Origin of the sequence: Sphingomonas sp. HITSZ_GF, assembly GCF_029543155.1 — a bacterium.
In the GTDB taxonomy this organism is placed as follows: Bacteria; Pseudomonadota; Alphaproteobacteria; order Sphingomonadales; family Sphingomonadaceae; genus Sphingomonas.
The window spans coordinates 274179-328967 of record NZ_JARQXA010000005.1 but is presented as its reverse complement, the minus strand read 5'-3'; the positions used below and the strand labels follow the sequence as shown (position 1 = coordinate 328967).

The 54789-nt window shown below is 66.8% G+C and carries 57 protein-coding genes, 2 tRNA genes and 1 riboswitch (2 of these 60 running past the window's edge); of the genes, 28 read left to right on the top strand and 31 right to left on the bottom strand.

The features are described from left to right. Positions 1-204 carry the 3' portion of a cytochrome P450 gene (locus P6144_RS15895; protein WP_277768776.1) on the top strand. 1029 nt of this gene lie to the left of the window's left edge, so 204 of the gene's 1233 nt are visible here — the last part of the coding sequence; its start codon lies off the left edge, out of view; it ends in the stop codon at positions 202-204. A 95-nt stretch (positions 205-299) separates the two neighbouring features. Here P6144_RS15895 and P6144_RS15890 read toward each other — a convergent pair whose 3' ends face one another. Beyond that, positions 300-1331 carry an aldo/keto reductase gene (locus P6144_RS15890; RefSeq protein ID WP_277768775.1) on the bottom strand — a complete coding sequence of 344 codons (1032 nt, stop codon included), beginning with the start codon at positions 1329-1331 and terminating at the stop codon, positions 300-302. Positions 1332-1644: 313 nt separating this feature from the next. Here P6144_RS15890 and P6144_RS15885 point away from each other — a divergent pair, with 313 nt between their 5' ends. Together P6144_RS15885 and P6144_RS15880 are read left to right on the top strand one after the other, a co-directional pair. Further along, positions 1645-4800: a TonB-dependent receptor gene (locus P6144_RS15885; RefSeq protein WP_277768774.1), complete on the top strand. Its 3156-nt coding sequence runs from the start codon at positions 1645-1647 to the stop codon at positions 4798-4800. 137 nt (positions 4801-4937) lie between these two features. Further along, positions 4938-5822 carry an ROK family protein gene (locus tag P6144_RS15880; protein WP_277768773.1) on the top strand — a complete coding sequence of 295 codons (885 nt, stop codon included), beginning with the start codon at positions 4938-4940 and terminating at the stop codon, positions 5820-5822. A 122-nt stretch (positions 5823-5944) separates the two neighbouring features. Here P6144_RS15880 and P6144_RS15875 read toward each other — a convergent pair whose 3' ends face one another. Beyond that, a complete protein-coding gene (locus tag P6144_RS15875; protein ID WP_277768772.1) occupies positions 5945-6568 on the bottom strand; it encodes a DNA-3-methyladenine glycosylase 2 family protein in 624 nt (207 codons plus the stop codon). 63 nt (positions 6569-6631) lie between these two features. On the opposite strand from P6144_RS15875, the gene P6144_RS15870 reads away from it, so the two are divergent. After that, positions 6632-6949, top strand: a complete 318-nt coding sequence (locus P6144_RS15870; RefSeq protein WP_277768771.1) for a 2Fe-2S iron-sulfur cluster-binding protein — start codon at positions 6632-6634, stop codon at positions 6947-6949. 33 nt (positions 6950-6982) lie between these two features. On the opposite strand, the gene rlmB is transcribed toward P6144_RS15870, so the two are convergent. Beyond that, positions 6983-7729 (bottom strand): 23S rRNA (guanosine(2251)-2'-O)-methyltransferase RlmB, encoded by a 747-nt coding sequence (gene rlmB / locus P6144_RS15865; protein WP_277768770.1) that lies wholly within the window; start codon positions 7727-7729, stop codon positions 6983-6985. Further along, positions 7729-9354 (bottom strand): M20/M25/M40 family metallo-hydrolase, encoded by a 1626-nt coding sequence (locus tag P6144_RS15860; RefSeq protein WP_277768769.1) that lies wholly within the window; start codon positions 9352-9354, stop codon positions 7729-7731. Before P6144_RS15860 ends, rlmB begins: the two co-directional genes overlap by 1 nt. Before the next feature lie 125 nt (positions 9355-9479). Here P6144_RS15860 and P6144_RS15855 point away from each other — a divergent pair. Further along, positions 9480-9566, top strand: a tRNA-Tyr gene (locus tag P6144_RS15855). 131 nt (positions 9567-9697) lie between these two features. On the opposite strand, the gene P6144_RS15850 is transcribed toward P6144_RS15855, so the two are convergent. The 8 genes from P6144_RS15850 to P6144_RS15815 form a co-directional block, all read right to left on the bottom strand. After that, the gene (locus tag P6144_RS15850) at positions 9698-10198 is read right to left on the bottom strand and encodes a hypothetical protein (protein ID WP_277768768.1); all 501 of its coding nucleotides are present in this window, start codon (positions 10196-10198) and stop codon (positions 9698-9700) included. A 94-nt stretch (positions 10199-10292) separates the two neighbouring features. Continuing rightward, complete coding sequence (locus P6144_RS15845) at positions 10293-10934, bottom strand: hypothetical protein (protein ID WP_277768767.1); 642 nt, start codon at positions 10932-10934, stop codon at positions 10293-10295. Beyond that, entirely contained in the window at positions 10931-11233 is a 303-nt protein-coding gene (locus tag P6144_RS15840; RefSeq protein ID WP_277768766.1) for a PadR family transcriptional regulator, read from the bottom strand. Before P6144_RS15840 ends, P6144_RS15845 begins: the two co-directional genes overlap by 4 nt. Before the next feature lie 48 nt (positions 11234-11281). Further along, the gene (locus tag P6144_RS15835) at positions 11282-11725 is read right to left on the bottom strand and encodes a c-type cytochrome (protein ID WP_277768765.1); all 444 of its coding nucleotides are present in this window, start codon (positions 11723-11725) and stop codon (positions 11282-11284) included. Positions 11726-11935: 210 nt separating this feature from the next. Further along, entirely contained in the window at positions 11936-12166 is a 231-nt protein-coding gene (locus tag P6144_RS15830; protein ID WP_277768764.1) for a hypothetical protein, read from the bottom strand. 12 nt (positions 12167-12178) lie between these two features. Further along, positions 12179-13501 carry a family 1 glycosylhydrolase gene (locus P6144_RS15825; protein ID WP_277768763.1) on the bottom strand — a complete coding sequence of 441 codons (1323 nt, stop codon included), beginning with the start codon at positions 13499-13501 and terminating at the stop codon, positions 12179-12181. Continuing rightward, positions 13498-14397 (bottom strand): SDR family NAD(P)-dependent oxidoreductase, encoded by a 900-nt coding sequence (locus P6144_RS15820; protein WP_277768762.1) that lies wholly within the window; start codon positions 14395-14397, stop codon positions 13498-13500. Before P6144_RS15820 ends, P6144_RS15825 begins: the two co-directional genes overlap by 4 nt. Positions 14398-14512: 115 nt before the next feature. After that, positions 14513-15193, bottom strand: a complete 681-nt coding sequence (locus P6144_RS15815) for a TetR/AcrR family transcriptional regulator (RefSeq protein ID WP_277768761.1) — start codon at positions 15191-15193, stop codon at positions 14513-14515. 143 nt (positions 15194-15336) lie between these two features. Between P6144_RS15815 and P6144_RS15810 the strand changes: the two genes are divergently transcribed. Both P6144_RS15810 and P6144_RS15805 read left to right on the top strand, forming a co-directional pair. Continuing rightward, complete coding sequence (locus tag P6144_RS15810; protein ID WP_277768760.1) at positions 15337-16620, top strand: MFS transporter; 1284 nt, start codon at positions 15337-15339, stop codon at positions 16618-16620. Further along, entirely contained in the window at positions 16617-18233 is a 1617-nt protein-coding gene (locus P6144_RS15805) for a carboxylesterase family protein (protein ID WP_277768759.1), read from the top strand. The genes P6144_RS15810 and P6144_RS15805 overlap by 4 nt, the downstream gene beginning before the upstream one ends. 131 nt (positions 18234-18364) lie before the next feature. Here the strand turns inward: P6144_RS15805 and P6144_RS15800 are convergent, their stop codons facing one another. The 5 genes from P6144_RS15800 to rph form a co-directional block, all read right to left on the bottom strand. Further along, positions 18365-19963 (bottom strand): AMP-binding protein, encoded by a 1599-nt coding sequence (locus P6144_RS15800; protein ID WP_277768758.1) that lies wholly within the window; start codon positions 19961-19963, stop codon positions 18365-18367. Between the two features lie 68 nt (positions 19964-20031). Then, entirely contained in the window at positions 20032-22269 is a 2238-nt protein-coding gene (locus tag P6144_RS15795) for a TonB-dependent receptor (protein WP_277768757.1), read from the bottom strand. A gap of 163 nt (positions 22270-22432) precedes the next feature. Next, positions 22433-22618, bottom strand: coding sequence for a hypothetical protein (locus P6144_RS15790; RefSeq protein ID WP_277768756.1), 186 nt, complete (start codon positions 22616-22618; stop codon positions 22433-22435). 97 nt (positions 22619-22715) lie between these two features. Continuing rightward, positions 22716-23351, bottom strand: a complete 636-nt coding sequence (gene rdgB, locus P6144_RS15785) for an RdgB/HAM1 family non-canonical purine NTP pyrophosphatase (RefSeq protein WP_277768755.1) — start codon at positions 23349-23351, stop codon at positions 22716-22718. After that, positions 23348-24061, bottom strand: coding sequence for a ribonuclease PH (gene rph, locus P6144_RS15780; protein ID WP_277768754.1), 714 nt, complete (start codon positions 24059-24061; stop codon positions 23348-23350). The genes rdgB and rph overlap by 4 nt, the downstream gene beginning before the upstream one ends. A 105-nt stretch (positions 24062-24166) precedes the next feature. On the opposite strand from rph, the gene P6144_RS15775 reads away from it, so the two are divergent. From P6144_RS15775 to P6144_RS15735, 9 genes are all read left to right on the top strand, one after another. Further along, complete coding sequence (locus P6144_RS15775) at positions 24167-24673, top strand: DUF6438 domain-containing protein (protein ID WP_277768753.1); 507 nt, start codon at positions 24167-24169, stop codon at positions 24671-24673. Between the two features lie 148 nt (positions 24674-24821). Then, positions 24822-25865 (top strand): heat-inducible transcriptional repressor HrcA, encoded by a 1044-nt coding sequence (gene hrcA / locus P6144_RS15770; RefSeq protein ID WP_277768752.1) that lies wholly within the window; start codon positions 24822-24824, stop codon positions 25863-25865. Positions 25866-25875: 10 nt separating this feature from the next. Then, positions 25876-26430 (top strand): nucleotide exchange factor GrpE, encoded by a 555-nt coding sequence (gene grpE, locus P6144_RS15765; RefSeq protein WP_277768751.1) that lies wholly within the window; start codon positions 25876-25878, stop codon positions 26428-26430. Positions 26431-26849: 419 nt separating this feature from the next. Continuing rightward, entirely contained in the window at positions 26850-27284 is a 435-nt protein-coding gene (locus tag P6144_RS15760; RefSeq protein ID WP_277768750.1) for a DUF1003 domain-containing protein, read from the top strand. A gap of 81 nt (positions 27285-27365) precedes the next feature. Continuing rightward, complete coding sequence (locus P6144_RS15755; RefSeq protein ID WP_277768749.1) at positions 27366-27764, top strand: hypothetical protein; 399 nt, start codon at positions 27366-27368, stop codon at positions 27762-27764. 53 nt (positions 27765-27817) lie between these two features. Beyond that, a complete protein-coding gene (locus tag P6144_RS15750) occupies positions 27818-28627 on the top strand; it encodes a ferredoxin--NADP reductase (RefSeq protein WP_277768934.1) in 810 nt (269 codons plus the stop codon). Between the two features lie 300 nt (positions 28628-28927). Next, positions 28928-31678 (top strand): [protein-PII] uridylyltransferase, encoded by a 2751-nt coding sequence (locus tag P6144_RS15745; protein WP_277768748.1) that lies wholly within the window; start codon positions 28928-28930, stop codon positions 31676-31678. A gap of 16 nt (positions 31679-31694) precedes the next feature. Continuing rightward, positions 31695-32087 (top strand): VOC family protein, encoded by a 393-nt coding sequence (locus P6144_RS15740; protein ID WP_277768747.1) that lies wholly within the window; start codon positions 31695-31697, stop codon positions 32085-32087. A 4-nt stretch (positions 32088-32091) separates the two neighbouring features. Further along, positions 32092-32739 carry a hypothetical protein gene (locus P6144_RS15735; RefSeq protein WP_277768746.1) on the top strand — a complete coding sequence of 216 codons (648 nt, stop codon included), beginning with the start codon at positions 32092-32094 and terminating at the stop codon, positions 32737-32739. On the opposite strand, the gene P6144_RS15730 is transcribed toward P6144_RS15735, so the two are convergent. The 3 genes from P6144_RS15730 to thrS form a co-directional block, all read right to left on the bottom strand. After that, on the bottom strand, positions 32736-33596 hold the full coding sequence (locus P6144_RS15730) for a glycoside hydrolase family 16 protein (protein WP_277768745.1): 861 nt from the start codon (positions 33594-33596) through the stop codon (positions 32736-32738). The genes P6144_RS15735 and P6144_RS15730 overlap by 4 nt on opposite strands. Next, the gene (infC, locus tag P6144_RS15725; protein ID WP_116838799.1) at positions 33596-34129 is read right to left on the bottom strand and encodes a translation initiation factor IF-3; all 534 of its coding nucleotides are present in this window, start codon (positions 34127-34129) and stop codon (positions 33596-33598) included. Before infC ends, P6144_RS15730 begins: the two co-directional genes overlap by 1 nt. A gap of 185 nt (positions 34130-34314) precedes the next feature. Next, positions 34315-36315, bottom strand: coding sequence for a threonine--tRNA ligase (gene thrS, locus P6144_RS15720; RefSeq protein ID WP_277768744.1), 2001 nt, complete (start codon positions 36313-36315; stop codon positions 34315-34317). A 275-nt stretch (positions 36316-36590) separates the two neighbouring features. Here thrS and P6144_RS15715 point away from each other — a divergent pair, with 275 nt between their 5' ends. Both P6144_RS15715 and P6144_RS15710 read left to right on the top strand, forming a co-directional pair. Next, positions 36591-36944 (top strand): VOC family protein, encoded by a 354-nt coding sequence (locus P6144_RS15715; protein WP_277768743.1) that lies wholly within the window; start codon positions 36591-36593, stop codon positions 36942-36944. Then, positions 36934-38355 carry a class I SAM-dependent methyltransferase gene (locus P6144_RS15710; RefSeq protein WP_277768742.1) on the top strand — a complete coding sequence of 474 codons (1422 nt, stop codon included), beginning with the start codon at positions 36934-36936 and terminating at the stop codon, positions 38353-38355. Before P6144_RS15715 ends, P6144_RS15710 begins: the two co-directional genes overlap by 11 nt. A 157-nt stretch (positions 38356-38512) precedes the next feature. Here the strand turns inward: P6144_RS15710 and P6144_RS15705 are convergent, their stop codons facing one another. After that, positions 38513-39526 carry an aldo/keto reductase gene (locus tag P6144_RS15705; protein ID WP_277768741.1) on the bottom strand — a complete coding sequence of 338 codons (1014 nt, stop codon included), beginning with the start codon at positions 39524-39526 and terminating at the stop codon, positions 38513-38515. A gap of 221 nt (positions 39527-39747) precedes the next feature. On the opposite strand from P6144_RS15705, the gene P6144_RS15700 reads away from it, so the two are divergent. Beyond that, positions 39748-40110 (top strand): Ig-like domain-containing protein, encoded by a 363-nt coding sequence (locus P6144_RS15700; RefSeq protein WP_277768740.1) that lies wholly within the window; start codon positions 39748-39750, stop codon positions 40108-40110. A gap of 61 nt (positions 40111-40171) precedes the next feature. Here P6144_RS15700 and P6144_RS15695 read toward each other — a convergent pair whose 3' ends face one another. From P6144_RS15695 to P6144_RS15685, 3 genes are all read right to left on the bottom strand, one after another. Next, positions 40172-40954, bottom strand: a complete 783-nt coding sequence (locus tag P6144_RS15695; protein ID WP_277768739.1) for a CatB-related O-acetyltransferase — start codon at positions 40952-40954, stop codon at positions 40172-40174. A gap of 69 nt (positions 40955-41023) precedes the next feature. Then, positions 41024-41839: a 2OG-Fe(II) oxygenase gene (locus P6144_RS15690; RefSeq protein WP_277768738.1), complete on the bottom strand. Its 816-nt coding sequence runs from the start codon at positions 41837-41839 to the stop codon at positions 41024-41026. Then, the gene (locus P6144_RS15685; protein WP_277768737.1) at positions 41836-42669 is read right to left on the bottom strand and encodes an LD-carboxypeptidase; all 834 of its coding nucleotides are present in this window, start codon (positions 42667-42669) and stop codon (positions 41836-41838) included. Before P6144_RS15685 ends, P6144_RS15690 begins: the two co-directional genes overlap by 4 nt. A gap of 40 nt (positions 42670-42709) precedes the next feature. Between P6144_RS15685 and P6144_RS15680 the strand changes: the two genes are divergently transcribed. From P6144_RS15680 to P6144_RS15660, 5 genes are all read left to right on the top strand, one after another. Beyond that, positions 42710-44107 (top strand): Mur ligase family protein, encoded by a 1398-nt coding sequence (locus tag P6144_RS15680; protein ID WP_277768736.1) that lies wholly within the window; start codon positions 42710-42712, stop codon positions 44105-44107. Between the two features lie 91 nt (positions 44108-44198). Next, positions 44199-44378 (top strand): hypothetical protein, encoded by a 180-nt coding sequence (locus P6144_RS15675; protein WP_277768735.1) that lies wholly within the window; start codon positions 44199-44201, stop codon positions 44376-44378. A 98-nt stretch (positions 44379-44476) separates the two neighbouring features. Beyond that, positions 44477-44887, top strand: coding sequence for a hypothetical protein (locus tag P6144_RS15670; protein WP_277768734.1), 411 nt, complete (start codon positions 44477-44479; stop codon positions 44885-44887). After that, on the top strand, positions 44884-45087 hold the full coding sequence (locus P6144_RS15665) for a helix-turn-helix transcriptional regulator (protein ID WP_137862394.1): 204 nt from the start codon (positions 44884-44886) through the stop codon (positions 45085-45087). Before P6144_RS15670 ends, P6144_RS15665 begins: the two co-directional genes overlap by 4 nt. Before the next feature lie 3 nt (positions 45088-45090). Beyond that, positions 45091-46002 (top strand): alpha/beta hydrolase, encoded by a 912-nt coding sequence (locus tag P6144_RS15660; RefSeq protein WP_277768733.1) that lies wholly within the window; start codon positions 45091-45093, stop codon positions 46000-46002. Between the two features lie 77 nt (positions 46003-46079). Here P6144_RS15660 and P6144_RS15655 read toward each other — a convergent pair whose 3' ends face one another. Then, positions 46080-46958 (bottom strand): DUF2171 domain-containing protein, encoded by an 879-nt coding sequence (locus P6144_RS15655; protein WP_277768732.1) that lies wholly within the window; start codon positions 46956-46958, stop codon positions 46080-46082. A 203-nt stretch (positions 46959-47161) separates the two neighbouring features. On the opposite strand from P6144_RS15655, the gene P6144_RS15650 reads away from it, so the two are divergent. After that, positions 47162-47237, top strand: a tRNA-Ala gene (locus tag P6144_RS15650). An 80-nt stretch (positions 47238-47317) separates the two neighbouring features. On the opposite strand, the gene P6144_RS15645 is transcribed toward P6144_RS15650, so the two are convergent. The 5 genes from P6144_RS15645 to P6144_RS15625 form a co-directional block, all read right to left on the bottom strand. Then, complete coding sequence (locus P6144_RS15645; RefSeq protein ID WP_277768731.1) at positions 47318-47641, bottom strand: DUF3325 family protein; 324 nt, start codon at positions 47639-47641, stop codon at positions 47318-47320. Beyond that, on the bottom strand, positions 47638-49107 hold the full coding sequence (locus P6144_RS15640; RefSeq protein ID WP_277768730.1) for a PepSY-associated TM helix domain-containing protein: 1470 nt from the start codon (positions 49105-49107) through the stop codon (positions 47638-47640). The genes P6144_RS15645 and P6144_RS15640 overlap by 4 nt, the downstream gene beginning before the upstream one ends. Continuing rightward, positions 49104-49406, bottom strand: coding sequence for a DUF3649 domain-containing protein (locus P6144_RS15635; protein WP_277768729.1), 303 nt, complete (start codon positions 49404-49406; stop codon positions 49104-49106). Before P6144_RS15635 ends, P6144_RS15640 begins: the two co-directional genes overlap by 4 nt. An 11-nt stretch (positions 49407-49417) precedes the next feature. Beyond that, a complete protein-coding gene (locus P6144_RS15630; protein ID WP_277768728.1) occupies positions 49418-51571 on the bottom strand; it encodes a TonB-dependent siderophore receptor in 2154 nt (717 codons plus the stop codon). Positions 51572-51710: 139 nt separating this feature from the next. Next, positions 51711-51914: a hypothetical protein gene (locus P6144_RS15625; protein ID WP_277768727.1), complete on the bottom strand. Its 204-nt coding sequence runs from the start codon at positions 51912-51914 to the stop codon at positions 51711-51713. A gap of 241 nt (positions 51915-52155) precedes the next feature. On the opposite strand from P6144_RS15625, the gene P6144_RS15620 reads away from it, so the two are divergent. After that, a complete protein-coding gene (locus P6144_RS15620; RefSeq protein WP_277768726.1) occupies positions 52156-52683 on the top strand; it encodes an alpha/beta hydrolase in 528 nt (175 codons plus the stop codon). A gap of 64 nt (positions 52684-52747) precedes the next feature. After that, positions 52748-52926: riboswitch (yybP-ykoY riboswitch) on the top strand. 17 nt (positions 52927-52943) lie between these two features. Beyond that, a complete protein-coding gene (locus tag P6144_RS15615; protein ID WP_277768725.1) occupies positions 52944-53516 on the top strand; it encodes a TMEM165/GDT1 family protein in 573 nt (190 codons plus the stop codon). Positions 53517-53549: 33 nt separating this feature from the next. Here the strand turns inward: P6144_RS15615 and P6144_RS15610 are convergent, their stop codons facing one another. Beyond that, positions 53550-54164, bottom strand: coding sequence for a response regulator (locus P6144_RS15610; RefSeq protein ID WP_277768724.1), 615 nt, complete (start codon positions 54162-54164; stop codon positions 53550-53552). Between the two features lie 181 nt (positions 54165-54345). Here P6144_RS15610 and P6144_RS15605 point away from each other — a divergent pair, with 181 nt between their 5' ends. Then, positions 54346-54789: the 5' portion of a TetR/AcrR family transcriptional regulator gene (locus P6144_RS15605; RefSeq protein WP_277768723.1), read on the top strand. Its footprint extends 168 nt past the window's final position; 444 of the gene's 612 nt are visible here — the first part of the coding sequence; it begins with the start codon at positions 54346-54348; its stop codon lies off the right edge, out of view.

The window sequence follows — 54789 nt, the reverse complement described above, 5'->3', positions numbered from 1 at the left end:
TTCGATCCCCATCGCCCGGCGAGCGACTACATTCATTTCGGCTACGAACTGCACCAATGCTTCGGGCGGCACATCAACCGCGCGACGCTGCACCGGATGCTCAAGCCGCTGCTCCAGCGCAACGTGCGCCGGGCATCGGGCGGAGCGGGCAGGCTGGTCAAGAACGGCCCCTTCGCGGAATCGCTGACGGTGGTGTTCGACTGAACAAGGCCGTCACCCCGGCGAAAGCCAGGGTCTCAAGGCGATGGCGCTGCGAAAGAGCCGTATGAGATCCCGGCTTTCGCCGGGATGACGCTCCTTTACCGCCGCTCCGACGGCGCGGCGCGATAGCCGCCCTGGCGTTCGAGCATCCAGCCCGGATATTCCGCCGGCAGCTGGCTCACCGCATCGAGCCGCGCCAGCTCGTCCGCGCTGAATTCCACCTCGACCGCGCCGAGATTGTCCGCCAGCTGCTCGGGCCGCTTGGCGCCGACGATCACGCTGGACACCGCGCGCTGGTGGAGCAGCCAGCCGAGCGCGAGTTGCGCCACCGATCGGCCCTTGGCCCCGGCCAGCTCGCGCAGCACGTCGACCACGTCATAGCCGCGTTCCTTGTCGACCGGCGGGAAGTCGAAGGCGGCGCGGCGGCCTTCGCCGTCGCCGTCGCGCGTATATTTGCCCGAGAGGAAGCCGCCGGCGAGCGGGCTCCACACCATCAGGCCGACGCCTTCGCTCTGGATCGCCGGGATCACCTCGCGCTCCAGGTCGCGGCCGGCGATCGTGTAATAGGCCTGGAGCGAGGCGATCGCGCTATACCCCTTGGCCGCGGCAATGCCGATCGCCTTCATCAGCTGCCACGCCGCCCAGTTGGACAGGCCGATGTACCGCACCGTGCCTTTTCGCACGAGGCTGTCGAGCGCGTAGAGCGTCTCCTCGATCGGCGTCGCCGCGTCGAAGCCATGGACCTGGTACAGGTCGATATGGTCGGTGCCGAGCCGCTCCAGGCTCTTCCCGACCTGCGCCAGGATATGCCCGCGCGAGGCGCCGGCGCCGTTGGGCCCGTCATGCATCCGCCCCAGCACCTTGGTGGCCACCACCACTTCGTCGCGCGCCACGCCCAGATTCTTGAGCGCCTGGCCCAGGATCCGCTCCGAGCGCCCCTCGGCATAGACATTGGCCGTGTCGAAGAAGTTGATCCCCGCATCGAGCGCCGCCTTCACCAGCGCATCGGCCTCGTCCTGCTGGAGCTGGCCGATCCGCCCCCACATGCCGCCCTCGCCGCCAAAGGTCATGGTGCCGAGGCAGAGTTCGGAGACGATCAGGCCGGAGCGGCCGAGCTGGTTGTAGCGCATGCGTGCCTCTTGGGAGCGAGGGAAGGGGAAGACCCGGCAGATGTGGTTGCGCCCGGCCACCCGCAATGCCGCGCTACCGAATTTTCGGCTGAGTCGAGCCGATGGCAACGGTGTCATTTAACTCATACAAATTGGTGCGGTGCGGCGACATTCCTGCTGTGGCGCGGTAAGTAATTGCGGAAGAGCGGAATTATTCCGGCTCAAATGTATGAGTTGACAGCGCGGCAGCGCGAGCATAGCCAAATGTGACCGCTAACATCGCGCAATGCGATGCCGGCAATCCGGCCCGGAAGAGGCCTATCAGGAGGGGAATATGCGCGCTCGAGTGGCATCCCGTAACTACGCCCGCCGTCTGGCGATCTGCAGCGCGGCGCTGCTTGCCGGCGCCGCATGGCCCGCGCTCGCGCAGACCGGCGCGACCCAGACCGTCCCCGATACCGCGCCGGCGGTGCAAGGGCAGGAAGTGCCCGAGGAAGAGCAGAGCATCGTGGTGACGGGCTATCGCGCCTCGCTGCAGAGCTCGACCAACGCCAAGAAGAACTCGGTCGGCTTCACCGACTCGATCTTCGCCGAAGACATCGGCAAGTTCCCCGACACCAACATCGCCGAGAGCTTCAACCGCATTCCCGGCGTCACCATCGCTCGCGAAGTGACCGGCGAGGGCCTCAACGTCACGATCCGCGGCCTCGGCACCAACTTCACCCGCGTGCTGCTCAACGGCGCGCCGGTGGCGGTCGCCTCGACCGGCCGCACCGATTCGCAGAACACCAATCGCGAAGTCGATCTCGACATGTTCCCGACCGAGCTGTTCACCTCGCTGACGGTGAGCAAGAGCGGTATCGCCGATCAGCTCGAAGGCGGTGCGGCGGGCACGGTCAACATGCGCAGCGCCCGCCCGTTCGACAAGGCGGGCACGCACGTCACCTATGGCGCGCAGCTCACCAAGAACACCAATGCCAAGGACTGGGGCTATCGCGGCTCGCTGCTCGCCAGCACCACCATGGGCGATTTCGGCGTGCTGCTCGGCGTCGCGGGCGTGCACAACAAGGTGCGCACCACCGGCTTCGAGACGATCGGCTGGACCAACCCCAACCTCTCCGCTGCCCAGTGCGGCGCGGCGACCGGCTGCAACCCCACCGGTGGCGGCAACTGGACGATCCCGGCGACCGTCCCCGCCGGCGCGGGCGCGGGGTTGATCACCGGCACCCCGATCGATCAGGCCTTCCTGCTCGCGCGCAATCCCGGCGCCACCATCTCGCAGATCGACAACGGCATCATCCCGCGCCTCGGCCGCAAGATGTTCGAGGAAGGCACCAAGGACCGGATCAACGCGATTGCCAGCCTCGAATACAAGGGCGAGAGCTTCCACGCCTATGTCGACGGCATGTTCGGCTGGAAGGACAACCAGCTCGAGCGCGTCGACATGAACTGGGTCGGCCGCAACGGCGCCGCGATCCCGCTCAATACCACCTATGACCGCGCGGACTGCACCACCGGCTGCGTGGTTACCAAGGGCACCTATGCCAATGCCCAATGGTTCCTCGAATATCGCCCCTTCATCGAGAAGACCAAGTTCTGGGGCGTCAATCCCGGGCTCGAATGGGAGATCGCGGACAAGCTGAAGTTCGATGCCGCGGCGAACTACACCTGGTCGAGCTTCCACCGCGAATCGCCCAGCGTCGTGGTGCTCACCGCTCCCAATGCGGGCGTGGTGGTGAACTATGACAACACCGGCGACGTGCCGAACATCACGACCAATATCGATCTCAACAACCCCGCCAACTTCGCCTGGCCGGGCGGCCGCGTGAACATCCAGGACGAGAAGCGCAAGACCGAGACCAAGGGCGTGCGCGGCAACCTCACCTGGGGCGACAGCACGCTGAACTTCAAGGTCGGCGCCGCCTATGACGATACGTCGCGCACGATCAACGCCTATGACAACAGCCAGGCCTGGCAGAACGCAGTGTGCGGCAACCGGCCGAGCGTGTTCGTGCCGTCGCCCAACACCCAGCCGCCCTGCAACGGCCTGGTCCAGCCCGGCGCGGCGCCGGCGGGCTATCCCAGCTATCCGGCCTATGGCACCGGCTATACCGCGGGCTCGACCGGCCCGGTCACCTATGCCGGCTCGCTGATCTCGAACGCGCAGCTCCCGGGCCTGCTGACCCCCACCTCCTCGGGATTCGTCACGGTGAACTGGGACGCGTTCCGCGCCGCTTCCAACTATGACGCCTTCCACGATGCCGCGCCCGAGGCGGGCTCGTCGAACACCGGCGCCAGCGGCGGCTATGTCCGCGAAAAGGTGCTCGGCGCCTATGGCGAGGTGAATGGCGATCTCCAGCTCGGCGACAGCAACCACCTCAACTACAATGCCGGCATCCGCTATGTGCGCACCGATCAGACGATTGGCGGGCGCGTGTCGATCTCCGATCCGCGCAACTCGATCGATCCGGACGGCGCCGGCCCGCTGCCCAATGCCTGCCCGGGCACGGGCAATCCGCGTGACGGCAGCTGCTACCCCAATCTGGTCAACTTCGTTTACACCAACAGCAAGTACGAGAACTGGCTGCCCTCGGCGAGCGGTGCCTTCCATATCGGCGAAGCCGCGGTGGTCCGCGCTGCGGTTTCGCGGACGATGACCCGGCCCAATCCGAACACGATGCTGCCGGGCCTCAACTTCTCGACGCCCTCCGCCGATGTCGGCTCGGTCGGCAACCCCTCGCTTCAGCCCTATCTCTCGACCAACATCGATCTGGGCTTCGAATATTATACCGGCCGCGAGGGCTATGTCGGCTTCACTGCCTTCCGCAAGGCAGTGACCGGCTTCACCACCACCGGCACGGCGACGGTGCCCTTCACGGCGCTGGCGGCCTATGGCGTGACCTATGACACGCTGACGCCCACCCAGCAGGCGGCGATCAATTCGCGCGGTGGCCCGAACAGCGCCACCGTGGTGCTCAGCCAGCAGGTCAACGCCACCGGCACGCTCAAGGTCAACGGCCTCGAAGTGAACTGGGTGCAGCCGCTCGACTTCCTGCTCGGCAAGCTCGGGCTCAACGGCTTCGGCTTCAACGCCAACCTCACGCTGATCGACCAGACCGGCTCGGGCGCGGCGCCGGCGGTGGCGGTGGGCGTCTCGCCGGTGACCTACAACATCACCGGCTATTACGAGAAGGGCGGCATCAATATCCGCCTGTCGACCACCTTCCAGCGCGGCTCGGTCACGTCGGATGCCAACCAGAACGGCATCGCGCTCGCCCGGCTCTATTCGGACGACTATCAGCAGTTCGATCTGTCGGCCTCGGTCGACTTCGCCGAGCTGCTCGATCTGAAATGGGGGCCGCAGCTCACCCTCGACGTGATCAACCTCACCAAGGCGCAGCAGCGCAGCTACTTCCAGTTCGAAAATGCTGCCTTCACGCTCTACGATCCTGGCCGCCAGGTCATGATCGGGCTGCGGGGCCGCTTCTAGGCGCCCCAAGGCAAAGGGGGAGTGGCGGCCGGGGCGCAAACCGGCCGCCGCTGCCGCAACACCGCCTCCCCCGGATGGGGCTGCCCCTGGGCGGCCCCTCTTTTTTGTCCGGGCGAACCGGGCTAGCGCAGGCGGCGATGACGCAGGAAAAGCTGATCGCCGGCGTGGAGCTGGGCGGCACCAAATGCGTGGCGCTGCTCGCCACCGGCCCCGACGACGTGCGCGACCGGGTGACCATCCCCACCACCGATCCGGCGACGACGCTCGCTGCGATCGAGGCGGCGCTCGATCGCTGGCGCTTCGATGCGATCGGCGTGGCGAGCTTCGGCCCTGTCGGCCTCGATCCCGCCCGCGCCGATTATGGTTCGATCACCGCGACCACCAAGCCGGGCTGGAGCGGCACCGATCTCATCCGCCGGCTCGACGCGCGCTACGGCAAGCCCACCGCCTTCCAGACCGATGTCGAGGGCGCCGCGCTGGCGGAGGGCCGCTGGGGCGCCGCCCGCGGCATGGCCGCGCATGCCTATATCACCATCGGCACCGGCGTGGGCGTCGGTCTGGTCACCGGCGGGCGGCCGGTGATGGGCTGGGCGCATGGCGAGGCCGGCCATATGCGCCTGCCGCGCGCCCCGGACGATAGCTATCCCGGCTGGTGCCCCTTCCATGGCGACTGCCTCGAGGGGTTGATCGCCGGCCCCGCGCTCGCCGAGCGCTTCGGCATGCCGGGCGACCAGCTGCCCGACAAGGGCCCGGTCTGGGACCTCTTCGTCCACGACCTCGCCGGCATGCTCCACAATCTCGTCGTCACCGCCGCGCCCGAGCGCATCGCCATCGGCGGCGGCGTGATGGCGTCGCGCGGCGACTATCTCTTCCCCAGGCTGCGGACGCGGCTGGTCGAAAGCCTGGGCGGCTATGGCGCGCTTGCCGAATGGGCGGCGGACATGGACAAGCGGCTGGGCGCGCCGGGTCTCGGCACGATGGCCGGCCCGCTAGGCGCGATCGCGGTGGGGCTGGGGGCCTGATCCTCCGAAGCCCCTCCCCCTCGGGGGAGGGGTTTGGGGTGGGGCAGTGTCTCACCGAGACCATCGCCCGCGGATAGGCCCCACCCCAACCCCTCCCCTGAAGGGGAGGGGCTAGGCGGCGCTCAAATCACTTCCATCTCGCTGTTATAGTGATGCCAGGCGAATACCGCTGCCGCCCCCCGATGCGGGCGCCAGGCCTCGGCAACCTCGCGCGTCAGCTTCTCGCTCGGCCGCTCGGCATGCCCCAGGATCCGCCCGACCTCGATCTGCACCGCCAGGTCGCCCGCCGGCCAGATGTCGGGTCGCCCTTCGGCGAACAGCAGATAGACTTCGGCGGACCAGCGGCCGATGCCCTTGATCCGGGTCAGCGCCGCGATCGCGTCCTCGTCGTCCGCGGGCAGGCGCGCGAAGTCGAGCCGTCCGCTGGTCACCTCGTCGGCCAGGCTGCGCGCATAGGCAGCCTTTTGCCGCGACAGGCCGGCCGCGCGCAGGTCCTCGTCGCTCACCCGGTCGATCGTGCCGGGGTCCTCCAGGTCGCCCAGCTGCGCCGCCATCTTGTTCCAGATCGATTGCGCGGCGGCGACGCTCACCTGCTGGCCGATGATCGTGCGCAGCAGCGTCGCATAGCCGCGGTCGCGGATGCGGGGCGGGGGATAGCCCACCCGGCCGATCGCGGCAGCGATCAGCGGCTCGCGCGCCGCCAGCGCATCGAGCGATACCTTGAGCTGATCGGCGGTCAGGCCCATGGCTGCCCGCCTTGCGGAGCGCCGTTTTCGGCGGCATGGACAGGGCCGGAACAGGAGAATCTCATGCCCAAGCTTATCGTTGTGACCCGGGATGGAGAAGAGCGCGAGGTCATGGGCGAGGCGGGCCTGAGCGTGATGGAAGTGATCCGCGAGAACGGCTTTGACGAGCTGCTCGCCTTGTGCGGCGGCTGCTGCTCGTGCGCGACCTGCCACGTCCATGTCGACCCGGAATTTGCGGCCAAACTGCCCAAGATGAGCATGGACGAGGACGATCTGCTCGACAGCGCCGGCGATCGCGACGCAAGCTCGCGCCTGTCCTGCCAGATCCCGTTCACCGACGAACTCGACGGCCTGCGCGTGACGATCGCCGAAGAGGACTAAACTCCCTCTCCCCAAAGGGGAGAGGGAGAAGGTTCACCGCGCCGTCACCGCGTACAGCGCGATCGCCGCGGCGTTGGAGACGTTGAGGCTCTCCACCTTGTCCGAGATCGGCAGCTTGGCCAGCTCGTCGCAATGCGCCTCGGTGTTCTGGCGCATGCCTTCGCCCTCGGCGCCGAGCACCAGCGCGATCTTCTGCTGATCCGCCATCACCTGGGCGAGCGTGCCCTTGGCGTGCCCGGTCAGCCCGATCCGCCAGAAGCCTGCCTCGGCGATCTCCTCGAGCGCGCGCGCCAGGTTCACCACCCGGCACCACGGCACCACTTCGAGCGTCCCCGCCGCCGAGCGGGCGAGCGTGCCCGTCTCGCTCGGCGCGTGCCGGTCCTGCGTGACGATGCCCAGCGCGTCGAACGCCGCCGCCGAACGCAGGATCGCGCCGACATTGTGCGGATCGGTCACCTGGTCGAGCACGATCAGCGGGCGGTTGTCGCCCGCACCCTGCGCGAGCAGGTCGCCCAGCCAGATCTCCTCGAGCGGATCGACTTCGGCGACCAGCCCCTGGGCCGGCGCGTCGGCGGGGACGAGCCGGCCGAGATCGGCGGCATTGGCATAGGTGATCGGGATGCTGGACGGGATGTCGAGCCCTGCCAGCGCCTCGTGCGTGCCCCAGATCTTGCGCACCACGCGCTCGGGATTGGCGAGCGCCGCCAGCACTGCGTGCCGCCCGTAGAAACGCGGGCGGTTCGACGATGCCTGGCTCGGCCGGTGTCCACGCTTGGCCATCAATGCGCTCCCGGTGCCGCATAGAATTCATCCGACGGCTTCGGCTCGGTCGCCATCGGCACGCGCGGCAGCGGCTCGGGGGCGTTGGCGGCGTTGACCAGGAAGGCGGCGAGGATGATCGCGCCCTGGCGCATGTCCTCGGACTTCAGATGGTCGAACGTGTCGACATCGGTGTGGTGCACGGTCGAGCCATAGTCGAGCGGGTCCTGGATGAACTGGAAGGCGGGGACGCCCACCGCGTCGAAGAACACGTGATCGGTGCTGCCGGTGCGGCCCGTCCCCACCTTGGTCGCGCCGAACGAGTTGAACGGCGCCAGCCAGTCCTTGAAGATCGGCACCACCTGGGTGTTGCCCTGGGTGTAGATGCCGCGGATCTTGCCCGAGCCGTTGTCGAGGTTGAAATAGGCGGCGAGCTTCGCATGGTCGGCGCCCGGCTTGATCGGGAAGGCCTTGCTCCAGCCCATGTAGCGGGCGATGCCGGTCAGGCCAGGATCGACCGGGCGGCTGGCGACATGGTTCTCGACATAGGCCATCGAGCCGAGCAGCCCCTGCTCCTCGCCGGCCCATAGCGCGAAGCGGATGCTGCGCTTCGTCTTGATGCCCGATGCCTTGATGATGCGCGCGGCCTCCATCACCATCGACACGCCGGCGGCATTGTCCGCCGCGCCGTCGCCCATCGCCCAGCTGTCCATGTGCGCGCCGGCCATCACGTACCCCGCCTTGGCGTCGGTGCCGGGGATGTCGGCGAGGATGTTGTAGGCCTTGGTGTCGCTGTCGTCGAAGCTGACCTCGCTGTTGAGCTCCAGGCTCGGCGCCAGGCCCATCTTGGAGAGGCGTGCGAGGCGGCGATAATCCTCGGCGGCGATCTCGAAGCCCGGCAGCGGCGGCGTCGCGCCCACCTGGAACTGGCTGTTCTGGCCGTGCACCAGCTTGCCGTTGCGGCTCGACATGGTGGCAAAGGCGATCGCACCCTCGGCCTTCAGGAAGGCGTCGCGCTTGGCGGCCAGGGTGAAGCGGGCGGCGCTGTTCGGGCGGCGCGGCCCGGCATTGGGGCCGTTGGCCATCTGGAAATTGTCGGCCTTGTCGAGGTCGGCGTCGTTGTAGCGGCGGAAGTCGGGATCGGTCGCCTCGGCAAGGTCGGTCGGCTCGGTGATCAGCACGATCTTGCCGGCGAGCTTGCCCTTGTACTGGGCGAAGGCGGCTTCGTCGGCCATCGGCGCGAGCACGATCTGGCCGGTGATCGGGCCGTTGGTGCCCGGCGTCCAGGCGAGCGGCGCGGCGACCAGCGTCAGCGGGCGCGGCGCGATCATCTTCACGCTGGCATTCTTCGCGCTCCAGCCGCGGCCGAACTCGAAGCCTTCCTTGTGGACGTTGGCCAGGCCCCATTCGCGGAACTTGGCCTGGGTCCAGTCCTCGGCCTGGCGCATCGGGGGCGAGTTGGTCAGCCGGGCGCCGATCACGTCGGTCAGATATTGCGCGATGCGCATCACTTCGCTGTGGTTGGTGCCTTCGTCGACAAGTTTGTCGACCGGCGCGGTGGGGCCGTCCGGCCCCTTGGCGATGGCGAGCGGCGCCGTCGCGGTGGCAGCGAGCAGCGTGGCGATGACGAAGGAAAGACGGCGCATTGGGGCCCCCCGGGGACTGGCATATTTGGAAGCGGCGGACGCTATTCGTGCCGAAGCCTGCGCGCAAGGCGTTGACAGGCGTGCACGGCTTCGGCAATGGGCCCCCTCTCGCCGAACGGCGCCATGGACAGGTGGCCGAGTGGTTAAAGGCAGCAGACTGTAAATCTGCCCGGGTTTCCCGTACGCTGGTTCGAATCCAGCCCTGTCCACCACCTTCCAAGCCAGCGGGGCCCAGCGCCTGGCTGGCTTTGTCATTTCCGGGGGCAGGTGCAGCGGAGACAAGGGAGCCGATCTCCCGGACCTGGCGGAGAGGATGCCAGGCCCTGGAGACCGGCCCAGGTGCCTAGCGAATCCGCCTGAAGTGGAAGCTGCGGACGAAGGGCGCGCCCGTCTCGTCGACATTGGCCGCCGATTCGGTCATCTCCCGGCCATCGGCCGAGATCACATAGGTGCGCACCGCGCCCAGCGTCCGGTTCTTGGCCAGGCCCATCACCAGCACGTTCGGCGCGGGCGACAGGAATGCGGCGCTGTCGGCCTCGCCGGTATCGCCTTCGCCCGGCACCATCCTGCCGTCGCGGCGATACTGGACCGCCGAATGCCGCACGCTGTCGTCGGGCGCAGTGATGTCGATCTCGGTGCGCCACTGGCCGGCGCCGACATCCCTGAAGGTGAAGGTCACGCGCTTGGGCGGCGGGCCATAGCTGTCGGGCATCCGGCTCAGGTCGAGCTCCCAGGTGCCGAGAAAGGGCGAGGCGTCGGGCGTCGGCCGGGCCGGGGCGGCGCCGCCGATCAGCAGGGCAGCGGGCAGCAGCAGCGCGGCGAAGCGGGACTGCGAATGGGGCATGATCGTCTCCTTGGTTCGCACCGCGTTCAGGCGCACGGCCGCGATCTCCGGGGCGGTGCGCCCGAAGCCCGGCAAACCGGTCGGTCGTTATTCGCTAGCCGGGCTGTTCGGCCCCCGCGGGCGAGAGCTGGGCGTGCCACCGCGCCACCCCGCAGAGCGTCGCCAGCTCGATCGCCAGCACGGCGCCCTGCAGCAGCACCTGGCTGCCGTCGAGGAACAGCACGCCCATGAACAGCAGCAGCGTCGCTGCCGCGGCCAGGGTCAGCGTCGCGCGGCGGGTGACGCCGGCCCAGTCGCCCTCCAGCATCGCCCAGGCGATGCACAGATGGCCGATACCGATCAGCAGCTGGAGCAGCGCGAGCGAGGGAATGGCGGCCTGATAGACGGTGCGCAGCAGGTCCTCGTGCGCGCGCCCTTCGAGCAGCGCGCCGGCCAGCCCGTGCTGGTCGGGATAGAGATAGGGCAGGCCGAGCAGCGCGCAGCCGATCTGGAGCGCCGCCATCGGCAGCATCAGCCCCAGCACCAGCGCATAGCTGGTCAGCGCGAAGCGGCCTTCTTCGCGCGTGACCAGCTCGCGCAATGCCGCCATCAGGCAGCCCGCCGCGAAGCGCAGCGGCGCTCCGTCCTCCGCCGCCGCCTCGAACTCGGCGCGCATCGCCGCGCGCCATTCGCGGCGGCTCTCGCCCAGGCAGCACAAGGCCAGCGCCAGCACGGCGCGTGCGATCGGCGCGCTCATGCGAGCGATCCTCCGGATGGCAGCGTCGCGCCGCCGCCGGGCATCTCCAGCGCGAGCGCGAAGCCGGCCGCGGTCAGGCGATAGGCGTGGCGGGCCGGGCGGCCGGGCTGCGCCGGCTCGCGCCATTCGGCCTCGACCAGTCCCTGCTCGGTCATCCGCATCAGCAGCGGATAGAGCGTGCCCGAGGCGAGGCCGGTCTCCTTCATCAGGTCATAGCCGTGCCGCCATTGCTGGCGCTCGGCGGACAGCACCTCGAGAAGGGCGCGCATCTGCCTCGACGGGTTTCGCTTGCGGATCATGGCTTAAATCCAACATATGTAGATTTAAGAGTCAAGCGCTGCGGAAACCTAGCGCGCCGGGCCGCTCCGGCCCTTGAGATAGGCAATGATGTCCGCCCGATCGAGCGGGTCGCGCACGCCTGAAAACTGCATGTTGGTGCCGGGCACCACTGACTTGGGATCGGCGATCCAGGCATCGAGCGTCGCCGCGTCCCATGTGCCGCCCGCGTCGCGCAGCGCGGCGGTGTAGCTGAAGCGTGGGCTGTTCTGCCCCATCGGCTGGCCATAGACGCCATAGAGGTTCGGCCCGCCCAGATCGGGCGCCCCCGGACTGATCCGGTGGCAGGCAAAGCACTGGCCGAACTTGCGCTCGCCCGCCTTGGCGTCGGCGACCTTGAGCAGCGCGGTAAGCGAGGGGTTGGGACCGGCCTGGCGCAGCCGTTCTTCACGCGCGTCGTCGGTGCAGCCGGTGAGCAGGGCCAGGACGATCAGGGCAAGCGAAGCGCGGCGCATGCAAGCGATCTAGGCGCGGGCACCCGCCACCGCCATGCGGCGAATCGTCCCACGCCCCTACCGGCACTCCAGCTTTTCCCCGGCGAAGGCCGGGGCCCAGACTAAGCAGTGCGCGGCGAAGACGCGCCAAGGCGCGTGACTTTCAAGGCTGGGCTCCGGCCTTCGCCGGAGAAAGCGAGATCGCGTCACTCGCCCCGCAAGATGGCCGGTCTATGCCAAGACGGCGCCAAGCGTCATCGCCAGCGCGATCCCCCCGACCAGCATCAGCGCCACCACGACAAGCAGCAGCTGCGCCCAGTAGAGCGCCGGCGTGTCCGCCCGCGAATAGACTGCGCCCCGCACGTTGATCTCCCGGTGGCGCAGGATGACGTAGAGCCGGTTCGCCACGAATGCGGCGACGCCCCACATCAGCAGCAGAAGGATCGCGTCGCCCGGCGTCATTCCCGCTCGATCTCAGATCCTATTCGCCCGCGCAATCGCGCCCAGGTGGAACGCGCTCGGCCGCGGCGTGCGCTTGAACGTCTCGCGGTCCACTGCGACCAGCCCGAACGGGACGCCATATCCCGAGGTCCATTCGAAATTGTCGAGCAGCGACCAGTAGAGATAGGAGTGTACCGGGATGCCCTCGTCCAGGCAGGCGCGCACCCCATCCAGCGCCTGGTCGATAAAGGCGATGCGCCGTGCGTCGTCCTTCGCCGCGATCCCGCTCTCGGTCACGTAGATCGGCTTGCCGATCTCGCGGTGCGCCCAGCGGATCGTGTTGGCCAGCGCCTGCGGGTAGAATTCATACCCCGCCATCGTCATCTCGGCATCCTTGGGCGGTGCGACCATGCCGTTCGCATCGAACACGAAGCGCGTATAGGTCTGCACCCCGAAGAAGTCGGCCGCCTCGCGCGCCACCTGCGCCCAGCCGCCATAGAGCTTGTCGTTCCAATAGGCGGCGCGCTCGGGCGTGTCGGCCTGCACGTCCTGCGTGGTCAGCGTGATGCCGACGGGCAGGGCAGGGCGGACGCTCTTGATCGTTTCATATGCCAGCCGGTGCGCCTGCTGCATGATCGGCGAGACCACCGCCGCATCGGCATAGGCGAGCCGCGAGAATTTGGGCGAGTCGGTCGCCTTGGCGGCCGCGGCGATCGCCGCCTTCACCACCGGCACGAACGCGCTGATCCCCGGCATCATGTCGACGAGCAAGCGGATATTCGCTTCGTTGAAGGTCGTCGCCATGTGCATCAGCCCGCCCAGCCGCTCGGCGACCTTGCGGCAATAGCGCGCGAACAGCTGCGGCGCGTCGGCCACTTCGAAGCCGCCACGCTGTGCGAACCAGAGCGGCGTGGTGAAATGGTTGAGCGTGACGATCGGCCGCAGGCCGTGCGCCCGGCAGCTCTCGAGCATCCGGGCGTAATGGTCGAGCGCGGCGTTGGAGAAATGCCCCTCGCTCGGTTCGATCCGCGCCCATTCGACGCCGAGCCGGTAGCTGTTGAAGCCCAGCCTTGCTGCCAGCGCGAAATCCTCGGCATAGCGATGATAGGAGTCGCAGGCGTCGCCCGATCGCTCCTTGAACATGCTGGGATGGAGATTCTCCATCAGCCAGGCATCGGCGTTCGTGTTGTTGCCTTCGCTCTGATAGGCGGAGATGGCGGTGCCCCACAGGAAGCCGGGCGGCGCCGGCTTGCGCTTGAGCGGGGCCGCCTGTGCCGCCGAGGGGATGCCCCCGGCGGCGCCGAATGCGGCGGCAGCGATCAGCTCGCGCCGCCCCAGCCGGAGGTCGTCGCTCACCGCACGCCGGCCGGAACCGGGGCGCTGCCGGTGGCCGCCGCCACTTCGCGCTCGGACTGGGTGAAGCCATAGGCGGGCACGATCTCGCCGCTGCGATCGGTGACCGAAGCCCATTGCGCCGCGACCTGCTCGCCGGCGTCTTCCGCGTCGCCCACCTGGATGCCGTCGGTCAGCGTGACGTGCGCTGCGGCGAAATGGCCGGCGCCGGCGCACAGGATCGCGCGGGTAGGGGCCTCGTCGCTGACGAGCGCGAGCAGGCCGGGGCTCACCAGTTCGGGGGCGAGCAGCTTCAGGCTGTCGCCGGTCAGCACGCCTTCGGTCATGCCGGTCGCCGCGGTCGGCGCCAGGCTGTTGACCTTGATCCCGTATTTCTCGCCTTCGATCGCGAGCGTCTGCATCAGGCCCACCAGCGCCATCTTGGCGGCGCCGTAATTCGCCTGGCCGAAGTTTCCGTACAGACCGGACGACGAAGTTGTCATGACGATCCGGCCGTAATTCTGCGCGCGCATCGTGTCCCACACCGCCTTGGAGCAGATCGCCGCGCCGATCAGGTGGACCTCCACCACCAGGCGGAAATCCTCGATGCTCATCTTGGCGAAGCTCTTGTCGCGCAGGATTCCGGCATTGTTGATCAGGATGTCGATGCGGCCCCAATGGTGCAGCGTCTCGGCGATCATCGCGGCGACCGCAGGCTCGTCGGTGACCGAGAGCGCCATCGCCATCGCTTCGCCGCCGGCCGCGCGAATTTCCGCGGCCACTGCGTCTGCTGCGGGCTGCGACAGGTCGTTGACGACGATCTTGGCGCCGTGGCGCGCCAGGAACAGCGCATGCGCGCGCCCCAGTCCCCCGCCCGCACCGGTTACGATGGCTACCCGACCTGCAAGCTTCAGCGACATCCCACTCTCCCATTTGATTCTGGGAGCGAGGCATAAGCCGTCAATTACTCACTCGCAAGGCAGTGAATATGCGTCGACTCTGCCCCGACCGCGCCACTTTAGCGCAGGTCGGCGTTCACTTGTTCTGCTTGCAGATATCCAGGAAGCCCGCGGCCAGGAAACTCGCCATCCGCTCCTTCACCGCCTCGAAATCGTCCGAATGGCAGATGCCGCCCGAGAGCTTGTCGATGCGCCCGGTGCGGGCGAGGGTGAGCGTCAGCGCGCCGGTGACGAAGTGATATCCCCAGAAGATGTCCTCGTCGGCGCAGCCCGGCAGCGCCTGCTTGAGCAGCCCGATCAGCCGCAGCACCACGGGATCGAAATGCGCGTCCATCAGGTCGGCGCCCCAGGCCGGGGTGTTGGCCACCTGCGCGGCGAGCTTGGCATAGTTCTTCCAGCTCTCGCCGCCCTGGATATAGGTGTCGAGATCGGTGTCGAGGAACGCGCGCAGCGCCCCTTCCACCGTGGGCTTGCCGGCCGATGCCTTGTCATAGGCGTCGAGCGCATCCATCCGCCGCCCCGCCGTCACCACCGCGCGGCGCGCGAACACGGCGTCGAACAGCGCCTTCTTGTCGGCGAAATAATAGTTGAGCAGCGTGTGGTGGACGCCGACCTTCTTGGCGACGTCCTTCAGCGTCACGCCATAGAGGCCGTGCTGCGAGAACAGCTCCTCGGCAGCGTCGTAGATCTGCTCCATCGTCTCGGCGCGCTGCTCGGCCTTGCGGGAGCGGCGAACGGGCTTGGCGGTCTCGGTCACGCCCATGTTCCTTCCCGTCTAAGGGCTTAGCGTCAAGCCTTTCGCGAAGATATTCACACGCGAGATAGTGTCTGTTGACAGGCCCGCGCGCTTGCCCGCATGATGCCGGGAAAGGCGGAGAAAACCGTCGGGAGAGAGGTAGCGTGGAAACTCAGGCAGGCGGCGCACGCCGCTGGATCGTGCTCGTCACGCTCACCTTCGTCTATGTCCTCAATTTCCTCGATCGGCAGCTCCTCGGGATCCTCGCCAAGCCGATCCAGGATTCGCTCCACGTCACCGACAGCCAGCTCGGCCTGATCGGCGGGCTCTATTTCGCGATGTTCTACTGCTTCATCGCGATACCGGTCGGCTGGCTTGCCGATCGTACCAACCGGGTGACGATCCTGTCGCTCGCCTGCGCGATCTGGAGTGGCGCGACGATCGCCTGCGGCCTCGCCACCAGCTATACCCAGCTCGTCATCGCCCGCATGACGGTGGGCTTCGGCGAGGCGGGCGGGGTGCCGCCCAGCTATGCGATCATCACCGATACCTTCCGCCCGGGCGAACGCGGCACTGCCTTCGGTATCTTCAATCTCGGCCCGCCGATCGGCGCGGCGCTCGGCATCGCCTTCGGTGCCTCGATCGCGGCGATGCTGGACTGGCGGGTGGCGTTCGTGGCGATCGGCATCGTCGGCGTGATCACTGCGTTGCTGGTCCGCGTCATCGTGCGCGAGCCGAAGCGCGGCGCCACCGATCTCGCGCCTGCCGCCGTGCAGCCCGCCGCCGCCAAGGCGCCCTTCTGGGGCACCTGCTGGATGTTCTTCAGCCATCCGGTGCTGATGCTCGCCGCGCTCGGCAGCGGCGCCACCCAGTTCGTCACCTATGGTCTGGGCAATTTCTCGGTGCTGTTCCTGATCCGCGAGAAGGGCATGACGCTGCCGGAGATTGCCTTGTGGTACGCGATCGTGGTCGGCGTCGGCATGAGCGCGGCGATGCTGATCTCGGGCCGCGTGATCGACCGGCTCTCGCGCCGCAGCCGGCTGGTCTATGCGCTCGGCCCGGCGATCTCGCTCGCCATCGCCTTGCCCTTCTATGTCGGCTTCGTCTGGGCGCCGGCCTGGCCGCTCGCGCTGCTGCTGCTGACGATCGTCAACTCGTTCAACTATTTCTACCTCTCCGCTTCGGTCGCGCTGGTGCAGGAAGAGGTGCGGCCCGATCAGCGCGTGCTGTCGGGCGCGCTGCTGCTGCTGGTGATGAACTTTATCGGCCTGGGCCTTGGCCCCACCTATGTCGGCGCAGCGAGCGACTGGTTCAAAAACCACGGCTATGAGCACGGCCTGCAGCTGGCGCTCTACACGCTCTCGCCCTTCTATCTGATCGCGATCGTGCTCTTCCTCCTGCTCGCGCGCGTCCTGCGCCGCGAGACTTTCGCAAAGGTGCCTGCATGAAGCTGCTCCGCCACGTTGCCCTTGTCACCGGCCTGCTGCTTTCGGGCACGGCGCTGGCGCAGGAACCCGTCGTCAACGCGCCCTCGGGCGGCGTCGGCGGCACGCTCGACGGCAGCATCCGCAGCTTCAAGGGCATCCCCTATGCAGTGCCTCCGGTGGGCGGCATGCGTTGGCGCCCGCCCGCGCCGATGAAGCCCTGGACCGGGGTGCGCGCCGCGAAGGATTTCGGCCCCGCCTGCGTCCAGCCCCAGGGCAAGACGCCCACCAGCGTCTATTCGCCGCCCGCGCCGCTGCCGGTCAGCGAGGATTGCCTGACGCTCAACATCTGGGCGCCGGCGAACGCGAAAAAGGCGCCGGTGTTCTTCTGGATCCATGGCGGCGCGCTGTCGGGCGGATCGAGCCGCGAGCCGATGTATGATGGGCAGAAGCTGGCCGAGCAGGGCGTGATCGTCGTCTCGGTCAACTATCGCCTGGGGGTGCTCGGCTGGCTCGCGCATCCGGCGCTCTCGGCGGAGTCGCCGCAAAAGGTCTCGGGCAATTACGGCCTGCTCGATCAGATGGCGGCGCTCGCCTGGGTGAAGCACAATATCGCGGCGTTCGGCGGCGATCCGGCGCAAGTGACGATCGCGGGCGAAAGCGCCGGTGGGCTCAGCGTGATGTTCCTGATGGAATCGCCGCTGGCGCGCGGCACCTTTTCCAAGGCGATCGCCCAGAGCGCCTACATGGTCACGATGCCCGAGCTCAAGAAGGGCAATTACGGCCAGCCTTCGGCCGAGGCGATCGGCACGATGCTCTCCGCCGGCGTCCAGGCGCCCGACCTTGCCGCGCTGCGCGGGATGGACGCGCAGGACATCACCGACAAGGCCGCCAAGCTCGGCTTCTTCCCGTTCGGCGTGGTCGATGGGCTGGTGCTGCCGACGCAGATGGTCGACGCCTTCGACCAGGGCAAGCAAGCCCCGGTGCCGATCCTCACCGGCTTCAACCAGGGCGAGATCCGCTCGCTCCGCATGCTCGCCCCCAAGGCCCCCGCCACGCCCGAGGAGTATGAGAAGGGCATCCGCGAGAAATATGGCGAGTTAGCCGACGGCTTCCTCAAGCTCTATCCGGCGGCGGACTATAAGGAGAGCATCCTCGCGGCCAGCCGCGACGCGCTCTACGGCTGGACCACCGAGCGGCTCGCCCGCAAGCAGGCGGCGATCGGCCAGCCGGCCTTTGTCTATCTCTGGGATCACGGCTATCCGGCGATGGACGCGAAGGATCTCCACGCCTTCCACGCCAGCGAGCTGCCCTATGTGTTCGGCAATCTCACGCCGCTGCCGCCGCTCTGGCCGGCGATGCCGGAGAGCGATCGCCCGCTGTCGGACGCGCTGGTCGGCTATTGGGCGAGCTTCGTGAAGAGCGGCACGCCGGGCGCGACCTGGCCGGCCTTCGGCAAGGATCGCACCTATCTCCACATCACCGACACGCCCAGGGCCGAACCCGGGCTGATGCCGGGCATGTACGACCAGTATGAAGCCGTGGTCTGCCGCCGTCGCGCCGCCGGGATCGCCTGGAACTGGAATGCCGGCCTGGCCTCGCCCAAGCTGCCGGCCAAGGCGCAGGGGTGCAACTGACAAATCGTCATCCTGTCTCCAACCGTCACCCCGGCGAAAGCCGGGATCTCAGGCGAAGGCGGGAAAAGAGCTGCACGAGATCCCGGCTTTCGCCGGGATGACGGACATTGCTGCAAGGTAGGGACGGGAAGTTACCGCCCCACCTTGCTCGCCGCGATCCGCCCTTCGGCATAGTCGTCGCGCAGCCGCTTCTTGTCGATCTTGCCCGATGCGGCGAGCGGCATCGCGGGTACTTCCGCAACTTCGCCGGGGATCCACCAGTCAGCCACCTTGCCGCGCAGCATCGCGAGCAGCGCGCGCGGATCCTCGCCCTGGCTCTCGACGATCAGCACCGGCCGTTCGCCCCATTTGGCATCGGCCCGCGCGATCACTGCGACATGGCGCACCGCCGGATGCGTGCCGACGATCGCTTCGATCTCGGTCGGGTTGATCCACTCGCCGCCCGACTTGATCAGGTCCTTGGCGCGCCCGCAGATGGTCAAATTGCCGGCCTCGTCGATCATCGCCAGGTCGCCGGTGTCGAAATAGCCTTCGCTGTCGAGCGCGCTGTGCTCGGCGCGGAAATAGCGCTCGACGACGCTGTGGCCCTTTACCTTCAGGTGCCCCAGGATGCCGCGCTGGGGCACCAGCGTGTTGCCCTCGGCATCGGTGAGCTTGAGGTCGAGCCCCATGATCGGCCGGCCCGATGCGGGGGTCGCGTCCGCCGGCAGGTCGCGCGGGGCGACGGTGCCGATCGGCGAAAGCTCGGTCATCCCCCAGCTCGTCTGCACCTTGGCGCCCAGCTTCTCCTCGAGCCGGCGCAGCAGCGCGTCGGGGCAGCTCGATCCGCCGATCATCACGCGCTGGAGCGTGGGGAAGGACTCGCCGCTCGCCTCGGCCTGGTCGGCCAGCGTCAGCCATACGGTCTGCACGCCCACTGCCACGGTCACGCCTTCGTCGCGGATCAGCCGGGCCAGGCTCTGCCCGTCGAGCGTCCGCCCCGGCAGCACCAGCTTGGTGCCGGCCGCCGGCGCGGCGAAGGGGATGCCCCAGCCATTGGCGTGGAACATCGGCACGCCCAGCAGCAGCGTGTCGCGCGCGGTGATCGCCACGGCGTCTGCTTGCAGCGCGCGCAGCGTGTGGATGTAGTTGGAGCGGTGGGTATAGACCACGCCCTTGGGGCTGCCGGTGGTGCCCGAGGTGTAGCAGAGCCCGGCGGCCAGGTTCTCGTCGAACGCCCCCCAGATCGCCGGGGCGCCGTGCGCCGCGAGCAGCGCGTCCTGTCCCCAGACGCGCGCCCGGTGCGACCCGAGGGACTGCGCGTCGAAATCGGCGGAATCGAGCACGACGACATGCTCGATCGTCGGGCAGTGGGGGAGCAATTCGCGGGCGATCGGCAGCAGGTCGACCGCGACCGCGAGCACGCGGTTCTCGGCCTCGTTGATCATCGCCGCCAGGTGCGCCGGGGTCAGCCGCGGGTTGAGCGTGTGGCAGACCAGCCCCATGCCCATCGCGGCATAATAGATCTCGAAATGGTGGATCGTGTTCCAGGCGAGCGTGCCGACCACGTCGCCCTGGTTCAGCCCCAGCGCGGCGAGCGCGCCCGACAGGCGGTTGCTGCGCTCGCGCAGCGCCGCATAGGTCGTCCGCCGAAGGACCTGCCCCGCATCGGCCTCGACCACTTCGCAGTCCTGGAACCACTTGGCGGCGTGATCGAGAAACTTGTCGATGGTCAGACCGTAGGGCTGCATGGGACCTTGGGAATTCGGGGAAAGGAAAGGCCGCCGGCGAGGGAGACTGCCGGCGGCCAGGTGGAAGCTTAGAAGGTCTTGAGCAGCTTGATCCCGTACTGGCGGGGCGGGCCCGCGAAGTAGAGGCCGGAGTTCAGCGCTGCCGGGTAATGCTGGTCGGTCAGGTTTGTGCCGTACGCGGTGATCGTCCAGCTCTTGTGCTGGAAGGCGAGCTGGGCGTTGAGCACGTTGCGCGCCGGCAAATGGTCGCCGCGCGAGGCGTTTTCGAACAAGGTCGCCCACTGGTCGCCGACATGGCCGAAATTGGCACGCGGGGTGATCTTGTCGCCATTGCCGAGCTCGAGCACATACTGCGCGCCCAGGTTGAAGGTCAGGTTGGGCGCATAGGTCTGGCGGCGGCCCGCCAGGTTGATGCAGTTGGCCGCGTTGGTCGGGCTGCCGGTGCGCGGATCGCAGGCGCCGGTGCTCGCGACGCGCGGATCGCTGGCATAGAAGGTGCCCAGCTCGGTCTTGAGCACGTTCACGCCGGCATCGAGCTGCAGCCCGCCGAAGTGGAACTCGGCCTCGGCCTCGAAGCCGTAGATCTTGGTCTTGTCGGGCACGTTGAGCTCGATCCCGAAGGTCGGGAAGGTCGGGTAGCCGATGATGACCTGGAAGTTCTTGTAGTCGTTGTAGAAGCCGGTGATCGTCGTGCGGACCTTGCCGCCCGCCCAGTTCGCCTTCCAGCCGGCTTCGTACGAGGTCACTTCCTCGGGCTCGAACGGCGCCGGGTTGCCCAGGCCCACCGGCACGTTGAGCCCGCCCGGACGGAAGCCGGTGGCGACGAAGCCATAGAGATACTGGTCCTTGCTCAGCTTCCAGCCGAGCGACACCTTGTACGAGACATTGTCCGACTTCACCTGCTGGTCCTGCCGGATATAGGCTCCGTACTGGAGCACATCGACATGGTTGGTCGACTGGCTCGCCGTATAGCGGATGCCCGCATCGATCTTCAGCTTCGGCGTGATCGCGAAGCCGATCTGGCCGAATGCCGCAAGCGAGCGGGTCGGGTTGGTGCCCTGCAGCTTGTACTGCGCCGAAGGCAGGTTGAACGGATAGGCGAGGTCGATCACGAACTCATAGGGCTTGCGGAAATAATAGTCGTTCCACAGGCCGAACGCGCCGAGCAGCCAGGTCACGCGGCTCGTGTCCGGCGAGATCAGGTTGAGCTCGGTGGTGATCTGCTGCTCGTCGACGCTGTCGTAGAAGGTGCTGATGCCGGTCGCGGTGCCGTCCAGGTCCGCGCGGTACATCGTGTTCGCCCATTGATAGCTCGAGACCGAGCGCAGCTTGATGCCGCCGGCCAGCTCATATTCGGCCTTCAGGGTCGATCGGACGAACTCGTCGCGCGCAGCCTGCGGCGTGTTGAACGACACGTCGAACAGGTCGCGATGATTGGGGTTCGGGGTCGAGGTGCCGGGGATGTTCTCGTAATAGTTGGCGAACGGCGTCGCCGGATAGGCGCCCATGTCGAGATGGCCGGCATCGGTCTTCCACAGGATCGACAGGCGGTCGGTCGGCTTCCACAGGAAGCTGATGCGCCCGGCCATGATACCCTGGTGCCCCTTGTCGAACGGGTAGGCCGTGCCGTTCGGGCCGGTGATGTTGTAGAAGCTGTCGCGGCGCGAGCCGTAGAGCGCCACGCGCGCGGCAAAGGTGTCGCTCAGCGGCAGGTTCACCGCGCCCTGCATGCCGGCTTCGTTGTAGTTGCCGTAGTTCAGGTTGAAATAGCCGTGGATGCCGCCGCCGATGATCGGATCGTTGGTGTTGACGAACACCGCGCCGCCGGTGGCGTTCTGGCCGACGATCGTGCCCTGCGGGCCGCGCAGCACCTGGATGTTGCCGACGTCGTAATAGGGTTCGCCCTGCACATAGCCCGGGAAGGTCGGAACCCCATCCCGATAGGTGATCACGCCGGTGGTGGTCTGGGTATTGTGCTCGGCCTTGCCGATGCCGCGGACGTTGAAGTCGTTGCCCTGGCCGAAATTGTTGACCACGACCGAGGGCATGGCGAACTGCAGCGCGTCGACATTGGCGACGCCCTTGTTGTCGAGCTGCGTGCCCGAAAGCACCGAGGCAGAGACCGCCGTGGTCATCAGGTTCTCGTTGCGGCGCTGCGCGGTGACGACGATCTCGCCGTCTTCGGGCTTATCCTGATCGGAAGAAGCGGACGCATCCTGCGCCGGGGTGGCGGTCTGCGCCGCGGCCGCGCCGCTCCAGACCAAGGCCAGCGCCGAGGCGCCAAGCAGCAACGGGCGATATTTCATTCGGTCCCTCCCAACATCCATCTCCAGACGTGCTCTTCGGCACGATGCAGAAAGACTGCCGCAAAGCCCGGGGGCTTGCAACATTAATTCTCATCAGAGTGAATGTTGAGAAGGGGACCGTTGCAAAGCGAGCACAGGGGGCCTGCGCTGCGGTGCGGGCTGGCTAATTCCGTTGGAGAGGGTGGCGGCGCGCGTCGGCGCCGGGTTCGGCCTCGGCGGCGGCAAGCGCGATCTCGGCCCGATCGGGGGCGAGCGTCAGCACATCGTCCGAGTTTTCCTCGGCAACGCCCTGGCTATGCACTTCGTGCACATGGCGGATCATCGACGCCAGCTGACGCATCGAACCCATTTACGACCTCATTGTTTTTTTGTTGTCCTAGGGGTTGTACCCTAGGGGAGGCGCAAATGTTGCACGGTTTTCATCGTTAACGCGGCGCGAATCACCTTTATGCGTCGAGTACCGCGCTGACGAGCTGCCGGAACGCATCGGCGCGGTGGCTCATCGCATGCTTGGCCGCCGGCTCCATCTCGCCGAACGTCTCCTGATGCCCCTCGGGCAGGAAGACCGGGTCATAGCCGAAGCCCTGGGTGCCGCGTGGCGGCCAAACCAAAGTGCCGTCGACGCGCCCTTCGAACCATTCGACATGGCCATCGGGCCAGGCGAGCGCGAGCGCGCAGATGAAATGCGCGTCGCGGCTGGTCTCGGGCGGCAGCGCCGCCAGCTTGTCCTCGACAAGCTGCATCGCCACGCCGAAGTCCTTGCTCGGGCCGGCCCAGCGCGCCGAGAAGATGCCCGGATCGTTGTTCAGCGCTTCCACGCACAGCCCCGAATCGTCGGCCAGCGCCGGGAGGCCCGAGAGATCCGCGGCCTGCAGCGCCTTCAGCTTGGCATTGGCGACGAAGGTTGTCCCCGTCTCCTCGGGCTCGGGCAGATCGAGCTCGGCCGCGGAGACCGGCTCGACCCCGAACGGGCCGAGGAGTTCGCGGATCTCGCGCACCTTGCCGGCATTGTGGCTGGCGATCACCAGCTTGCCGGGCTTGAGCTTGCGGATCGCCTGGGGAGTGTCGCCTTCGCCGGTCATCCGATTGCCTTCAACTGTGCTTCGAAGATCTGGTTGCAGCCGATCCGGGCGAGGCGGAGCAGGCGGAGCAGCCCTTCCTCGTCATAGGTCGCGCCTTCGGCCGTGGCCTGCGCCTCGGCGATGTTGCCGTTCGACAGCAGCACGAAGTTCGCATCGGCGTCGGCCGCGCTGTCCTCGACATAGTCGAGGTCGAGCACCGGCGTGCCCTGGTGGATGCCGCACGAAACCGCGGCCACCTGCGCGATGATCGGGTCTTCCTTGATCAGCCCGGCCGCCATCAGCTTGTTCACCGCGATGCGCAGTGCGACGAACGCGCCCGAGATCGCCGCGGTGCGGGTGCCGCCATCGGCCTGGATCACGTCGCAATCGAGCGTGATCTGGCGCTCGCCGAGCTTCTTCAGGTCGGTCACGGCGCGCAGCGAACGGCCGATCAGCCGCTGGATTTCCTGGGTGCGGCCCGATTGCTTGCCCTTGGCCGCTTCGCGCTGGCCGCGGGTATGTGTCGCGCGCGGCAGCATGCCGTATTCGGCGGTCACCCAGCCTTCGCCCTTGCCCTTCAGCCAAGGCGGCAGCCGCTCCTCGACGCTAGCGGTGACGAGCACGCGGGTGTCACCGAAGCTGATCAGCACCGAACCTTCGGCATGGCGGGTGAAATGCGGTTCGATCGTGATCGCACGCATTTCGTCGGGGGCGCGGCCGGAAGGGCGCATCTGCTTCAGTCTCCTGCAAGGTTTGACGCGCCACGTAGACGTAACGGTTGGAACGCGCCAGTCTTGGCGGGCGATCCGTGAAGAGTGACCGTGGAGGAGCAGCATATGCGCAGGCTTGTGATCATCGGGGTGGCGACGCTGGCGCTGGCGGGCTGCGTCAAGCCGAGCGGCGGGCCCGGCCCGGGCAAGCCGATCCCGATCGAAGGCGATTCGATCCGCTACGAGACCGGCCCCTGCTTCGGCCGCTGCCCGATCTACAGCGTCACCGTACGGCCCGACGGCACCGGCGTGTTCGAGGGACGACGCTTCACCGCGGTCACCGGCGAGCGCGCGTTCAAGCTCAGCCGCGCCGAATATGACGCCTTCGCCGCCAAGCTCGCGCCGTGGCGGCCCGAGAGCGGCGAGGTCCGCTATGCCCCCGGCGAGAAGAATTGCCCGCAGGTCGCCACCGACCTGCCCAGCGTCGACGTCACCTGGACCCGCGCGATCGGCGACAGCCAGCACCTCTACGTCTATTATGGCTGCGTGATGCAGAACCAGGCGATCAAGCAGGCGCTGGGCGAGGCGGCGGACGGACTGCCGATCCAGGACCTGATCGGCGAGCGGCCTTAGCATCTTCCTCTTCGTCACCCCGGCCTTGTGCCGGGGGCCACCGGGAGGTGAGCGAAGGACAGGAGGCGAGAAGACAGAATGCGCGGCACCGTGGACCCCGGCACAAGGCCGGGGTGACGGTGGAGGAAAGGCTGACTACATAGCCAGCATGACCACCCCGCCTATCCACGAGCTGACCGACCGCGCCCGCGACGTGTTCCGCCTCGTGGTCGACTCCTATCTGGAGACCGGCGTGCCGGTGGGTTCGCGCACGATCGCGCAGATTTCGGGGCTCAACCTCTCGCCCGCCTCCATCCGCAACGTGATGCAGGATCTCGAGGAGCTCGGCCTGCTCGCCTCGCCGCACACCAGCGCCGGTCGCATGCCCACCCAGACCGGGCTGCGCCTGTTCGTCGACGGCATGATGCAGGCAAGCGCGCCCAGCGCCGAGGAGCGCGCCGCGATCGAGCGCAACGCTGCCGAGCGCGGCCCGGTCGAGGAGGCGCTGGCCAACACCACCGCCGCGCTTTCCGGCCTCTCGGCCTGTGCCGGCCTCGTGCTGGTCCCTAAGGCCGAACCGGTGCTGCGCCAGTTCGGCTTCGTGCCGTTGAGCCATGATCGTGCGCTCGCCGTGCTGGTCAGCGAGGACGGCTCGGTCGAGAACCGCGTGGTCGAGCTGCCCGGCGGCATGGACCCCGCGGCGCTCCAGCGCGCGGCCAATTATCTCTCTGCCACCTTTGGCGGGCTCACGCTCAGCCAGGCCCGCGCGCGGGTCGAGCGCGAGCTGGGGGCGCAGCGTGCTGCGCTAGACGATGCCGCGGCGGCGCTGGTCGCACGCGGCATGGCGGTGTGGAGCGAGGATGGCGGCCGCCGCCCGGTGCTGATCGTGCGCGGCCAGGCCCGGCTGATCGACACCGCCGCGGCCGAGGACCTCGACAAGGTCAGCCAGCTGCTCGACGAGCTCGAAGGGCAGGAGGAGATCGCCCGCCTGCTCGATTCGGCGCGCGAAGGCGAGGCGACTCGCATCTTCATCGGATCCGAGAACAAGCTGTTTGCGTTGTCCGGTTCGTCAGTGATCGCCAAGCCGGTGCGCGCGATGGACGGGCGCGTGGTGGGCGTGGTGGGCGTGATAGGTCCCACCCGGTTGAACTATGCGCGAGTCGTCCCCATGGTGGATTTCACGGCGGCCACTTTGGCCCGATTGCTGGCCTGAACAGGGAAATATGACGGAAGAGAATAAGGTGACGGACACCCAGGACGATACGCTGCGCGCGGAAACCGCGGACGCTGCCCCGGAAGTGGCCGAGCATGACCGCGTGGCCGAGCTGGAGGCCCAGCTCGCCGAGGCGAAGTCGGCAGTGATGTACGCGCAGGCGGAGACGCAGAACGTCCGCCGCCGCGCCGAGAAGGAGGCGCAGGACGCCAAGACCTATGCCGCGACAGGCTTTGCCCGCGACGTGCTGTCGGTGGCCGACAACCTCACCCGCGCGCTTGCCACGATCCCGGCCGAGCTCAAGGAAGACGAGAAGTTCAAGGGCCTGGTCACCGGGCTCGAGGCGACCGGGCGCGAGCTCGATTCGGTCTTCGCCCGCCACGGCATCTCGAAGATCGTCGCGCTGGGCGAGGCGCTCGACCCCAATCGCCACCAGGCGATGATGGAAGTGCCGAGCGCCGATGCCGAGGCCGGCACGATCGTCCAGGAGATCCAGGCCGGCTACATGATCCGCGATCGCCTGCTGCGCCCGGCGCTGGTAGGCGTGGCGAAGAAGCCGGATTGATCCGCGCGTCCTTCGCGAGACAAAGAGGCCGGGGCGGTGCTCCGGCCTTTTTTGCGCGCTTTTCCCTCTTCTTTCCCCGGCGAAGGCCGGGGCCCAGTCTTGAACGTCACGCGCCTTGGCGCGTCTGCGCCGCGCACGCCGAGTCCGGGCCCCGGCCTTCGCCGGGGAAAAGGGATTTGCTGACCGTATCTCCCTCCCAACATGACGGCTTTTTCATTTGAAATCCGCCTCCCGCGCAGCCATGTCGCCCGCGGGTCGCATAGCCGTGCGTCCTTAACCGCCACAGCTCCGAGAATGGGGTCATGTCCAGCAACGATCATAGTCGATCGACCGTGCCGTCCGAGGCCGCCGCGCTGAGCTGACCCGCTCGCCTCCTGCGCGGCCCGCCCCGGGCGGCCGGTCGGCAGTGAGGTGTACCAATGAACGCAGCCATCCGTTTCCTGTCGGATCTCCGCCGCATCGGCGTGGGTCGCGATCCCCATGCGCTGTTCGACGAGCGGCTGACCTTTGGCGAGAAGCTCGCCGATCGGGTCGCCGCTGTCGGTGGCTCCTGGGGCTTCATCATCGGTTTCGGCCTGTTCCTCGCCGCCTGGGCAGTGCTGAACACGGTCGTGCTGGCGAAGAACGCCTTTGATCCCTTCCCCTTCATCTTCCTCAACCTGATGCTGTCGATGCTGGCTGCGTTGCAGGCGCCGATCATCATGATGAGCCAGAACCGCCAGGCGGCGAAGGACCGGTTCGAGGCGCGGCTCGACTATGAGACCAATACGCGCGCCGAGGCGCAGATCGAGAGCCTGCACGAGAAGATCGACCTGCTCACCGCGGAGATAGCCCGGCTTTCGCGCGTCGCATAAAAAATACGCTATTGATAGTTATTCGCAATAAGCGCTAAGGCATCCCCGCCCCGGAGATCGGCTCCGGGAAGGGGACCGCCTTTGTACGCGTATATCGATCGTTCCGTCGCGGAACTCGCGCCTGCGGATCAGCTGCTGCTCTCGGTGATGCGGCAATGGGTGACGTGCATGCGCGCCGGGCGCTGCCCCTGTTCGGCGATTGGGCCGGTGCTGCACGGGCAGGGGATGGGCGACATGCTGCCCGATCTCAACATGGCAATGCTGCTCGTCGAGCGCGAAGGGATGTCCCAACTTCGCTTCAAACCGCCCTTCGCGGCAGAAATTGGCGACGACGAGGCCTTGCTCCTTTCGCTGCATGCGCTAGCACGCGCCGGCGCGCAGTCGCGCGTGGAAGCGGTCATCGAGCAGATCGTGAAACCCGAAGCGCGCCTTCCGCTTTCCGTTGCGGTGGCGCGTATCGCCGTCGCTTTTGCGCGTTGAAGTTAAATTATATTGCAGTGCACTGTGAATTTGGAAAGAGCGCCTTCGTGAACATGCTTGCCCGAACCCCGATCGTCCTCCCCGAGCACCCCACGTTCCAGACGTGCGCGGTTCGCTGGGTGAAGCACTGGAATGAGCATCTCTTCAGCTTCGCGATCGAGCGTCCGGCCAGCTTCCGCTTTCGTGCGGGCGAGTTCGTGATGATCGGCCTCGAAGTCGATGGGAAGCCGCTGATGCGCGCCTATTCGATCGCCAGCCCGACCTGGTCGGACGAAATCGAGTTCCTGTCGATCAAGGTCGAGAACGGCCCGCTCACCTCGCGCCTCCAGGGCATCCACGAGGGCGACCAGCTCTATCTCGGCAAGAAGCCCACCGGCACGCTCGTCGCCGATGCGCTGCTGCCCGGCAAGCGCCTCTTCATGCTGTCGACCGGCACCGGCCTGGCGCCGTTCCTCAGCCTGGCGCGCGAGCCTGACATCTATGACCGGTTCGATCAGGTGGTGATCGTCCACTCGGTGCGCCGGGTGAGCGACCTTGCCTATCATGACGAGCTGACCGCGCAGCTCGCCAACGATCCGCTGGTGGCGGATCAGGCGCTGCTCCAGTTCCACTATATCCCCACGGTCACCCGTGAGCCGTTCCGCACCACCGGGCGCATCGGCCAGCTGATCGAGAATGGCTGGCTGTTCAAGGCGCCGGTGCAGGGCCATCCGGAACTCAATCCGGAAACCGACCGCGTCATGCTCTGCGGCTCGAACGTGATGATCAAGGACTTCGCACAGATGCTCGAAAGCCACGGCTTCGAGGAAGGTTCGAACGCCAATCCCGGCAGCTTCGTGCTCGAGCGCGCCTTCGTCGGCTGAGGCTGGCAGGGTCGCCTGAAAATCTCCCGTCATCCCGGCGAAAGCCGGGATCTCAGGCGAAGGTGAGATACGGCACGAGACCCCGGCTTTCGCCGGGGTGACGGCAAGCTTGCAATGTAGGATTTCGCCTGCTCTCCTCGGTTCATGGCGAGTGCGTCAGCCCGATACCGGCCTGATTCGGATCGTGGCCTCTCCCACCCGGGCAAAGTGAAACGATTTGCCCCGACTCCCTTCACTTTGCGGCCTCGAGTCAAGATTTCCGGCTTTGCACCCGGCTCGCACCGCCGTTATCTGCGAAGCATGTCCGGCCGCTTCGACAATGTCTCCAATCGCCGCGCCCTGATCGATCGGCGCGCGGTCGCCGAGCGGCTTTCCGCGCTCGAGGCGAAGGATGGCGCGAAGCTGCGCGCCGCGGGCACGAAGGAGCTGAAGGCGGCGCTCGATACCGGCCGCGCCGAGATCGCCCGGCGCCTGGCCGAGCATCCCAGCCGCGGGCACGAGATCGCCGCATCGGGCGCCTTCCTGATCGACCAGCTGCTCCGCCTGCTCTGGGATTTCACCACCGAGCGGCTACATCCCAACCCCAATCCCAGCGCCGCCGAGCGCATGGTCCTGATCGCGGTGGGTGGGTACGGCCGCGGCGAGATGGCGCCGCATTCGGATATCGATATCGGCTTCCTCACGCCCTGGAAGGTCACCGGCTGGTGCGAACAGGTCATCGAATCGATGCTCTATTCGCTGTGGGACATGCAGCTGAAGGTCGGCCATTCGTCGCGCTCGCTCGATGAGATGGTCCGCCAGTCCAAGGCAGATGTGACGGTGCGCACCGCGCTGCTCGAGGCGCGCTATGTCTGGGGCGACACTGCGCTCTACGACGAGGCGGCGCAGCGCTTCAAGGTGGAGGTCCAGGCCGATACCGCGCGTGCCTTCATCGCCGAGAAGCTGGCCGAGCGCGAGGCGCGGCACAAAAGGATGGGCGACAGCCGCTATGTGGTCGAGCCCAATGTGAAGGAAGGCAAGGGCGGTCTGCGCGACCTCCACACGCTCTTCTGGATCGGCAAATACGCCTATAACGTTCGCGAGACTGCCGAGCTGGTCGACAAGGGTCTGCTCACCAAACTCGAATATCGCCAGTTCCGCCGCGCCGAGAATTTCCTCTGGGCGGTGCGCTGCCATCTCCACCTGATCACCGGCCGTGCCGAGGATCGGCTGACCTTCGATGTGCAGCGCGAGATTGCCGAGCGCATGCGCTATGCCGACCGGCCGGGCATGTCGAAGGTGGAGCGCTTCATGCGCTTCTACTTCCTCCAGGCGAAGGGCGTGGGCGACCTCACCGGGGTGTTCCTCGCCCATCTCGACGAGCAGTTCGCGGCGCGCGGCAGTCGCTTCGGCTTCCCCACCTTGTGGCGGCGCCCCAGGAAGCTGAAGGGGTTCACGCTCGATCGCGGTCGGCTGGCGCTGCCGCGCGACAATTTCTTCCAGGAAGACCCCGTCCGTCTGATCGAGGTGTTCCAGCTCGCCGACCTCCACAATCTGGAGGTCCACCCGCTGACGATGCGGGCGGCGGCGCGCGACGCCAAGCTGGTCGACGATGTCCGCGAGGATCCCCGCGCCAATGCGCTGTTCCTCGACGTGCTGACCTCGCCCCGCGACCCGGAAACCGTGCTGCGCTGGATGAACGAGGCGGGCGTGTTCGGCCGTTTCGTGCCGGACTTCGGCCGCGTCGTCGCGCAGATGCAGTTCGACATGTACCACCACTACACGGTCGACGAGCATTCGATCCGGGCAATCGGCCTGCTTGCCCGCATCGAGAAGGGCGAGCTGCGCGACGATCATCCGCTCGGCACCAGCATCTTCAAGCAGATCGCCCAGCGCCGCGCGCTCTATGTGTCGGTGCTGCTGCACGATATCGCCAAGGGGCGCGGCGGCGATCATTCGATCCTCGGCGCCGAAGTGGCCGAGCGGCTCTGTCCGCGCCTGGGCATGACCGCGGCGGAGACCGAGACGGTGGCCTGGCTGGTGCGCTGGCACCTGCTGATGTCGGCCACCGCCTTCAAGCGCGACCTGAGCGACTTCAAGACGATCCTCGATTTCGCCGGCCATGTGCAGAGCGCCGAGCGGCTGCGCATGCTGCTGCTGCTGACCATCGTCGATATCCGCGCTGTCGGCCCCGGGGTGTGGAACGGCTGGAAGCGCCAGCTGCTCGCCGATCTGTTCGATGCCTCGGAGGAGGTGCTGCGCCTCGGCCACAAGCAGAAGGGCCGCAACGAGCGCATCGCCGCCAAGCAGGAAGAACTCGCCCAGATGCTCGGCTGGGACGACGCGCGGATGGCGGCGTTCAAGAAGCGGATGACCGAGAGCTACTGGATCGCCGAGCCGGCCGACGTGCTCGAGCGCAATGCCCGCCAGGTCGATGCTGCCGGCAATGCCCAGCTGTCGGTCGAGGCGCAGGTCTATCCCGAGCGCGGCGCGACCCTCGTGACGGTCTATGCCGCCGACCATCCCGGCCTGTTCTACCGCATCGCCGGCGCGATCCATGTCGCCGGCGGCAACATCATCGATGCGCGCATCCACACGACGCGCGACGGCCTGGCGCTCGACAATTTCCTGATCCAGGATCCGCTTGGCCGGCCGTTCGATGAGGAAGCGCGCCTCAACCGGATCAAGACGACGATCGCCGATGCGCTGGCCAATCGTGCCAAGCTGCAGGACCGGCTCAAGGCCAAGCCGCTGGTGCGTCCGCGCGCCGAGGCCTTCGCCATCGAGCCGAACGTGCTGATCGACAACAATGCCTCGAACCGCTTCACCGTGATCGAGATCAACGCCCGCGATCGGCCGGCGTTGCTCTGCCACCTCGCCTATGCGCTGTTCCAGTCGAAGGTGACGATCCACTCGGCGCATGTCGCCACCTATGGCGAGCGCGCGGTCGATACCTTCTATATCACCGATCTGATCGGCGATAAGATCGAGAGCAGCGGGCGGCTGAAGACGATCGAGCGCCGTTTGCTCGAAGCGGCGGCAGGCGACGGTACCGTGGCCGAGGCAGCCTGAGGCAAGGGGATTTGCGATGCCGGTGATCGGATTGGGTGGCTTCTTCTTCCGGGCGCAGGACCCCGAGGGGCTCAAGGCCTGGTATGCCGAGGTGCTCGGCGTCGGCGGTGGCTTCGGCACCGATGGCAGCGGCCAGACCAGCCCGTGGTTCTGGCATCCCGAGCCCGGCCCGGTGGTGTTCGAGCCGTTCAAGGCGGCGACCGATTATTTCGCGCCCGACAAGAGCTACATGCTCAATTTCCGGGTGCGCGATCTCGACAGCCTGCTCGAGCAGCTCAATGCGCGCGGGATCGAGATCATCACCAAGGACGAGTGGGACACGCCCGAGACCGGCCGCTTCGCCCGCATCCATGATCCGGAAGGCAATCCGATCGAGCTGTGGGAACCGCCGGTGGCGGATCAGGCCTGAAGGCATGGAGATTGTCGGGGATTATCCGCGCGACGGCTATGCGCATGTGAAGGGGCTGATCGCGCCGGAGATAGCCCAGGCGACGCTCCAGGCGCTGCGCGAGGCGATTGGGCCCCGCGACATTCCGCTGAGCGGGGTGCGCGACCATCCCAACCTGCTCCGCCGCGCCGCCTTCGAAGTCTATGGCCATCATTACCGACCGATCCTGCATTTCCTCTGGGGCCTGACGCCGCAGATGAGCGCGATGGCCGGCAAGGACCTGCTGCCCACCTATTCCTATCTGCGGATCTACCGCGAGGGCGATGTCTGCCGCGTGCATTGTGACCGCTATTCGTGCGAGCACAGCATGTCGCTCACGCTCGACTATAGCGACGGCGTGCCCTGGGCGCTTGAGGTCGACAAGGATCCGCAGGCGCCGAGCGCGCGGGTGGAGGAAGGTTTCGACACCGATCGCTACGCCTCGATCCCGATGGCGGTGGGCGATGCGGTGCTCTATCGCGGCGTCGATCATCGCCACGGCCGGGTTACGCCCAACCCAAATGGCTGGTCGGCGCACCTGTTCCTGCACTGGGTGGACCGCAACGGGCCCTATGCCGAGCATGCCTTTGACGGCCAGATGAAGCCCGCCCCGGTCGACTTCAGCTTCGCCTAGCGCTTCTGCCAGATGCGGACATAGTCGACCTCCATCCGCGACGGGAAGGCGTCGGCGTCGATCCCCTTCTGCCCGCCCCAGCCGCCAATGGCGACGTTGAGGATCAGATATTGCGGCTTGTCGAACGGCCAGGTGGCGGGGTCACCCTTATGGTCGTTGTCGAAGCGCATGAAGGCCCGGCCGTCGATGCCGATCAGGATACGGTCGGCGTTCCAGTCGAGCTGATAGCGGTGGAAGGCAGTGCAGGCGTCGGGCAGCAGCGTGTTGGCGCCGCGCTGGGTGTGGATGGCGTGGTTATAGGCCTTGGTGTGGATCGTGCCGTGGACCCGGCCCTCGTCCCAGCCGACATGCTCCATGATGTCGATTTCGCCGAGCGCCGGCCAACCTACCTTGCCGTCGGTGCCGAGCATCCAGATCGCCGGCCACACGCCGCGGCCACAGGCCAGCTTTGCCCGGACCTCGACAAAGCCATAGGTCCAGTCGGCGATGCCGGCAGTGACGAGCTTGCCCGAGCTATAGTCCTGTCCGCCGAAATCCGGGCGGTCGGCGAGCCGTTCCTTGCGGGCCTCGATGACGAGATGACCCTCCTCGACCCGGACATTCTCGGGCCGGTCGGCGGCATAGTACTGGAGTTCGTTGTTGTACCAGCCCGCTTGGTTGCGGCTGGTGTCGTAGCGCCACTTCTTCGGATCGAGCCGGTCGAACTCGTCGGCCCAGACCTGGCGGTAGCCGGCGGGGACCGCCATCGGCTCGCTCGTTTCGGAAGTGGTGGAGGAGGCGGCCGTGGTTTCCTGCGCCGCCGCGGGCAGGGGGAGGGCGGCGAGGGCCGCGATCAGCAGCCCTCGCGCCTCGTGCATCACTTGGGCGCCAGCACCATCAGCATCTGGCGGCCTTCCATGCGCGGATAGGACTCGACCTTGGCATCCTCGGCGCAATCCTCCTGGACGCGCTTGAGCAGGTTCATGCCGAGCTGGCCGTGCGAAAGCTCGCGGCCGCGGAAGCGCAGGGTGATCTTCACCTTGTCGCCTTCGCCGATGAACTTGTGGACGGCCTTCATCTTCGTATCATAGTCATGATCGTCGATGTTCGGACGCATCTTGATCTCCTTGATCTCCTGCGTCTTCTGGCTCTTGCGAGCAAGGTTGGCCTTTTTCTGGGCCTCGTACTTGAACTTGCCGACATCGAGGAACTTGGCGACGGGCGGGTCCGCATTGGGGGACACTTCGACCAGGTCGAGGCCATGCTCCTGCGCCTGTTCGATCGCCTCGCGCGTGTACATCACGCCGAGATTCTCGCCCTCATGGTCGATCACGCGGACCTTGGGCGACTGAATGAATTCGTTAAACCGCGGACCGTTCATCGGCGGTGCCACCATCGAGCGGCGATTCATGGGCGGACGTATACGACTTGCTCCTGTTGTTGCAGACTCAGGGTTTGGGCGGCTCAATAACGCAGGACGCGGCACTTCGGTAGCCCGATGCCTGCATTTCCGCCGAAATTTCGCGCAGTGTGGCCTGCGCGTTACTGCAATATCGGCGCGGGGCGCAGCTTGCGCAACCCCGCGCCGGATTTGAATCAGCGCAGATCGGGCGGCGTCGCCTCGGCCACCAGCCGCTCGACGACTTCGTCAAGGCTCAGCATCTTCTGGCCCTGATCGCCGAGCACGCGCAGCGCCACGGTGCCTTCCTCGGCCTCGCGCTTGCCGACGACGAGCAGATTGGGGACCTTGGCCACCGAATGCTCGCGCACCTTGTAGTTGATCTTCTCGTTGCGCAGATCGGTCTCGACGCGGATGCCCGCGGCCTGGAGCCGCTTCGCCACCTGCGCCGCATAGTCGTCGGCATCGGATACGATCGTCGCGACCACCGCCTGGGTCGGCGCCAGCCAGGTCGGCAGGCGACCGGCGAAATGCTCGATCAGGATGCCGATGAAGCGCTCGTACGAGCCGAAGATCGCGCGGTGGAGCATCACCGGGCGATGCCGCTCGCCATCCTCGGCGACATAGGACGCATCGAGGCGCTCGGGCAGCACGCGATCCGACTGGATCGTGCCGACCTGCCAGGTGCGGCCGATCGCATCGGTCAGGTGCCATTCCAGCTTGGGCGCATAGAAGGCGCCTTCGCCGGGCAGCTCTTCCCAGCCATACTCCTCGGTCGCCATGCCGGCACGGACCACCGCGTCGCGCAGCTCGGTTTCGGCCTGGTCCCACATCTCCTCGGTGCCGAAGCGATTGTCGGGGCGCAGTGCCAGCTTGATCGAATAGGTGAAGCCGAAGTCCTTATAGACCCGGTCGGCCAGGCGGCAGAAATCCTGGACCTCGTCGACGATCTGGTCTTCACGGCAGAAGATGTGGCCGTCGTCCTGGGTGAACTGGCGGACGCGCATCAGCCCGTGCAGCGCGCCGTGCGGCTCGTTGCGGTGGCAGCAGCCGTTCTCGACGAGGCGCAGCGGCAGGTCGCGGTACGACTTGATCCCCTGCTTGAAGATCAGGATGTGCGCCGGGCAGTTCATCGGCTTGAGCGCCAGCCACTGCGCGTCTTCCGACACCATCGGGCCTTCGTCCTCGATGTTCGGCGTCTCGTCGGGGATGACGAACATGTTCTCGCGGTACTTGCCCCAGTGACCGGACTGCTCCCACTGGCGCGCATCCATCACCTGCGGCGTCTTCACTTCCTTGCTGCCCGCGCCGTTCACCGCGCGGCGCATATAATCCTCGAGCGCGCGGTAGATGACATAGCCGTTCGGATGCCAGAACACGCTGCCATGTGCTTCGGCCTGGAGGTGGAACAGGTCCATCTCCTGGCCGAGCCTGCGATGGTCGCGCTTGGCGGCCTCCTCGAGGCGCATCATGTGCTCGTCGAGCTGCTTCTTGTTGAGCCAGCCCGTGCCGTAGATGCGCGACAGCATCGCGTTCTTCTGGTCGCCGCGCCAATAGGCGCCCGAAACACGCGTCAGCTTGAAGGCGTTGGGATCGACCTTGCCGGTGGAGGCCAGGTGCGGGCCGCGGCACATGTCGAGCCACGCGTCTTCGCCCTTGCCGGCGCGATAGACGGTCAGCTCTTCCCCTTCCGGAAGTTCCTGCGCCCATTCGGCCTTGAAAGTCTCGCCCGCCTTGGTCCAGCGGTCGATCAGCTGCTGGCGCGACCAGACCTCACGGACGAGCGGCTCGTCGGCGGCGATGATCTTGCGCATCTCCGCCTCGATCGCCGGCAGGTCCTCTTCGGTGAAGGGGCGGTCCTTGGGGGCGAAGTCGTAATAGAAGCCGTCGTCGGTCGCGGGGCCGAAGGTGATCTGCGTGCCGGGGAAGAGGTTCTGCACCGCTTCGGCGAGGATATGCGCATAATCGTGGCGGGCGAGCTCGAGCGCGTCCTTCTCGTCCTTCGAGGTGACGAGAGCCAACTGGGCGTCACCCTCGAACGGGCGGCCGATGTCGCGCAGTTCGCCATCGACGCGCGCGGCAAGCGCGGCCTTGGCCAGACCCGGACCGATCGCGGCGGCGATGTCCGCCGGGGTAGTCCCCGGGGCTACCTCGCGGACGGAACCGTCGGGCAGCGTAATGCGGAACATCTCGGACACGGGTTTGACTTTCTTGAGGGGTTGATCGGAGCGCGGCTTATGCCTTCGCGGGTGCGATATAGGCAAGCGCTCGTGCAATTGCTTGTCCCGCGGCCCAAAGTGAAGGGAGTCGGGGCAAATCATTTCACTTTGGAAGCTTGGCGGCGGGGGCGTTTTCCGGTGCGCTCGAAAAAATCGCGCGGTGCCCATGTAGAGCGGCCTGACAGACAAAATCCTACATTGGAAGCCTGTTTCGACATGGCGTAGAGCCGCAGGCGAAACGGGAGAGAGCCGAGATGGACAACCAGCGCGCGACCACGATCCTGCCGTGCAACGACCTGGATGCGAGCCTGGCCTTTTACGAGCGGCTCGGCTTCCGGCTGACCAGCGATCACGGCCACTACAAGATCCTGGAAGACGGCAAGGGCTGGCACCTCCACCTCAACAAGGCGGTGCTCGGCTGGCTGGTGCCGGGGCACAATCCCTTTGGCATCTATCTCTACACCGACGATGTTGACGGCGTGGCGGAGCGGGTGCGCGAGCTGATCCTCGAACCCGAAGGGCCGAGCCTGAAGCCCTGGGGCTGCTACGAGTTCGCGGTGAGCGACCCCGACGGGACGCTGGTGCGGGTCGGGCGCATTGCTGACTGAACTCGCGCAGTTGCTGGGGCTCGCCGAGGACGCCGCGCGCCGGGGTGCGCTCGGCCAGACGCTGCCGGCGCTGAGCCGCGCGCTCGCGATCGATGCCGAGGCGGCGGCGCCTGCCTATGCCGATCTGCTGGCGCGCTCGATGCTCACTGGCTGGCCGGCGCAGCTCGAGGCCGATCTGGTGACCTGCCTGTATGCGGGCTCGGTCGACCCCCAGCGGCTGGCGCGGACGGCGGCGCGCATGCTGCTGATCAAATATCCCGAGCCGGTGGTGGCGGAGGACCCGCTGTTGGACGCGTTCCTCAGGCGCTGCATCAATGTCGATCCGGCGATGGAGGCGCGGTTGGTGTGGCTCGCCGGGCAGGTGCTGCCCGAGGGGCTGCGGGCGGTATTGGCGGCGCAGGCCTTTGCGAGCGAATATGTGTGGGGCGGGGAGGGGCTGGGAGTTCCCCCTGACACGGCTGCGGAACTCGATGAGGAGCGTGCGCTTGCAGCCGATATGCCTTTTCTTTCTCCCCGGCCTTCGCCGGGGAAAGAAGAAGGGGAAAGCCGGCGCGTTTCCGATGCCGTGCGCGATCAGTATGAAGCCAATCCCTATCCGCGCTGGCGTGCTCCGCCGGCGCCGCAGCCGGTATCGGTGGCGCAACATCTCGCCCAGCTCGGTGCGCCACAGGTCGAGCCGCTCGACGTGCTGGTCGCCGGCTGCGGCACCGGGTTCGAGCCGATCGACCTGGCGCGGACAGACCCGTCGCTGGCCATCACTGCGCTCGACCTCAGCGCCGCCAGTCTTGCCTATGCCCAGCGCATGGCCGGAGTGCTGGGGGTGGAGAATGTCCGCTTCGTGCGCGGCGACATCCTGGACATCGCGGAGCTGGACCGGCGGTTCGGAATGATCAGCAGCACCGGCGTGCTCCACCATATGGAGCGCCCCGAGGACGGGCTGGCAGCGCTTGCCGAGGCGCTGGCGCCGGGCGGTGTGTTGCGCATCGCCCTCTACAGCGAGCGGGCGCGGACCTGGGTGGCCGAGGCGCACCGCGCGATTGCGGAGCATGGCTGGGACGCGAGCGCGGCGGGTATCCGGTCGTTTCGGTCATATGTGCTGGCGCTGCCGCCGGAGCAGCCCCTGGCAGGCCTGCGCGAGAGCGACGATTTCTACACGCTGAGCGGCTGTCGGGACCTGTGCTTCCATGTTCGCGAGCATTGGTATCGGCTGCCCGCGATCGGCGCGATGCTCGCGGGGGCGGGGCTGGAACTGCTGACGCTGGATGCGCCGCCCGAGGCGCAGGCGCGCTTCGCGGCGATGCATGGCGAGGCGGATCGGCGCGATTTGGGGCTATGGGATCAGGTGGAGGCGGCGCACCCGCATCTGTTTGCGGGGATGTTCCATCTCTGGGCGCGGAAGGTGACCGGATAGCATCCAGCCATCAGGTTATATTCCTCGTCATCCCCCGCGCAGGCAGGAATCCGTTGGCGCTGTCGCCACGGTTCTATCCGACAATTCAGCCAGAATGGATCCCCGCCTGCGCGGGGATGACGGGCGAGAGGGCGGGCCAAGCGCCCGCTCCTCTACCTCAGCTGTCGATAGGCAGCGGCGCTTCCGGCGAGACCAGCGCCGCTTCGCGCAGCTCGCGCCAGAAATCGGCGGGGATCGTCTCGTTCAGCGCGGCATGGTCCTCGGCGATGCGGCTCGGCTTGCTGGCGCCGGGGATCACCGCCGCGACCGCCGGATTGGCCAGCGAGAATTGCAGGCCCGCTGCCTTCATGCTCACCCCATGGCGATCGGCGATCGCCTTGATGCGGGCGACCTTGTCGAGCATCGCCTGGGGTGCGGGCGCATATTCGAAATGCGCGCCGCCGACGAGCACGCCCGAGCTGTAGGGGCCGCCGACGACGATGCCGAGGCCGCGCTCGACGATCTTCGGCATCAGCCGCTGCAGCGCGCGCTCATGATCGAGCAGCGTGTAGCGGCCGGCGAGCAGGAAGCCGTCGGGGCGGGGCTCTTCAAGATCGAGCAGCAGCTCGCAGGCCTCGACCCGGTTCACGCCAAGACCCCAGGCCTTGATCACGCCCTCGTCGCGCAGCTTGTCGAGCGTGCGGAAGGCGCCCTTGCGCGCCTCGGCGAAGCGATCGACCCATTCGTCGCGGTAGAAATCCTGGGCGAGGTCATGGACGAAGACGATCTCGATCCGGTCGGTTCTGAGCCGCTTCAGGCTGTCCTCGATCGATCGCATCGTCGCGTCGGCCGAATAGTCGTTGACCACCTTGTTGGCGCGGCCGTGCGCGAAAACGCCGGCCTTCTCGCCCTGGTCGCGCGCGCCGACATCCTCCAGCTCGTCGAGGATGACGCGGCCGACCTTGGTGCTGATCACATAGTCTTCGCGCGGGCGGCTTCCCAGCACCTCGCCCATGCGGATCTCGGCCAGGCCGGCACCGTAGAAGGGCGCGTTGTCGAAATAGCGAATGCCCTGGTTCCAGGCGGCATCGACGGTGGCGAGGGCTTCCTCCTCGGGAATGTCGCGGAACATGTTGCCGAGCGGCGCGGCGCCGAAGCCCAGCTTGCCGGGAAGAATGTCCTTGATCGCCATGTCGCACGCTCCTTGCTTTTGCTGGTCGGCAGATAGGAAGCGAGGGTGGGGGGCGGAAGGGGTACGGGCCTGCCGCTCACATGCCGAAAACAATGCGGAAACGAATAGAAACAACGCTTTCGGACAGATCGATTGAATCCGCATTGTCGCGCCCGGATTCGGCATGGGAGCTTCCCGATGGGGCGGGGAAATGCCCGCGCCTTCAGAAGCGGAGGAAATGCATGCCCATGCTACATGTACTTTCGAGCATCTATCTGGCGACGGCGGGAATTGCGCAGCCCGCGCCCGCATTTCTGCCCAACGCCGATCCGGTTGCCGTGAACGACACCAAATCGGTGCAGTGCGGGACGATCGACTGGATCGACGTTCTGGCGAACGACTATGATCCGGACAGCGATCCGCTGACCATCACCGGCATCGTGTGGCAGACCGGCAATTACGGCGGCGCGGAGGTCGATGGCGACACGATCGCCTATTCGGCTTCGGCCTATGGCACCGATGAGATCTATTATTCGGTGTCCGACGGCCATGGCGGCTCGGCGATCGCCAAGCTCACCGTAACGGTCAACTCCGGCACCTGCTAGGTTGCGGGGAGATGCCCTGTCCCGGCGCGGCCGGGATGGGGCATGTCCGCCCGATCGGGTATCAGGCTGCCTTGAGCAGCCTGCGCTGTTCCTTGCGGAAGCGGCGCACGGTATCGAGCAGGTTGAGCCTGGGCGGGGCATAGGGCTGGAGCCCCGCGGCGATATGCGTTTCCAGTGTGTCGAGCGCACGGATTGGGTCGGTCAGGTCAAGGTCGAGGTTCAGGATGTTGTAGCGCCACCATTGCACGGCGAGCATCCGCTCGATCACCGCATCGGGGAAGCGCATGCGGATGATCCGCGCCGGCGATCCGCCGACAATGGCATAGGCGGGAACGTCGCGCGTCACCACGGCATTGGCGCCGATGATCGCGCCGTCGCCGATCGTCACGCCGTCGCGCAGGAAGGCGCCGCTGCCGATCCAGACATCGTTGCCGATCATCGTGGTACGCCGATCGGATTCGCCGCGATCGGCGACGGGCAGCACGCGCCGCCAGGTGGCGTCTTCGTCGCGCAGCGGATCTTCGAAGGCGCGATACGCCTCGAAAGCGAGGGCAGAGCTGGTCAGCCAATCGGTCGGGTGGCGATCGAGCCCGATCTGGACGAGCTTGGCGACCGAGCAATAGCGGCCGATCTGCGCCTGGGAGAATTGCGAATCATAGCCGAGATAGGTGAAGGCGCCGATCGAGACAGGCGAATCCCACACATAGGCGTGCGAGAGGTTGGTCGGCGTCTCGATTTCGCTCTCGCTGTCTATCCGCCAGGTGCCGGGCGCGATCCCGCGGATACCGAGCAGCGACAGATGCGCGACGAGTTCGGGGGTGAATTCGATTCGGTGCAGCGCCATCGCCAGTCTCCCTCGGATAGGGGGATGGCATGGCATGGTTAATGACGGGTTAGGGGGTGAGTTCTTCCGCTAGCGGCGCAGCGCGTCGGATGCGGCGCTGGAATGCCACGGGCGCTCGCGAAACCATTTGGTGAGGACGTGCTTGACGCCGCCTTCGACCATCATCCCCTCGTGATGCGAATTGCGGTTGGGATGCCCGTCGCGATCGAGGTTGTTCCATACGAGCAGCACGCCCGGGGTTGGCGGCACTGCGATCGGGATCTTCGGGAAATGGGTCTGGCCGCCGCCTTCGGGTCGATCGAGATAGGCCATGGCCGTCCAGGTGCGCTGCCCGCCTTCTGCCGCGACCACGTCCGAATAGGACTGGCCGGCGGCGAAATAGTCGTTGTGCACCTTGAACTGCTGCCCCGGCGTGTAGCGCTGGCCTTGCACGGTCTCGCTATGGTCGAGCGGCTGGTTCAGCAGCGTTGCGATCCGGCGCTCGATCTCCGCAACGAGCGGCACATCGGCGGAAAGGAAGCAGGTCTCGCTGGTCCGGCGCGTCGGCGTGCCCTCCTTGCGCAGACTTAGGGAGGGCTTCACGTCGCGATCGATCATCGCGATCAACTCGATGCATTCCTCGGGGCGAATGAAGTTCTTCACCGCATAGATTTCGAGCAACGGCGTCTGGATGCGAATCGCCGCAGGGTTGGCATCAAGTGCAGTACGAACGGTGGCGCCGATCTCGGCAAGCCAGGCATTGTCCGAGCCCGGCAGGCTGGCCGGTGGCGCCTGGGATGCGGGCTGGGCCGCGGTGACGGCAGGGGTAGGGGCAGGCGCAGCCGGTGGCGGCGGCGGCGGAGCGGCGTCGGGCTTGTTGGCGCCCTGCCTGCCGAAGAGCTTCATGTCAGCCCGAACGGCACGACGCGGTTGAGGCGGACATGCCCTATCTCCGCTCGGCCGAGATAGGGCACACCCATGTCGCGGCACCAGCGGACGATCATCTCGTCGATCGTCTCGCCGAAGCTGTAGTTGCCCGAGGCCTCGCCATTGTCCTTCACCGCGCTCACCGCACCGAGCCGTACGCCCGCCACGCCCTTGAGCTGGGTGGCGTGCGCCATCTGGAACAGCATCCGGTCGATCCGGTAGAGCGGCTCGTCGACCTCCTCGATGTAGAGGACATGATCGGTCAGGTCGGGCAGATATTTGGTGCCGATCAGCGCGTTGAGGATCGACAGGTTGAAGGCGGCGGCGGGGCGGCCGTCGGCCAGCGCCGGCTCGAGCCCGCGCTTGTCGCCGTCGATCAGCCAGCCGAGCACCCAGCCTTCGGAAATACCCTCGTCCTTCTGGCCGAGCCCCGACGACATCGAGCCGTGGGCGACGCGGCCGACCCGCGCGGCATAGAGCGCGCCGAGCATGAAGCCCATGTCCGAGAAGCCGATATAGGTCTTGTGCCGTGCGGCCGGGCCGAGCTTGGGCATCACCATGTCGAGGATGCGGTTCGATCCATAGCCCCCGCGCGCGAACCAGATCGCGTCGAACGCCGAATCATTGGCATATTCGAGGAAGGCGGTGGCGCGCTGCTCGTCAGTGCCGGCGAAATGGCCCCATTCGAGATAGCATTGCGGGTGGAACACGATCTCGTGCTCCGGATAGGTCAGCGCCATGAAGGCGGAGAGCCGCAGCGACGACTCCCTGCTGACTGTCCGTGCCGGTGCGACGACTCCGATGCGCATGCCTTGCCCCTTTGCTTCGAATTGCCGATAGCGCGAGGCCATGGAGCATCGCAAACCTTACTTCTTCGTCGGCATCGGTGGTTCGGGAATGATGCCGCTCTCGATGATCCTCGCCGGGCAGGGCGCGACGGTGGCGGGATCGGATCGCAGCCTCGATTCAGGCCGGTTGCCGGCCAAGTTCGACTATCTGAAGGCGAGCGGCATCGCGCTGTTCCCGCAGGATGGCAGCGGCATCACCTCGAGCGAGCAGATCGTCGTCGCCTCGGCGGCGATCGAGGAGACGGTGCCCGATGCGCGCCGCGCCGCCGAACTGGGCAATCCGCGGATGACCCGCGCCGAGCTGAATGCCGCGCTGTTCAACGCATCGCCGCTGTCGATCGGGGTTGCCGGGACCAGCGGCAAATCGACCGTAACGGGCATGATCGGCTGGATCCTCCATGCGCTGGGCCGCGACCCGACGGTGATGAACGGAGCGGTGATGAAGAATTTCGTCACCGCCGACGCGCCCTTCGCCAGCGCGCTGGTGGGTGGCGGCACCGCCTATGTGAGCGAGGTCGACGAGAGCGACGGGTCGATCGCGCTCTATCGCGCGGGCGTGGCAGTGCTCAACAATGTCAGCCTCGACCATTTGCCGATGGAGAAGCTGATCGCGCTGTTCGGCGACTTCATCGCGCGCGCCGGCAAGGCGGTGGTCAACATGGACAATGGCGAAGGCGCGCTGTTGGCGGCGATGATGCCGCGCGACCGGCTGCTGACCTTTGCGATCGGTGCGCCGGCAGACCTGAGCGCGATCAACCTGCGCGAGCAGCGCTACGGCATCGCGTTCGAGCTGGCGCGCGAGGGCCAGGCATCGATCCCGGTGACGCTGCAGGTGCCCGGGCGCCACAACGTCTCCAATGCGCTGGCGGCGATCGGTGCCGCGGTGGCGGCGGGGATCGCCATCGAGGACGCTACCCAGGCGATCCAGGGCTTCCAGGGGCTGAAGCGCCGCTTCGAGCTGGTGGGCGAGGCGAACGACATCGCGGTGATCGACGATTTCGGGCACAACCCGGACAAGATCGCGGCGACGCTCGACACGCTTCACGCGTTCGAGGGCCGGCTGCTGCTGATGTTCCAGCCGCACGGCTATGGCCCGCTCAAGGTGATGCGCCGCGAGCTGGTGGCGATGCTCGCCGAGAAGCTGGGGCCGGACGACCTGCTGGTGCTGCCCGATCCGGTCTATCAGGGCGGCACGACCAGCCGCGAGGTGACCAGCGCAGACATCGTCGCCGATGTCGCCGCGACCGGGCGCAATGCGATGCACATCCCGGAACGCGCGGCGGCAGCGGCCCACCTCGTCGCCACGGCCCGGCCCGGCGACAGGATCGTGCTGATGGGTGCGCGCGACGATACGCTCAGCCAGCTCGCCGCGGAGATGCTGGCGCGGCTGGGACATTAAAAATCGGCAATATCGCCGGATATCTGCGGAAAAACATAGACATTCGCGGTAGAGGTGCCACCATTCCGGCGAGATTCCGGGGAGGCGGCATATGAGCCTGCTGCAGCCAATTTATTGCCTGTTGGGCAAGCACCATCGCAGCCGCGGCCGCGCATGGAATGACGGCAAAACCTATCGTTCGTGGTGCGAGGGCTGCGGCAAGCCGATGATTCGCGGCATCCATGGCTGGAATCTCGATCCCGATCCGGTGCCAGCTGCAAAGCAAGATTAGCATTTAGTCGCGGGTGCTTTCCGATATGGAAAGCAGAATTGACACATCTACGCCAAGCGATGTAAAGTGTCATTTACAAACTGCAAAGGACGCTACTCATGGCAATGAATCGGGCGCAGAAGCGCTACTCGGTTTCGGTGATGCTGCTGATGACCGGCTATGTGCTGATCCTGCTCGGCGTGATCGCCTATCACGACAATCGTCCGCTGCACGGCCCGCTTGGCTATGTCGCGGGCCTGCTGCCGGCGCTCCCGATCATCGGCGTGTTCTTCGCCATCGGGCGCTATCTTGTCGACGAGCAGGACGAGTATCTGCGCGTTCAGGTCACCCGCCAGGCGCTGATCGCCACCGGGTTCGCGCTGAGCATCGCCACGGCCTGGGGCTTTCTCGAGAATTTCGATCTCGTGCCGCACGTCTATGCCTATTACGCCGCGATCCTGTGGTTCGCGGGGCTGGGCATCGGCGGCTGCGTCAACAAGCTCGCGGCGATGCGGGGAGGTGGCGAATGATCAACCGCCTTCGCGTGTTGCGCGCCGAGCGCGCCTGGAGCCAGCAGGACCTGGCCGAGCGGCTCGACGTGTCGCGCCAGAGCGTCAACGCGATCGAGACCGGCCGCTATGACCCCTCGCTCCCGCTCGCCTTCAAGATCGCCGACCTGTTCGGCCTGACCATCGAAGAGATCTTCACCAACCCCAATCGCAAGGACTGACCGATGATCCGTCGCATTGCCTTCGCGCTGCTCGCCACCGCCAGCATCCCCGCCATCCTGGGCGCGCCGACCGCGCATGCCATGGCCGCACCGGCACTCGCCGAGACGATCCAGATGGATCATCTCTCGGTGCAGGTGATCGGCAAGGGCAGCCCGGTGATCCTGATCCCCGGCCTTTCGAGCCCGCGCGCCGTGTGGGACGGCGTGGCGCCCGAACTGGCCAAGACGCACAGCGTGTATCTCGTCCAGGTCAACGGTTTTGGCGGCGACGCGCCGGGCGCCAATCTGGGCGAGGGGCTGCTGCCTGGCATGCTTGCCGACCTGCACAAGCTGATCGCCGACAGGAAGATCGCCGGTGCGGCGGTGGTCGGCCATTCGATGGGCGGATTGCTCGCGCTGATGCTTGCCCAGGCGCATCCGGGCGATGTCGGCAAGGCGTTGATCGTCGATGCGCTGCCTTTTGTCGGATCGGCCTTCTTCCCGGGATCGACGGTGGAGTCGGTGAAGCCCCAGGCCGCGGCGATGCGCGCGCAGATGGCCGGGCTCTATGGCAAGCCGCTGCCCGAGGCGGTGGGCCAGGCGATCGCCAGCCAGAACGCGCTGAAGCCCGAATCGCGCGCGCAGGTCGCCGCCTGGATGGCCAAGGCCGATATGCGCGTCTCCGCCCAGGCGATGTACGAGGACCTCCAGACCGATCTGCGCCCCCAGCTCAAGGACATTGCCGCACCGGTCACCGTGCTGGTGCCGTGGACAGCGACGCGCGGCGGCGAGGCACCGGTGCTCGACCTCTACAGGCGCGAATATGCGGGCGCTGCGAAGGTGACGGTGCAGGGGGTGGGCGATAGCGGGCACTTCATCATGCTCGACCAGCCCGAAGCATTCCGTACGGCACTCACTGCCTGGCTGGCGGGCTGAGCGGGCACCCGCTCCGATAAAGAAGGGCCCGGGAAAGCTCCCGGGCCCAGTTTCTGCTCACTTCTGTTATCTGGGGATCAATAGGTCCCGGAAAAGCTCCGGTTGAGAGTCCGGTCGCGATTCCAGTCCTGCTCGTCGCGGCCGCCGAACAGCGCGCCGCGCTCCTCGTCCTTCCAGGCGGCCTGGGCCTCGGCCGCGGTCTTGCGCAGCGTCACCTTGTCATCGACCGACTGGATCCAGCGCGACGGGATCGAATGATGGTGGCCGCCGGCATCGCTGTCGTTCCTGGTCAGCAAGATGCGGTCGCCGCGCACCTTGTCGACAGTGCCGACATGCTCGCCGTCCGAGCCGACCACCTCCATATGCTCGTTCACCCGGCGCAGTCCGTCGCGCTGGCCCTGGCGATCGGTGCGCCAGCTGTTGAACTCGTTGTGGAAGCGCTGGGCGTTTTCGCGGCGATATTCGGCATAGTCATCGTCGAGCTCGGCGATGCGATCGCGGCGCCAGCTGCTGTAGTGGTCGTCGTCGCGCGCCTGCGCCTGACGGGCGTCGTGGCGCATATCGGCCTCGCGGCGGCGCTCGGCCTCGGTATCGCCGAACCAGGAACGGACTTCGTCTCCGGCGCGCTCGAAGAAGCCGCGCTCGCTGTCATAGCCACGGTCGCGATAGTCGCGGTCGCGGTAGCTGCGATCCTGGGCGCTATAGCCGCGGTCGTAGCGCGGGCTTTCCCAGGTGCCGCGCTCGGGGCGATAGCCGCGATTGCCGCGGTCCCATTCATTGCCGTAGTTCTGGCCGCCATATCCGTATCCGCCGCGATAGTTGCGACCACGGCCGAGTTCGCCGGCGGCGGCATATTCGCGCGCGCTCGAATAATGATCGCCCGTTTCGCGCGGGGTGCCCGCCTGATACTGGTCGTACGGGCCGAAATAGCGGGGATCGTTGTAGCGGTCGTCCATGGGAGTCCTCTCCAATGCCGGGGGTGGCGGGTTGGTGCGGATTCAGCGGACAAGGGGGGCGGTTGGTTCCGGAAAAATGCCGGTTTTCCAATGCCATTCGGCGCGCGGGCAACGCGTTTTGCCGCGCGGGGTTCAAGCCGGTTGCATTGGGGATCGCGCGCCGCTAATGGAGCGCCTCTCCGGGGTCACCCGGGACTGGCGGCGGGGCTGTAGCTCAGATGGGAGAGCGCTGCAATCGCACTGCAGAGGTCAGGGGTTCGATTCCCCTCAGCTCCACCAGCCGCCCTTGTTTCTCAATAGCTTAGATAACCGACCTCGGTGCGCCGCTCGCACCGCGCCGGTTGCGTGCGCGGGTCGAATCAGAGGAAGGGTGCGGCGAGCACCAGTAGCGCCGCGAGCGGCACGCAGGCGCGCGGCACGGCGGGGCGGTAGGTGAGCCCCAGCAGGACGATCGCGCTGACGAACGGGATCAGCCCGAACCACAGCACCAGCGCCTGGCCACCGTCGCGTGCGAAGATCGCCAGCAGCGCGGAGAGCGCGACCAGCGCCCAGCCATAGCGCGCCGGATGACGGAGCCAGGCGAGCTTGCCCTGCGCGCCGAGCAGCGGCGGGCCGTGGCGCGACATGCCGGCGGCGAGCGCGAACATGCCGAGATAGAGCAGGCCGGTGATCGCGAGGGTCATGCGGTGCGCCGCTTGCGCTCGGGGCGCTGCTTCGGGCCGCGGCGCTGCTGCACGGCGAGCCAGGCGAGCGCGGCGGCGGTGACGAGCAGCACGGCAGAGACGATACTCGGCGAGAAGGGCAGCAGCGCGGCGAGCGCACAGGCGGTGGCGGTCGCGCCGGTGAGCAGCGGCCAGGACCAGCGCGGCGGCAGCGCGGCGCCGATCAGCACGGCGGCGGCGGCGGTCCACAGCGCGACCGAGACTTCCATCTCCGCGCGCCCTGCCAGCCCCAGCGCCAGCACGCGATTGGCAAGGAGATAGGCTGCACAGCCGAGCGGCACGCCGCCGATCACGCCGGCGTTGAGGCGCTCGAGGATGCGGTTGCCAAGCGACAGCGGCGCGCGCTCGCGGCGCTTGACGATCCACAGCACCAGTCCGGTGGCGATTGCGAGCGTGAGCATTGCGCCGCCGAGGAAATAGAGCCAGCGCGTCGCGATCGGGGCGAAGCGGGCCATGTGGAGCCCGTAGACGACATTATAGGTCTGTACCGCGCCGCGATTCTCGACCCATTTGCTCAGCGGCTTGCCGGTGACTCCGCCGAAGCTCATCGCGCCGGGGTTGAAGCCGAGCTGGTCGGCATCCGAGCGGAAGGCGGTGACGACTGCGTTGCGGTCGCCCGGGTTGATCACATAGACCCGGCCAAGCGTGCCGCCGAGCTGGCGCTGCGCCTCGCGCAGCATCGGGGCGACGGGTGCAAGCGGGGCGGGGGCATTGGCCTTGGCCCGCTCGGCCACGCCCGGGGACAGGTCATGATACACTGCGGCGAGATCGTTGCCGTAATTGGCGGTGATGCCCCAGGGCATGTTGAGCGATGCGAGCGTGACGATCCCCGTGAAGGTGATCATCAGGTGGAAAGGCGTGGCGAGCACGCCCAGCGCGTTGTGGCCGTCGAGCCAGGAGCGCTGCCCCTTGGCCGGCCGGAAGGTGAAATAGTCCTTGAAGATGCGGCGGTGCGCGATGATCCCGGTGATCAGCGCGACCAGCATCACCATGCCCGCGATCGAGGCGAGCAGCCGGCCCCAAGGATAGGGCAACTCAAGCTCGAAGTGCAGGCGATAGAAGAATTCGCCGCCCAGCGTCTCGCGCGCGGCGGGGGCGCCGCTCACCGGATCGAGCGCGCGGTAGAGATACGCGCCGCCGGTATCATAGGTCGCCTCTACCGTGTTCATCCGGCCGTTCGGAACGTTGAAATACCAGGCGTTGGTATCCTTGGTGTTCTTGCCCAGCCAGTTGACGGCGGCCTGGACGGAATCGGCCGGATCGACCTTCGCGGCGTTTTCCGGGCGCATCCACTGGCCGATCTCGGACTTGAACACACTGAGCGTGCCGGCCAGGCACATGACGAACAGCACCCAGCCGAGCAACAGCCCGGTCCAGCCGTGCAACCAGGCCATGACCTGGCGGACGCCCTCGCGGATCGCGCTCATGCCGGGGCTCCGGCCCACCAGGCGATCGCGGCGAACAGCGCGCCGAGCGCGAGCACGCCGGCCCAGGCGCGCCACGGTCCGCGGGCAAGGAACGCCCAGATCGTGACGGCGGGGCCGACCAGGTAGGCGAGCAGCGTTGCCGGGATCGTCGCGTCGACGCGGGGCATGGGCAGCGTCCGCGCCAGTGCCGCGGCGAACAGCGCGGCGACGGCATAGGCGCCGATCGTTCCCGCTACCGTTCGTGCCGCGACATTGGCCCGATACCGCCATCCCTGTCTCTGTTGTCCCGCCCCTGCCACGTGTCCGGTTCTTAGTAGTTGAAGCTCAGCGCGACGCTAACGCTGCGCGGCGCGGCATAATAGGCCTGACCCCACATCAGGCTGCCAAGGTATTTCTCGTTACCAACGTTGCGCACGTTGACGCTGGCGCGGACCTTGTCGACCAGGCGGATGCTGCCCATCAGGTCGAGCACCGCATAGGCCTTTTGCTTCAGGATCACGTCGCCGGTGACGACGCCGTACGCCTGCACATTGGGATCGGCATAGGTGATGTCGCCCTGCCAGCGCAGCTGCGCGCCGAGCTTGAGGTCGTTGAACTGCGGCACCGTGTAGGTGGAGGCGAGCTTCAGCGACTTGCGCGGCAGGAAGGTGCGGGCGGGATCGCCGGCATCGTTCTCGATCTTCAGCCCGGTATAGCCGCCGCTGATCGACCAGTTGTCTGTCACCTTGCCCGAGACTTCGAGCTCGAAGCCCTTCGACGTGGTGTTCTCCGCGTCATAATAGCTGTCGCCTGCACGGCAGGTGGAGCCGTCGCAGGTGCCGGCATAGGCGGCGAGGCCCTTCTGCTTGGCGCGGAACAGCGAGGCGGTGGCATAGAGCCGGCCGCCGAACCACTCGCTCTTGATGCCGCCCTCGATGCTGCTGCCCTTGGCCGGATCGAGCCGCGCGCCGGAGACCAGGATCTCGCTCTGCGGATTGAAGATGTCGGTATAGCTTGCGTAGAGCGAGACGTTCGGCGTCACCGAATAGAGCACGCCGACATAGGGGCTGACGCCGCTGTTCTTGCGCGACTGATCGGTGCCGTAGGAGTCGCCGATCGATTCCAGCCAGGTCGCGCTGACGCCGACCACGGCCTTGAGCTGGTCCGTCAGGTTGAGGTGCGCGGCGCCGTAAGCGCGCTTGATCCGATCCGAATAGTCGGCGGCGAGATATTCGCCGGGATAGCTCGGCTCGGGGATGCCGATGCGGCCGAGATCCTGGACGGCGGGATAGTCGATCGCGTCGAGCGAGAAATTCTCCCACTCATGCGCATCGGTGCGGCCGCTCGATGCGCCGAATGCCAACTGGTGCTCGCGGCCGAACAGCTTGACCGGGCCGGAGACATAGAAGTCGCCGATATACTGGTCATAGACCGACGGATAGATGCCGGCCATGCCGCCCAGGCCGAGCCCGGTAGCCTTGTCCGGATAGCCATAGGCATAGAGCAGCTTGGCGTCGTAGCTGAGGCGCCGATAGGTGGCGATCGTCTTCGCCGACCAGCCGCCGCCCAGCTCATAGGCAAGCTCGGCCCAGCCGGTCTGGTCGAGCGTGTTCCAATAGGTCCAGTCGGCCGCGGTCGAGGCCGAGACGGGATAGGGGACGCGCGTGCCGTCGGTATAGGTGAGCGGCAGCGAGCCCCACATCACGCCCGAGGCGTCATTGTCCTGGCGGGTATAGCCGGCAGTGAGGGTCAGCCCGTCGGCCAGCTTCGCGCGCAGCGTCGCGCCGAACACGTCGCGATTGACGTGGTTATAGTCGAGATGGCTGTCGCCGTCCTGATGCGCATAGGTCAGCCGGATCGCGAACCTGTCATTGAGCGGCACCGAGACATCGGCTTCGGCGCGCCACTGGTTCCAGGTGCCGTAGCGGATGCTGCCGCTGGCCTGGAAATCGTCGGTCGGGCGCTTGCGAATATAGTTGATTGTGGCGGACGGGTTGCCGACGCCGGTCATGATCGCATTGGCGCCGCGGATCGCCTCGACCCGATCGAACAGCGCGGTGTCGATATCGCCGAACTGGATGTTGGCGATCAGCGGCATGCCGATGCCGTCGAACTGGAAATTGGTGACGTCGAAGCCGCGCGCGTTGAAATAGGTGCGGTCGGTCTCGACCCGCTCGACATTGATGCCCACCGTCTGGGTGAGCAGGTCGTTGACGTTGCTCAGCGCGAAATCGTCGATGCGCGCGCGGTCGATGATCGTGATCGACTGCGGCGTTTCCTTCGGGGTCAGCGCCAGGCCGGTTGCCGAGGGCGTCTTCTGCTCGACCGTGCCGGTGACGACGATCTCGTCGCGCGGCTTGTCCTGGTCCTCGGTGCCGTCCGGGCCGGCGGCCCAGGCAGCGGTCGGCAGGAGGAGCGTAGCGCTGACGAGCAGCGCGCGGCGGAAGTTGGAGCGCATGTCGGATCCCTTTTCGACGCGAAACATTTTGCGCGGCCGATAGGGAAGCACATATTGCGAGTCAATCGCATTAGCGATTTCATTCTATTGCAGCGTTTTACGGGCCCGCAACATTGGCGCAGAGCCGGCCCGGCCGCATGCGCTCGGCCGGACCGGAAGAAAGGACTCAGGCCGGCTTGGCGCCCGCCGTCCCGCATTTCACGAACTTGCCCTTGGCATCCTTGCAGCGAGCCGGCTTGGCAGGCGCGGCCTTGGCCGGGCAGGCGACGAACTTGCCATGTGCATCGCGGCACGGCCCCGCCGCCAGCGAGGGCGAGGCGGCGGCGAGCATGGCGACCGAGGCGCCGGCGATCATCAAACGCTTGAACATGGGCACTTCTCCCGTTTCCCTCAGATTAGGGAGGCCGAAAGCTGCGCCCCGCCAAATGTCTTCCGGCTGTCGTCAGGATGAACTTTCGGCAATATTAGGCGCTGCACCGCACCAAAATGCGATCGATTATTTCGGCGCGCCGGCAAAACGGACTGGCGCACGGGCAATTGCATAGTGCGCCAGTAGGAATAGCCTGCCGACTCGTTGAGCGTGATTCCCCTTTTGCCAGGGAGACAAACGAATGCCCGAGAATGGCCTCTTCGATACGTCGCTTCCGACTCTCACGATCTTCGACCGTGCCGATCGTCCTGCGCGCAGCCTGCTGGCGCATGCCGGGCAGATCATCGAGCTGGGCGCGGGCGGTGGCGGGCGCAACCTGTGGGCCGCGCGGCTCGACGAGGCCGTGCGCCTCACCGAGCGGCCGGTGATCCTGGTGGCGCACGGCATCGGCTGCTTCGCCGTGACCTGGTGGGCGCGGCTCTCGCCAGCCTCCTATGTGGAGAAGGTAGCCGGTGCCGTGTTCGTCCGCCCGCTCGGATCGGCGGTGCGGGCATCGCCCGAGCAACTCTTTGCCGGACCAAGGCTGCGCATCGCCTTCCCTTCGATCCTGGCGGACACCGGGGCGGATGCCGCAGCGCTGGCCCGCGACTGGGGCAGCCGTTTCCTCGATTCGAGCCCGGTGCGCTCGATCGGCGACCTGCTCGCCTCTCTGCGCGGCGACGGGGGTGAGGCGGCGGAACCCACGCCACGGCATCTCAGCCTGGCCTGAGGCAGAAAATACTGGATTCGGCGGGGCGCCTCCCCTAGGGCGCGCCTTGTGCTGCTGTGTGCAGCAACTCGCTATTTGGGGAGTAGCCAGCCGCGCTTCGGCGCGGGCTCCCGCGTCAACATACTTGGCCGAGAGGCCATGGCGCGGAAGGGACGGGACCACCGTTCGGGCGAGACCAATGGCGTCGCATCTCCGCTCTTGCCGGGCGGGGAGATGCGATGTCGTTGGATTTCGTCTCCGTCCGGCCCGGAGTTTGTCCCTTGCTCGAAGCCCTGCTCAGCTCGACCGCGCTCGTTGCCCTTGCGGAGATTGGCGACAAGACGCAGCTGCTCGCCATCCTGCTCGCTACCCGTTTCAAGAAGCCTGTGCCGATCATCCTCGGTATCCTGGTTGCGACGCTGGCCAACCACTTCCTCGCCGCGCTTGTCGGCTCGGAGGCTGCGGCGCTGCTGTCGGGCGCCTGGTTCCGCTACCTGATCGCGGCTTCGTTCATCGCGATGGGGCTGTGGACGCTGATCCCGGACAAGATCGACGATCTCGAGGACAAGCCGGCGCGCTTCGGCGCGTTCGTCACCACTGCGATCGCCTTCTTCCTGGTCGAGATGGGCGACAAGACGCAGCTCGCCACGGTGGCGCTGGGTGCGCGCTTCCACAATGTCTGGGCGGTTACCGCGGGCACCACGCTGGGCATGATGCTCGCCAACGTGCCGGCGGTGTTGCTGGGCAATGCGCTGTTGAAGCGGGTGCCGCTCAAGCTGGTGCACGGCATCGCCGCAGTGCTGTTCATCGCCGCCGGCGTCTGGATGCTCGTCGAGACGGCGGGGTGGTTCTGAAATGCTGGGCTCCTGGGCCCCTCAGCAAGAGGATCAGATCTCGCCCATCTCGGCGGTGAAGGTGACGCGGAGCGCTTCCGAGAGGCTGCGCGCGCCCAGCTTCTGCATCAAGTTGGCGCGGTGGACTTCCACCGTCCGCGGACTGATGCCGAGATCATAGGCAATGGTCTTGTTGGGATAGCCGGCGGCGAGCCCGTCCAGCACTTCGCGCTCGCGCGCCGAGAGGCTGGCAAGCTGGGTGCGGGCGGCATCGGTGCGCGAGGCGCCCCCGGTCTCGTCGATCCGCGCGAACGCCTTGTCGATCGCGGCGAGCAGCTGATCGGCCTCGAACGGCTTTTCGAGGAAGTCGACCGCGCCGGCCTGCATCGCCTTGACCGCGATCGTCACGTCGCCATGCCCGGTGAGCACAATGACCGGCATGCTCGCCGCGCGCGCGCTCAACTGCTGCTGCACCAGCAGCCCGTCCATCTCGGGCATGCGGATGTCGAGCAACACGCATCCCGGCTCGACATTGCGAAGTTCCCGCAGGAAGACGGCGCCCGAGGGCCAGGATCGAACTGAATATCCCGTGGTCTGGAGCATGAATCCGATCGAGTTGCGGACGCTGTCTTCATCGTCGATGATGTGTACGAGACGCCGGTCACTCATGCATGATGCTCCGCTTGATGACAGGCACATCGCCGAATCGCGGGCCCTCATCATTGCGGAGGCGTAATCCCCGGACTGCGCACTTTCACATCCGTGAAAATACAATGGTTAACGACGTGGAACGCGGAAGCGACGAAGCGCATTGGACTTTTTCCCGCTTCGTTATTATGTACCGGTCATTATGGAAATCACCGCCTGCCATGCTGCCAAGGGGCGCCCCCGCGAATTCGACACCGACTCGGCGTTGACCGCGGCGCTGCGCGTCTTCTGGACCAAGGGCTATGAAGGCGCTTCGCTGTCCGACCTGACCGACGCGATGGGGATTACCCGGCCGAGCCTCTATGCTGCGTTCGGCAACAAGGAGGCGCTCTTCAAGAAGACGCTCGACCTCTATCAGCGCGAGAAGCTCGATTACATGGGCAAGGCGCTCGATGCCCCCACCGCGCGCGGTGTGGCGGAGCGGCTGCTGCAGGGTGCGGTCGAGATGCAGATGAGCACCTGCGATCCCAAGGGCTGCATGGGCGTGATCAATTCGGTCGCTTGCGGGACCGAGGCCGAATCGATCCGTGCCGAGGTGCTCGCGCGCGGCGCGATCGTGCGGCAGCAGCTGGTCGATCGCTTCGAG

Excerpts from the sequence above, each read along its gene's own strand:
- P6144_RS15890 (WP_277768775.1), bottom strand. The coding sequence starts at position 1,331 with ATGCGCTACAACCAGCTCGGCCGCTCCGGCCTGATCGTCTCCGAACTC.
- P6144_RS15885 (WP_277768774.1), top strand. The coding sequence starts at position 1,645 with ATGCGCGCTCGAGTGGCATCCCGTAACTACGCCCGCCGTCTGGCGATC.
- P6144_RS15880 (WP_277768773.1), top strand. The coding sequence starts at position 4,938 with ATGACGCAGGAAAAGCTGATCGCCGGCGTGGAGCTGGGCGGCACCAAA.
- P6144_RS15875 (WP_277768772.1), bottom strand. The coding sequence starts at position 6,568 with ATGGGCCTGACCGCCGATCAGCTCAAGGTATCGCTCGATGCGCTGGCG.
- P6144_RS15870 (WP_277768771.1), top strand. The coding sequence starts at position 6,632 with ATGCCCAAGCTTATCGTTGTGACCCGGGATGGAGAAGAGCGCGAGGTC.
- rlmB (WP_277768770.1), bottom strand. The coding sequence starts at position 7,729 with ATGGCCAAGCGTGGACACCGGCCGAGCCAGGCATCGTCGAACCGCCCG.
- P6144_RS15860 (WP_277768769.1), bottom strand. The coding sequence starts at position 9,354 with ATGCGCCGTCTTTCCTTCGTCATCGCCACGCTGCTCGCTGCCACCGCG.
- P6144_RS15850 (WP_277768768.1), bottom strand. The coding sequence starts at position 10,198 with ATGCCCCATTCGCAGTCCCGCTTCGCCGCGCTGCTGCTGCCCGCTGCC.
- P6144_RS15845 (WP_277768767.1), bottom strand. The coding sequence starts at position 10,934 with ATGAGCGCGCCGATCGCACGCGCCGTGCTGGCGCTGGCCTTGTGCTGC.
- P6144_RS15840 (WP_277768766.1), bottom strand. The coding sequence starts at position 11,233 with ATGATCCGCAAGCGAAACCCGTCGAGGCAGATGCGCGCCCTTCTCGAG.
- P6144_RS15835 (WP_277768765.1), bottom strand. The coding sequence starts at position 11,725 with ATGCGCCGCGCTTCGCTTGCCCTGATCGTCCTGGCCCTGCTCACCGGC.
- P6144_RS15830 (WP_277768764.1), bottom strand. The coding sequence starts at position 12,166 with ATGACGCCGGGCGACGCGATCCTTCTGCTGCTGATGTGGGGCGTCGCC.
- P6144_RS15820 (WP_277768762.1), bottom strand. The coding sequence starts at position 14,397 with ATGTCGCTGAAGCTTGCAGGTCGGGTAGCCATCGTAACCGGTGCGGGC.
- P6144_RS15805 (WP_277768759.1), top strand. The coding sequence starts at position 16,617 with ATGAAGCTGCTCCGCCACGTTGCCCTTGTCACCGGCCTGCTGCTTTCG.
- P6144_RS15800 (WP_277768758.1), bottom strand. The coding sequence starts at position 19,963 with ATGCAGCCCTACGGTCTGACCATCGACAAGTTTCTCGATCACGCCGCC.
- P6144_RS15795 (WP_277768757.1), bottom strand. The coding sequence starts at position 22,269 with ATGAAATATCGCCCGTTGCTGCTTGGCGCCTCGGCGCTGGCCTTGGTC.
- P6144_RS15790 (WP_277768756.1), bottom strand. The coding sequence starts at position 22,618 with ATGGGTTCGATGCGTCAGCTGGCGTCGATGATCCGCCATGTGCACGAA.
- rdgB (WP_277768755.1), bottom strand. The coding sequence starts at position 23,351 with ATGACCGGCGAAGGCGACACTCCCCAGGCGATCCGCAAGCTCAAGCCC.
- rph (WP_277768754.1), bottom strand. The coding sequence starts at position 24,061 with ATGCGCCCTTCCGGCCGCGCCCCCGACGAAATGCGTGCGATCACGATC.
- P6144_RS15775 (WP_277768753.1), top strand. The coding sequence starts at position 24,167 with ATGCGCAGGCTTGTGATCATCGGGGTGGCGACGCTGGCGCTGGCGGGC.
- hrcA (WP_277768752.1), top strand. The coding sequence starts at position 24,822 with ATGACCACCCCGCCTATCCACGAGCTGACCGACCGCGCCCGCGACGTG.
- grpE (WP_277768751.1), top strand. The coding sequence starts at position 25,876 with ATGACGGAAGAGAATAAGGTGACGGACACCCAGGACGATACGCTGCGC.
- P6144_RS15760 (WP_277768750.1), top strand. The coding sequence starts at position 26,850 with ATGAACGCAGCCATCCGTTTCCTGTCGGATCTCCGCCGCATCGGCGTG.
- P6144_RS15750 (WP_277768934.1), top strand. The coding sequence starts at position 27,818 with ATGCTTGCCCGAACCCCGATCGTCCTCCCCGAGCACCCCACGTTCCAG.
- P6144_RS15745 (WP_277768748.1), top strand. The coding sequence starts at position 28,928 with ATGTCCGGCCGCTTCGACAATGTCTCCAATCGCCGCGCCCTGATCGAT.
- P6144_RS15740 (WP_277768747.1), top strand. The coding sequence starts at position 31,695 with ATGCCGGTGATCGGATTGGGTGGCTTCTTCTTCCGGGCGCAGGACCCC.
- P6144_RS15735 (WP_277768746.1), top strand. The coding sequence starts at position 32,092 with ATGGAGATTGTCGGGGATTATCCGCGCGACGGCTATGCGCATGTGAAG.
- P6144_RS15730 (WP_277768745.1), bottom strand. The coding sequence starts at position 33,596 with ATGCACGAGGCGCGAGGGCTGCTGATCGCGGCCCTCGCCGCCCTCCCC.
- infC (WP_116838799.1), bottom strand. The coding sequence starts at position 34,129 with ATGAATCGCCGCTCGATGGTGGCACCGCCGATGAACGGTCCGCGGTTT.
- P6144_RS15715 (WP_277768743.1), top strand. The coding sequence starts at position 36,591 with ATGGACAACCAGCGCGCGACCACGATCCTGCCGTGCAACGACCTGGAT.
- P6144_RS15705 (WP_277768741.1), bottom strand. The coding sequence starts at position 39,526 with ATGGCGATCAAGGACATTCTTCCCGGCAAGCTGGGCTTCGGCGCCGCG.
- P6144_RS15700 (WP_277768740.1), top strand. The coding sequence starts at position 39,748 with ATGCCCATGCTACATGTACTTTCGAGCATCTATCTGGCGACGGCGGGA.
- P6144_RS15695 (WP_277768739.1), bottom strand. The coding sequence starts at position 40,954 with ATGGCGCTGCACCGAATCGAATTCACCCCCGAACTCGTCGCGCATCTG.
- P6144_RS15690 (WP_277768738.1), bottom strand. The coding sequence starts at position 41,839 with ATGAAGCTCTTCGGCAGGCAGGGCGCCAACAAGCCCGACGCCGCTCCG.
- P6144_RS15685 (WP_277768737.1), bottom strand. The coding sequence starts at position 42,669 with ATGCGCATCGGAGTCGTCGCACCGGCACGGACAGTCAGCAGGGAGTCG.
- P6144_RS15680 (WP_277768736.1), top strand. The coding sequence starts at position 42,710 with ATGGAGCATCGCAAACCTTACTTCTTCGTCGGCATCGGTGGTTCGGGA.
- P6144_RS15675 (WP_277768735.1), top strand. The coding sequence starts at position 44,199 with ATGAGCCTGCTGCAGCCAATTTATTGCCTGTTGGGCAAGCACCATCGC.
- P6144_RS15670 (WP_277768734.1), top strand. The coding sequence starts at position 44,477 with ATGGCAATGAATCGGGCGCAGAAGCGCTACTCGGTTTCGGTGATGCTG.
- P6144_RS15665 (WP_137862394.1), top strand. The coding sequence starts at position 44,884 with ATGATCAACCGCCTTCGCGTGTTGCGCGCCGAGCGCGCCTGGAGCCAG.
- P6144_RS15660 (WP_277768733.1), top strand. The coding sequence starts at position 45,091 with ATGATCCGTCGCATTGCCTTCGCGCTGCTCGCCACCGCCAGCATCCCC.
- P6144_RS15655 (WP_277768732.1), bottom strand. The coding sequence starts at position 46,958 with ATGGACGACCGCTACAACGATCCCCGCTATTTCGGCCCGTACGACCAG.
- P6144_RS15645 (WP_277768731.1), bottom strand. The coding sequence starts at position 47,641 with ATGACCCTCGCGATCACCGGCCTGCTCTATCTCGGCATGTTCGCGCTC.
- P6144_RS15640 (WP_277768730.1), bottom strand. The coding sequence starts at position 49,107 with ATGAGCGCGATCCGCGAGGGCGTCCGCCAGGTCATGGCCTGGTTGCAC.
- P6144_RS15630 (WP_277768728.1), bottom strand. The coding sequence starts at position 51,571 with ATGTTTCGCGTCGAAAAGGGATCCGACATGCGCTCCAACTTCCGCCGC.
- P6144_RS15625 (WP_277768727.1), bottom strand. The coding sequence starts at position 51,914 with ATGTTCAAGCGTTTGATGATCGCCGGCGCCTCGGTCGCCATGCTCGCC.
- P6144_RS15620 (WP_277768726.1), top strand. The coding sequence starts at position 52,156 with ATGCCCGAGAATGGCCTCTTCGATACGTCGCTTCCGACTCTCACGATC.
- P6144_RS15610 (WP_277768724.1), bottom strand. The coding sequence starts at position 54,164 with ATGAGTGACCGGCGTCTCGTACACATCATCGACGATGAAGACAGCGTC.